Origin of the sequence: Halobellus sp. (assembly GCF_042218505.1) — an archaeon.
GTDB lineage: Archaea > Halobacteriota > Halobacteria > Halobacteriales > Haloferacaceae > Haloquadratum.
Genome location: NZ_JBDGQZ010000018.1, coordinates 1 through 57,671, shown reverse-complemented (window position 1 = coordinate 57,671; position 57,671 = coordinate 1). Strand labels below are relative to the sequence as shown.

Sequence of the window (57,671 nt, the reverse complement as noted above, 5' to 3'; positions counted from 1 at the left end):
CCTCTTCCAGGACGAGCATCAGTTCCTGGGACTGGCCCGCGGCCGCCGTGGGGATGACGACTGAACCGCCGCGCTCGTGCACCTCAGTGATCGAGTCGAGCAGTTTCCGTTCGGCGTCCTCCCGGTCGGTCTGGTAGTCGTTGCGGCCGCCATAGGTGGATTCGAGGACGAGCGTTTCGACGCGGGGGAAGTCGTTGACCGCTCCGTCGAACAGACGAGTGTCCCCGTAGTGGATGTCACCGGAGAACGCGACGTTGTAGAGGCCGTCGCCGATGTGGAAGTGTGCGATCGAAGAGCCCAGGACGTGTCCGGCGTTGTGAAGCGTGAGTTTGACGTCGGGCGCGATGTCGGTCACGTCGCCGTACTCCAGAGTGATCGTGTGCTTGATGGCCTCGCGGACCATCTCGGAGCCGTACGGCGGATTGCGCCCCTCTTTCTCGATCATCTCTATATAATCGAGCGTCAGGAGACCCAGCAGATCCCGGGTCGGTTCCGTGGTGTAGATCGGTCCGTCGTAGCCGTGTTCGTAGAGCAGAGGGAGAAGCGCAGAATGATCCAGGTGTGCGTGGGTGAGCACGACGGCGTCGATGGAGTTCGCGCCCACGCCGAGCGCCTCCGGGACGTCGAGATACGGCTCCTCGTCGGAGCCAGGCTTGTCGCCGCAGTCGACGAGAACCCGCGTTTCCCCGGTCGAGAGGATGAACGACGACCGACCGACCTCCCGACAGGACCCGAGAGTGGTGATCCGGACCCACTCCTCGCTGCTGAGCGGCTCGCGGTGGATCTGTCGACCAACGCGTTCGAGGATCTCTCGCCGGTCCGCGCGCTCCTGTTTCAGAAAGTTCCGCACGTTCGAGACCGTCGCGGACTCGATCGGTGGTGTGCGAACGACCTCGGGCGTCCACCCGGTCTCGCGGGTGATCTCTCTGAGCGTCGCTCCGTGACTCCCGATGACCATTCCGGGCCGTTCGGCCTGGATCACCACTTCACCGGTGTCGTCGTGGAAATCGAGATCCGTGACGCCAGCCTCATCCGGCACGACTGACCGGATCCGCTCTTTCGCCCGATCGGGCGTCGAGAGCGCCCGCGGGTCCGGACGGACGGTGATCCGCTTTCGGAGCGTGCCTGCGAGGTCGCGGACGAGGTCGCCGTTCCGGGCGAATCGTTTCGGATCGCGGGTGTAGATGACCAGTTCCGGCCCCTCGTAAGTGACGTCCGTGACCGAGATGTCGGCTGGTAGTTCCGATTTGACTTCCCCTTTCAACTCCTCGAGTTGCGTATCTACTGAGCTCATACCTGAGAGCGTCCCGTCGTGGCGTGTGCGTCGCGACGGTCGATCGGGGTTCTCCTCCTCCAGCGCGAGAGCGACGGCCCAAGTGCAGCGTCGACGATGGATCGCGACGATATCTCCTGAGAGAGCATAGACCTCGTGTGGACGGTGATCTCTGCGATTCTGGCTGCGAAGCGGCAGAGAGAACCCGCTTGCTAACTCGTACCTTCGGCGTCGTATAAAAGCCTTCGCAAAGTCGAAATGCCAGGCCGCCTTCCGGGGCGTATGAAACTCACCGTTGAGCGGGTCGCCCGCGAAGCCGACTGGGTCGCGGACCGCGCCGATCAGATCGTCCCACTGATCAATGAGACGCGACAACGACTCGGGGAGACTTTCGGTACTGGCGTTAGCGACGTTTCAGCCGAACAGTATGATACAGAGGTGACGGCGGTCTTCGCCGACGGTGACAGGGCTGTCAACGCGGCCGCCTACGTCGCGATTCTCCGGGAACTAGACGTTGAAGCGGACTACCCGGGGTTCGTCGTCGACGAAGTACTCGGTCGAGAACTCGCGGCGACGATCGCCGGCGGGACACCGCTGTCGCTGCTTGCACAGGCAACCTTCCACTTCGCGGACGTGACGACCCACAGCGCGGGCGGCGCCGGCATCGACGATCTTGATGCGGCACTGGCAGCGGGGTTTCAAACCCGACTGCCGGGGTGGGAGTGGCGCGAGGGCGAGAGTCCCTTCGCGATCACTCCTGAGTGAGATCAGCGTCTTCGTCGGATCGTTCCCGTTCGGCAATCTGCACCAGACGGTGGATAAAACAACTGTCACAGTCGTCTGCGAGCATAACGTTGGAGATGGCGTCGTCTTCGAACTCGACGAGCGCGGCTCGCGGAACACGCCCCTCGCCCGTACGCGGGTTTGCTGGGCCCTGCCCGCCTGTCCCGAATCGAGATGCGACGGCCTCGCCCACGTCGCCCTCGCGCTCCGCGTATCGACGCAATCGTTCGAGGGTCGGTTTGGGCCCCGTGTCGGCGGGACCCTCCGCGTCGTCGCCGTACCGGTCCCAAGATTTCACGGCAACGGTGTCCACGTGATCTGCCTCCGACAGCGCGCGCAATCGCTCTTCGACGAGTTCGAACTCGTTTCGGCCACCGGTCTTGACCGGCTTGCACCACAGTTCGACCCGCGTCTCGACCGACGCGGTGTCGTCTCCGTTGTTCGTTCCGCCCCCTGCTACGCCTTCAGCGGACCATACGACATCCGATCGCCGTCTTATGATATGTGATAGCATATATTTCCCCCTGGTTCTTTCTATGCAATCACCTGTCATCTAGCTTGCGCCGCTGTGTAGTCTCTCTCCACTTCAGGGAGATTTAAGACCGACCTGGGGTTCGAAATACGTAATGAGCGACGAGCAGGAACTCGGGATTACCGAGTCGAAAGAGTACAATACGGGCGAGTGGTACGCCGAGGTCGTCCAGAAAGCCGACCTGGCCAACTACGCGCCTGAGGGGATGAGCGGGTTCATCGTCACGCGCCCTCGCGCCTATGAGCTGTGGGAGCGACTCCAGGGCCACCTCGATTCGCTGTTTAAGAACACGGGTGTCAAGAACGCCTACTTCCCGATGTTCATCCCCGAGAGCTACCTCGAACAGGAGAAAGACATCGTCGAGGGATTCGACCCCGAGGTCGCGTGGGTCGAGCGCGCCGGCAAGGAGGAACTCGAAGAGCCGCTGGCGGTCCGACCGACCTCCGAGTCGATCATCACCCCGTACATCTCCCAGTGGGTTCGGAGCCACCGCGATCTGCCACTTCGAGTGAACCAGTGGGTGTCGGTCGTGCGCTGGGAGGCGACGGAGACAAAGCCGTTCTTCCGGACGAAGGAGTTCCTCTGGCAGGAGGGCCACACCGCCCACGCCACCCGCGATGACGCCTGGGCAGAAACCACTCGCCGACTCGATCAGTACGAGGAGACGTACGAGGATCTACTCGCGATGCCGGTGCTCCGCGGGGCGAAACCGGAACACGACAAGTTCCCCGGCGCGGACACGACGACGACCGTCGAAGCGCTGATGCCGGACGGAAAGTCCGTTCAAGGCGCGACCTCGCACTACCTCGGGACCTCCTTCGCGGAGGCGTTCGACATCACCTACACCGACGAGGACGAGGACGAGCAGATCGCGCACACGACTTCGTGGGGGCTCTCCTGGCGAGCACTCGGCGCGCTGATTATGACGCACTCGGACGATCAGGGACTGGTGCTTCCACCGGCAATCGCGCCCGAACAGCTCGTGATCGTCCCGATTTGGCAGGCCGACACGAAGGACGAAGTGCTCTCGTACGCCGAGGGAATCGCCGAGGACCTCGAAGACGCAGGAGTTCGCGTCGAACTCGACGACCGGGACGAACGGAATCCGGGCTTCAAGTTCAACGAGTGGGAGCTCAAAGGCGTCCCCGTGCGGATGGAGATCGGCCCCAACGAGGCCGATGACGGCACGGTCACGCTGGTGCACCGTCCCGACGGCGAATCCACCGAGGAGATCCGCGAAGACATCGCTGAGACCGTCTCGACGCACTTCGACGAGGTGTACGCCAAACTGTACGCCGCCGCCGAGGACAACCTCGAATCCAACGTCCGCGAAGCCGGGGACAGAGCCGAAATTCTCGGGACAATCGGTCAACACGGCGGCTACGTCAAAGCCCCGTGGTGTGGCGACGAGGCCTGCGAAGACGAGATCAAAGAGCAGATCGCCGCAGAGATTGTGATGGTTCCGCTCGACGACGAGGACGCGGAAATCCACCACAACGAGGACTGCGCGATCTGTGACGCCGACGCCGAGGAGACGGCGTACTTCGCGAAGTCGTACTGACCCGCACAGCGACCTGACTTCTCCGCCCGTCGTGTCAGACGAGCGTCAGACAGGTCTCAGATGCGATACTGTCCCACAACGCTTTATAAGCGTCTCCCGTCTACCAACGCTAATGGCGGCGTTATCGGACCTCCTGGAAGATGTCGTGTCGGACGTCGAGGGCGTGTTCCTGTTCTCGCCGAGCAGTTCCCACTACGAACGGTTCGCTAACGCCGATCTGGACGTCGACCTCGTCGTTGTTGCGCCCGAGAACGCGGTCGACGCGGACACGTACGTCGAGTTACCGCTCGAGTTCACCACCGTCCGCGACCGGATCCGATTCGGGATCGAAGGCGCGCTCGAACAGGACCTCGTCGAAGAGGGTGACATCGTAGCGTGCAGCGTGCGAATCTTCGACGGCGACCCCGACGGAGTCGTTCGGGTCCGCATCGAGGAGTCGATGCGATCGGGGATCTACGACCTCTTTGCGAACTCCCGTGCCGACCCGGGTGTCATCCGCGACGTGCTCGAGGTGGCGATCGAACTCGGTAAAAAGGGTCAGAAGGGCAAGCCTGTGGGCGCGCTCTTCGTCGTCGGCGACGCGGGGAAGGTGATGAACAAGTCCCGGCCGCTCAGTTACAACCCCTTCGAGAAGTCGCACGTCCACGTCGGCGACCCCATCGTGAACGTAATGCTCAAAGAGTTCTCCCGGCTCGACGGCGCGTTCGTCATCTCAGACGCCGGAAAGATCGTCAGCGCCTATCGATACCTCGAACCGGCCGCTGAGGGCGTTGACATCCCCAAGGGCCTCGGTGCGCGTCATATGTCCGGCGCGGCAATCACCCGTGACACCAACGCGACGGCGGTCGTCCTCTCTGAGTCTGACGGCCTCGTCAGAGCGTTCAAGGGTGGGCAAATAATTCTGGAGATCGATCCGGAGGAGTACTGATGACGCCGTCTAACAGCGTTCAGGCCTCCGAGAGCCTCGGCCTCGATCCGACCGGGTTGCTCCAGATCTGGACGAATCCCTTGCAAGAAGTGCTCAAGGCGGTTCCCCGGGCCGTCTGGGTGGCGCTCGTGGTGGGTCTCGTCGGACTCGCGGTCGCCCTGGTGCTCGGGACGTTGACGACCCGCCTGCTCGTCCGTCTCGGCGTGCCCGAGGCGATCGAAGGGACCGCCTTCGAGCGGACAGCGCGGGACTTCGACACCTCGACCGTCGAAGTCTTGGGATCGCTGGTTCGCGTGTTCGTGCTGGCAATCGCCGTTCTGTTGGTTCTGTCCGTCGCCAATGTGTCTATCGCGTTTTCCTTCTGGGCCCGTGCCGTCCAGTTCCTCCCGCAACTGTTTCTCGCACTCGTCATTCTCATCGTCGGCGTCGTCGTCGGCGATAAGGTCGATCTGTTGATTAACGAACGCCTCACTGGAGTCAAGATTCCGCAGATCGGCGTCTTCCCCCGGGTCGCCAAGTTCACCGTGTTCTTCATCGCGGTGCTCGTCGCGCTCTCGCAACTGGGTGTGGCGACGCTCTCGCTCGTTGTCCTGTTGGGCGCGTACCTGTTCGCACTGGTGTTTCTCTTCGCGTTCGCGTTCTCCGACCTGCTGAAGTCGGGGGCGGCCGGTTCGTATCTCCTGCTTGATCAGCCGTACGTCATCGGTGACGAGGTCAAAATCGACGGCAAGCGCGGGATCGTTCAAGAAGTGAACCTCTTCGTGACGCACATCGAGAACGACGGCGAGGAGTTCATCATTCCTAACAGCACGGTTTTCGACGAGGGCGTCGTACGGATCCGCGATTAGTCTGCTGTTTCGTCACCTTCGTCGGACGCGGCGTCTACTCCCACCTCGTTCACAGACTCTGCTCTCGCTTCGGACGTGCCACCGTCCGCTGTGTTCCCGTCTCTATCCACCGGTTCCGCGGGAATGCCAGCGACGGTCGTGCCAGGCGGGACGTCACGGGTGACCAGTGAGTTGGCGGCCACCTGGGCGTTCTCACCGATCCGGACACCGGGGAGGATCACGGCCTTCGCGCCGATCATCGCGCGCTCACCGACCGCGACTTCCCCCGTCCGGTACTCGTCCTGCAGGAACTCGTGACACAGGAGCACCGAGTCGTAGCCGACGACGGCGTGGTCGCCGAGCGTGATGAGTTCGGGCCAGAAGACATCCGGTGTCGCTTCGAGTCCCCACGAAACGCCCGTTCCGAGGGTCACACCGAGTCGGCGCAGCGCCCAGTTCCTGAGACGGAGCGAGGGAACGACGCGGGCGATCAACACGAGGACGTAATTGAGCGCGACCCGCGTGACCGGTTTCGCGTCGGTCCAGTGCCACAGCGAGTTCCGCACGCCCGGGGTCGGGTGACGGCCCAGTCGGTCGTGTCTCCGTTCTGTCCCGGCACTGCCGCCGTCGTCGGGTTCGTCGCCGTCGTCTGGATCCTCGCTCACGGCCTCTCCTTAGTGTGGACCGTAGAAAAGGTTCGCTCGTCGGCCTCGGGCTTCGAACGGCCGAGATTCGCTCTTGTACCCATCAAGAGTCAGGTGGCTCTACTCGCTGCGGAGTTCGCGCATATGATCGACGCGCTGCTGGATGAGGTCGGGTTTGCCGACGTCGTGACGGATTCGAAGTCCGTCGCCGGCGGCCGCGAGAGCGTCTTCTACCTGCTGTTCGGCTACCTCGATGGTGTCGGCGACGCCGACGACGGCGAACGAACGGGAAGTCGTCGTGTAGAGTCCGTCCTCGCGCGCATCGACGCTGGCGTAGAACAGCAGTGCGTGTCCCACGCTCTCCTCGTCGACGGCAATCCGTACCCCGCTGTCGGGGTCGGTCGGGTAGCCGTCGGGGACGGCGTACTTGCAGACGGTCGCAGCGGAGTCGAAGTCCAGTTCCGGGAGCGGTTCGTCGTCACGAGCGGCAGTCAGCACGTCGAGGAACGACGTCTCCAGAACGGGGAGCGTATTTATCGCTTCGGGATCGCCGAAGCGGGCGTTGAACTCGACTACCCGCGGGCCGTCTGCTCCGAGCATAAACTGGCCGTAGAGGATCCCTTTGTAGTCGGGAAGCGCATCGACTGTCGCCTCTAGGATGTCGACTGCGGCCTCGTACTCCGGGGCGCTCATAAACGGCAGTTCGGGCGTCGCATCGCTATAACTGCCCATCCCGCCGGTGTTGGGTCCCTCGTCGCCCTCGTAAGCCCGCTTGTGGTCCTGCACGGCGGGCGTCGTCCGGAGTTCGCCGTTCGCGACGAACGCCTGGACGGTGAACTCCTCGCCGACAAGGCGCTCCTCGAGGACCACCCGGTCGTAGTCGTGCTCCCGAAGGTACGCTTTCGCCTGCTCGCTGCTGACCTGGTCTCCGATGACTTTGACGCCCTTGCCGCCGGTGAGTCCCGCGGGCTTGACCGCGAGGTCACCGTCGCACTCGTCGATATACTCGCAGGCGGCGTCCACCTCCTCGAACACGGCGAAGTCGGGACACCCGGGGATGTCTTCGGTCTGCATAAACTCCCGCTGGAACGCCTTGTCGGTCTCGATGCGTGCGGCCTCCGCGCCGGGGCCGAACGTGTAGACGCCGGCGGCGTCCAGTGCGTCGGCGACGCCCGCCTGCAGCGCCGACTCTGGGCCGATGATCGCGAGCGTCGCGCCGACTCGCTCGGCGTACTCGACGATTGCCGAGGCGTCGGTTTCGCTGAGCGTCTCGAATCCCTCAGCGAGCGCCGCGATTCCGGGATTCCGGTTGCTAGCACAGGCGTACAAGTCGCAGGACAGATCGGCTGTCAACGAACGAGCGATGGCGTGCTCGCGTCCGCCGCCGCCGACGAGCAGGACCGTCTCCGAGTTAGACATATCCGGAGGACCTGCACACGAGAGTGTAAAGGTTGCTCTTTTTGCGTTCTCGTCTATACACGTTTGTGGCTGTCACACGGGCTCTCTCGCGGATGGTGCTGTCGCACCGCTTTTCCCCCGCACGGTCGTATATTGGCTATGGACGATCCGCTCTCCCGGAACCGCCTCAGCGAGGAGGGAAGCCCGTACCTCCACCAACACGCGGACAACCCCGTGAACTGGCAACCGTGGGACGACCCGGCGCTGCAGGCCGCCGAAGCGGCCGACCGCCCGATCTTCCTCTCTGTCGGCTACTCAGCGTGCCACTGGTGTCACGTGATGGCCGAGGAGAGTTTCGAAGACGAGGAAGTCGCTGCGGTGCTCAACGAATCATTCGTTCCGATCAAAGTCGACCGCGAGGAGCGGCCGGATCTCGATCGGATCTATCAGACGATCTGCCAGCGCGTCACCGGCGGCGGCGGGTGGCCGCTTTCGGTGTGGCTCACGCCCGACGGCGACCCGTTCTACGTCGGGACCTACTTCCCGAAACGAGAGGATCCGCAGCGCGGGAACGTCCCAGGGTTTCTGGACGTCTGTGAGTCGTTCGCGACCGCCTGGGAGACCGACCGGGGAGAGATCCAGAACCGTGCGTCACAGTGGACCGCCGCGATCCGGGACCAGTTGGAGACGACGCCGGATGCGACTCCGGAGGGCACAACAGCGTCCCGGTCTGGCGGCGAAGCCCGAGAGGTCGATGTCGGGCAGAGAGCAGGCCCCGAAGCCGACGCCACTGACGAGGAGCAGTTCGGGACAGCGATCCTGGGCAGCGTCGCGAAATCGGCGCTCAGAGCCACCGACCGGGAGTACGGTGGGTTCGGCTCCGGCGGTCCGAAGTTCCCGCAACCGGGCCGCATCGAAGCGCTTCTCCGCTCGTACGCGGCCTCGGGTACCGACGACGCGCGAACGGCCGCGACCCGGACGCTCGACGCGATGGCCGCCGGTGGGATGTACGACCAGGTCGGCGGCGGCTTCCACCGCTACGCCACCGACCGGGAGTGGACGGTCCCACACTTCGAGAAGATGCTCTACGACAACGCCGAACTCCCGCGAGTGTACCTGTCGGCGTACCAACTGACCGGGCGCGACCGATACGCGACCATCGCTCGGGAGACCTTCGCGTTCCTGAAGCGGGAGTTCCGCCACGATGACGGCGGCTTCTACAGCACGCTCGACGCCCGCAGTGAGGGTGAAGAGGGGACGTTCTACGTCTGGACGCCCGAGACGGTCGCGAGCGCAATCGACGACGAGCGGACGACAGAGATCGCACTGGACCGCTTCGGGGTGACAGACGCGGGCAACTTTGAGGGCGACACCGTCCTCACGATTGACACCTCGATCCCCGACCTCGCTGAAGCGTACGACTGTCCGGAGTCGGAAATCGCTGACCGCCTCGAAGACGCTCGGGAGGCGCTGTTCGCGGCGCGCGCCGAACGCGTTCGACCGGCGCGCGATGAAAAGATCCTGGCGTCCTGGAACGGTCTGGCGATCGGGAGTCTCGCCCGGGGCGGCCTCGTCCTCGGCGACGACGAGTACGTCGAACTCGCGGCGGGCGCGCTCTCGTTCGTCCGGCGGCACCTCTGGGACGATACGGAGCAACGCCTCGCCAGACGATATACGGATGGCGACGTGCAGGGCGACGGGTACCTCGACGACTACGCGTTCCTCACCCGCGGCGCGTTCGAACTCTATCAGGTGACGGGCGACGTCGAACACCTCGCGTTCGCCGTCGAGTTGGCCGAGGGAATCGTCTCCAAGTTCTACGACGCCGATGCGGGAACAGTGTATCTCACGCCCGCGGACGGGGAGTCGCTCGTGGCGCGGCCCCAGGAACTGATGGATCAATCGACGCCGTCGAGCGCCGGCGTGGCGGCGTCGGTGCTGCTTCAGCTGGACCCGTTCGTGCCGGAAGCGGCGTTCGCGCGGGTGGCCGGAACGGTCATCGACACGCACGCAGACACGATTCGCGGGCGACCCCTCGAACACGTTTCGCTCGCACTCGCCGCGGCGTCGCGGGCACGTGGCGGGACGGAAGTCGTCGTCGCGGCCGATGGACTGACAACGACAGACGGAAGCGCGGTCGGACTTCCGGAGTCGGTTCGGACGTCGCTGGCGTCGACGTATCTCCCGGGCGCGGTCGTCGCGCCGCGACCCGCGACCGACGACGACATAGACGACTGGCTGACGGCGCTCGACTTCGAGGTGGTGCCACCGATCTGGCGCGGCCGAACCGAACGGGACGGCGAGCCCACGGTGTACCTGTGTGAGGGTCGTGTCTGCTCGCCCCCGTCGCACTCGCTTTCGGGGGCGCTTACGTGGTTCAGCGAAGAGACGGAGGTCGAGTGAGTCTGCTCGCCGACGCGAACGGGTGCAACTCGAACTAACCGCAACGCCTCACTTATCGGGCGAGCGGCAATCGGACGGTGATGCGATTACCACTGTTTCCGGAGTTAACGGTCACCCGCCCACCCGAGAGTTCGACGGCCCAGTAGACCAGCCAGAAACCGAGGCCGCTGCTGTGATAGACGTCGCTCATCTCGTGGTTGCCCTCGAGGACGTCCGCCTCGATCCGTGGAATCGGGTTCCCTTCGTCCTCGACGGTGAATTCGGCGTGGTCGTTCCAACAGCGTGACGAAACCCGCACCACTGGCGAGTCCGCTTCGGCGTGTTTGATCGCGTTCTCGACGAGTTCGATCACGCCAAGTCTGAGTTCGGGTCGGACGTGGACGGGACAAGATTCCTGCCTCACGAATTCGAGGTTCGGGACCTCGAACCGGCGACGAATGTCGTTGAGTCCGTCTTCGACGACGTCCCGGAGGTCGAGTCGCTCCGGGGCCGCGCGCTTGGTGACCATATCGATGATCTCTCGTCCTTTCTCGGCGCTCTCGAGCAGGTCCTCGCCGGTCTGTCGGATCACGGCAGTCTGATCTGCGGCGTCCGGGAGGTCGTCCTCGATGACTGTCGCCGTACCCATAATGACGTTGAGATCGTTTCGCAGATTGTGTCGCAGTAGATTGTCCATCACGTACAACTGGCGTTCCCGGCGGCGCCGGTCTGTGATGTCGCGGGTGAACCCGGTGATCCGTCGTACTTCGCCATCTTCGACGATCGGTTCGGCCTGCACCCACACCCAGCGGTCGTAGTCCTCCGCCTCGTTGACTCGGTACTCGATATCGACTGAGGTCCCCGAACTGAGACACTTCATCGCGTCTTTGACCTGCGGCAGGTCCTCGGGATGGATCGTCTCTAGAAAAGTCGTCGGATCGCCGCGGAGTTCCTCGACGGAACGCCCGTACAACTCCTCGTATGCGGGATTGACGAAGAGGACCTCCGACCAGTCGGCGTCGAACATCCACAGAACGTCACCCGAGGCAGCAGCGATTTCCTCTAATCGGTCTGCGGTGGCCTGACGCTCTCGCTCGGCCTGCATCCGATCGGAGATGTCCCGTGAACTCACGACGAAGCCGCCGAGCACGGAGTCGGTGAGATTCGACATCCGACTCTCCAGCCAGACCCAGTCACCGTTGGCGGATCGGTGTCTGTACTCAACGGAGACTTCGTCGAAAGTCTCGGCTCGGATGGTCCGCTCGAAGGCCCTCACAACGTTCCCGCGGTCGTCGGGATGGATGTACTCGAAAGCGTTATTGCCGATGAGTTCCTCGGGATCGAGTCCGAGAATCTGTTTCGCGGCACCACTAACGTAACTGAACGTCCCGTCTTCCTCGAGGACGGCGACCTTATCCTGTGCGTGATCGAGGAGGACGCCGGTTGGATCGGGACGATCCATCACGTGTATTTTGCACAGCCTTGGACAAAAAGATGGAGGCTCTGACGCCCGCTTCGGGTTACAGTCGCGCTGCGAGATAGGCCGCGATCGGCCGCTGCTCGTCCTCTACGTAGCGAGCGATCTCTTCGTCGTCGCGCTCGACGACGACCGTCGGGATCAGTTCGATTTCGTACTCCCCGACGAGCGGTCCGGTTTTGCTCCCGTCGTCTTCCTTCTCGACGGGGTAGTGGTGGACGCGCGCTTCGGGGACGTCGGCGGCGGCGAGTGCGGCCCCAAAGTCCGGGAGTTGACCCCGGCAGTCGTCACACCAGTCACCGCCCCAGACGCGAAAGACGAGCCCGTCTTCGGTCAGCGCTTCGACGGTATCCTCGCGTGCGTCCGCGCTCCAGGCGGGGTTCGGTTGCATCGTGTCGAGCGTTCCGGCATCCGCGTCTGCGTCGGTTTCAACCATACACCCGAGTACGACAGGTGCGGGTGTAAACCTCGCGATAGCCGCTCTCGAATATCTGTCAAGCCCTCAAACGCGATTACATCGAAGTCGTGTTCGACGGCTTCCGCGACACGTTCGTTAGTAACTGTGTGGATGTCCTGTTTCCGCGATGCTTCTTCTCGCTTCCCGAGTCGAAGCAGGGCGTTGTGCGCGGATTGAGCGCCGCGCTGGTGCATCTCACCACGTCGCTTCTCGAACTCGCGACACCAGTGGTCGTAGTCGTCCCCCTGCCAGAACGTGCCGGTCGATGAGACGACGAGGCTGTTGACGCCGAGTCGATACCGAGGACCGTTTGGTTGGGGTGCCCGGTATCTGCCGAAACCTCTGCGTCGTCCCCAGAAGGCTCTGCGTTCTGGTGTGCGGACGAGACGTTCGTCTCGTCAACGCCGTCTACCCGCCGCGTTGAGACATTGAGGTAGAACTCGTCGGTTGCCACGTCGTACCGAAGCGTACTCTCTCGGAACTCGCAGTCCTCGGAGAGTACGTACCGCTCGTGTGGCGTCGGGCCGTCGGACGGGAGAACGAACGACGGTTCGGCCAGGCCCTCGACAGTTGCCAGAGACACCTTGTTGCGATAGACGGTCGCGCTCCGCGTGTCGTAGTCCATCGTTTCGGCGGTGAACGCAGGGCAAGAGACGGGCTGTCTCTTCTTCCAACATCCGACACACGCTTTGAGGGCTTCGACGGCGCGTTTGATTACGGCTTGGACGAGTTGTGCCCGTACGTCCGTCGTCTCTCGAAGTTCGGAGTAGAGCGCGTCACGAACCTGTCGCTTGTTGGTGTTGCACTCGGTGTAGGAGGTGTCGGACCGACAGTAGTTGGCGGTTCGGTTCGCGCAGTACAGGTATTGGTCGGCGGTTCGTCGGAACCGGCGAGCTACACGACGGCGGTTCGACGCACCGCAACAACCCCAGGAATGCCCGACGGTAGTTATGCGTTCGGGGATCGGCCGGTCGCAGTATGCCGGTTGTATCGTAGCATATGTGTTTCCTCTCCGGCCTACTCGCTCCCTTCGCTACGCTTCGGTCGCTGCTTGAGGCCGGAGACCCCACCTCGAAAACGCTGACTTCGAGACCGGTACGCCGTGGCCGCCGTCGTCATCGTCTTGTGCCCCTCCGACGAACGGGTGGATATGGACGCGAACGTGTTGGAGACGATCGGGTCACCGCTGGTGCGGGTCGACTCGCCGACGGGGGCGACCGTCGCCGCGAAGATCGAGTCGAAGAACCCCGGCGGGTCGGCGAAGGACCGGCCCGCGCTGGCGATGGTTGAGCGCGCCGAGCGCGCCGGCGAGATTTCGCCCGGTGACGCGCTCGTCGAACCCACGAGTGGGAACACCGGTATCGGACTCGCGGTCGTCGCCGCCGCGAAAGGGTACGATCTCACGGTCGTGATGCCCGGATCGAAGTCCCCCGAACGGAGACAGATTATGCGGGCCTACGGGGCAGAGATCGAACTCGTCGACGGCGACATCTCCGATGCCAAGGACCGCGCCGACGAACTCGAAGCCGGGGGGATGATCCAGTTGCGACAGTTCGAGAACCCTGCGAATCCACGGGCGCATTATCTGACGACGGCCGAGGAGATACTCGATCAGATCGGCGATCGCACGGTCGATGCGCTGGTTGCGGGCGTCGGGACGGGCGGCACGGTCACCGGAATCAGCCGTCGGTTGCGCGAGGAGTTCCCCGAGATGGAGGTCGTCGCGGTCGAACCCGCAGACAACGCCGTCCTCTCGGGCGGTGAACCCGGAATCGACGATTTTCAGGGGATGGGCCCGGGGTTTGTCAGTCCGAATCTCGATACGGATCTACTCGACGACGTCGAGACGGTAACCATCGACGAGGCCGAAGCAGAGTGCCGACGACTGGCCCGCGGGGAGGGGATCCTCGTCGGCCAGTCCTCCGGCGCATCGAATCTCGCTGCCAAGCGCGTCGCCGAACGACTCGCTGACTCGAACGCCCCGACCAAAGAGCCCGATCCCGGATATATCATCGAATCCGAGGACCAGAGCGTGGGATCAACAGGGCCAGACGCAGAGGCTACGGGCGATCTCCCGTTGGTACTCACCGTGTTCTGGGACAGTGGGGAGCGGTACATGTCGACCGGGATGTTCGAGTGACGATTCTTGAGTTGCAGTTATGTATGCTACTCGAGGACTGACGCCCGAGCACCAACCGGATGGCATAACGGTAGGTGAATATAAGTAGAGAGAGAGCAAAACGTATATTGCCGGGGTGCCTCTGACAACCGGCAAGTTGGTGAGTTCACCGGGAGCTAGATCGGTAACGGCTAGTCTTTCGGGCGAATTCCCGGTCGGCCCCGCACCGGCCTTGCCCGGACCGGTGCGGGATCCTTGACCTCCTATTCGGCTGCGTCGTCCACGATACGCTCGAACTCCGTCGCCACTCCCGAGCCCAGCGTTTCGACCCCACTGGCGGTGAAGAGATGCGCCGGGCAGTCACAGTCGGAGGCTCCGAATCCCCCGATAGGCGACGGTTCGAGTCGATCCGCGTTCGATCGCAGCGCGGAGGCGAGTCGGCATTCGACCGCCGCGTGTGGTGCCGCGACGACTCCCACGAGCGATGTGGACGGATGACCGCCGAGGTAGTCGATGTGCCAGTGGGTGACGCCGTGTTCGCCCGCCGCGACCCGTCGGTGTCGATCGACCCGAGCCAAGCCGTTGGATCCGAACGCGCTGCCGACGTAGGCGTACGCACCTGCTGGGAGACTGGTCGTCCCGAGCGCGCCGACCGAGAGAGTCGTGGCCTCGGGGAGCGAGAGGAGGAGAACGTACGTTCCCGGCGGGGCCGAACCGGCACCGATTCCGAGGCTGTCGTCTTCGCTGGCGACGTTTGCCGGGTCGATTTCGACGAGGCGTCCAGCACGGCCGTCGGCGTCGCTCGCCATCGTCAAGCCAACGCTTCTGGCTGCCGTTCGGCGTTCGCGCCGAGTCGATCGAACAGGTCTGCTGCGCTCTCACCGAGTGGATAGATGTCGTGGTAGTCAGCGGGGTCGCGGCCGCGGCCGCTCGCGACGCCGACGGCCTTGGCGATTGTGTCGTAGTTGTCACGCACCAACGATCCGATGATGCCGGGCGTGCCGGCGCGGTCGGCCAACTCTTTGGCCGCCGAGCGCCCGGCGTACACGCGATGCCGCTGGCCATCGACGAGGAACATCGCAAACGGCGTCTCCTCGAACTGGGCCTGCAGGAACGCTTGGGCAGAATCATCATACCAGGAGATCGCCCCCACGTCATCGAGCCGTTCGAGTGCCCGCGCTGCAATCGAGCAGTACGGGCACTCGCCGTCGTAGATGAGAATGGCGTCGTACTGTTTCATACCATATCTTGTGACTGCTCGGACAAAACCGTGCTGGCGGTTGTGGCTCTATGCCGGTGGTCGAAGCCGCATCCGGGCGGTGCGATAGACGGCCCCGGCAGCGCCGTCGTCGCTCCCGGCAGTGCCGTGGTTGCTCCTAACGGAGCTGTAATCGTCTCCGGAGATACCGTCGTCGCTTCCGCTACGGTAATTCCTCGCGACGACGACGGCCCACCGACCGTAACGGTCAGGTTCCTCTCGGCCCGAGTACGCATTGATTGTGGACGAACGCCCGACGGTCGACGAACTCGTGGCCGACCTCCAGAACCGTCGCTACTACGTGGACCAGATCCGCGACCACCGCCGCATCGAGGGGCGAGAGCCGAAACACGCCGATCTCGATCTGGAATCCCGACTTGAGGCGGCGCTCTCGAAGGAGGGGATCGACCGGCTCTACAACCACCAAGCGGCGGCGATCGAGGCCGTCCGAGACGGTGACAACGTCGTCCTCGCGACGCCAACTGCGAGCGGCAAGAGCCTTGCCTACACCGTGCCGGCGTTTGAACGGGCGATGGACCACGGCGGCCGGACGCTGTATCTGGGCCCGCAGAACGCCCTCATCGCCGACCAGGCGGAGACGCTCTCGTCGCTGGCCCGCGGGCTTGGGTTCGGAAGTCGCGTGTCCGTCGCGGAGTACACCGGACGGCAGTCGAAGTCCGAAAAGCGCGACGTCCGCGACCGTGGCCCGACAGTCCTGCTCTCGAATCCGGATATGCTCCATTACGGGGTGTTGCCGCACGCACACCGGCTCTGGGAGTGGTTCTTTTCGTCGCTCGAAACGGTCGTGATCGACGAGGTCCACGGCTATCGTGGCGTGTTCGGCAGCCACGTCGCGCTGGTGTTGCGCCGACTGCACCGACTCTGCGAGCGCTTCGGAAGCGACCCCCAGTACGTCTGCTGTTCTGCGACGATCGGGAATCCGATCGAGCACGCCGCCCGCGTGACGGGCCGGGAGGCCTCGACGTTCCGTCTCGTCGACGAAGACACGAGCGCGACCGGCCCGAAGCACTGGCTGCTGTGGAACCCGCCGGAGTACAGCGATAACGACGATGGATGGAACGTGGCGGGTGACGGCGGGGCGTCGTCGGGTGGAACCAGCGGCGGGAGCGGCCGCCGTCGGTCGAGCCACGTCGAAACGAAGAACCTCTTTGTTGACCTCGTCGCCGAGGGGTTCCAGACGCTCGCGTTCACCCGCGCGAGACAGGCGGCCGAGCGATACGCAACGGAGAGCGCCTCGGATCTCCGCGAGCGGGGTCACCGCGACGCAGCGTCGTCGGTGACTGCCTACCAGGCGGCACTCACGAACGACAGACGGCGGGAGATCGAGACGGGTCTTCACGAAGGAACAGTCCGCGGTGTCTGGTCGACGAACGCGTTGGAACTCGGCGTCGACGTCGGCGAACTCGACGCCGTCCTGATCGATGGCTATCCCGGAACGCGCATGTCGGCGTTCCAGCAGGCGGGACGCGCGGGCCGAGGCGACGACCAGGCCCTCGTGATTCTCGTCGGCGGCGAGGACCAACTGGATCAGTACCTGCTCAGACACCCGGCGGAGTTCTGGGAGGGAGTCCCCGAGCGCGCCGTCTGCGACCCCGAAAACGAGGAGTTGCTGCCGGATCACGTCGCGTCGGCGGCGGCCGAAAACTGGCTCACAACGGCCGACGACGCGCACTTCGGCTCCCGGTTCGCGCCGGTGGTGAGCGAACTGACCGCGGCCGGCCGACTCGACCGCCGCGAGACGGATCGGGGACTCCGCTGGCTTCACGACGGCGACGGCAGCCCGCAGCACGAGATGAGCCTGCGGACGATCGAGCGGCGGGGGGTCGACCTGATGGACTCGCGGTCGAACGACATCATCGCGTCGCTCTCACTCTCGGAAGCGCTCCGCGACGCGCACGGGGGTGCCATCTACCATCACCAGGGACAGACCTACGAGGTGATCAATCTGGATCTGGACCGCGACGTCGCCACGTTGCAGCCAACCTGGGCAGACTACTACACGCGGGTCCTCCACGACAAGACGATCACCGTCGAATCCGACGAGCGGACGAAGTCGCTGTCGGCCCGACCAGACACCGAGGTTCGGTTCGCCGAGGTGACGATGCGAAAGCAGATCACGGGATTCGAGCGGCGCGACCCGAAGCGCGGCGAGACGATCGGTCGAGAGTCGCTCGATCTCCCCGAGACTACGTTACACACGCGAGCGCTGTACTTCACCGTCCCACGCGACGTGGAGCAGAAGATGCGGGAGATGGGCGGCGAGTACGGGTTCAACGGCGGCATTCACGCGGCCGAGCACGGAATGATCTCGCTGTTTCCACTGTCGTTTCTGTGTGATCGCGGCGACATCGGCGGACTGTCGACGCCGCATCACCCACATACCGGGCAGTCGACGATCTTCATCTACGACGGCTACCCCGGTGGCGTCGGCCTGACCGAAAGCGGATACGAGGAGGTCGAGACGCTGCTCAGGCGAACTGGCGAGATGATCGCCGACTGCGACTGCGCAGACGGGTGTCCCGCCTGCGTGCAGTCGCCGCACTGTGGCAACGCCAACGATCCGCTGTCGAAGGACGAGGCGGTCCACCTCCTCGATGCGATCACCGAGTGACACCGCGCGGCGACTCACTCCGGGCGGAACTCGGACTCGCCGAACGCGTCCAGTCGAGCCTGGTTTCCGTTCTCTGAAGCGGCTTGTTTTGCGTCTGTCCCGTGATTCCGAGCGATTGATCGCGCCGCCGACCGACCGCCAGAGAGCGACGCGCGGTCCGCGACTGCCGGTCGGGCGAGCGCGTCGGCAGCCTCGGCCCGAACGTCGTCGAGGCGGTCGCGGAACTCCTCGCGGGCTTCGTCGTAGTCGACGACTGGCCGTGGGTAGTCCTCGCCGATCCTGAGGCCGCAGTCCGCCTGTACGGAGAGCGGCGTGTGCTCGGGCCGGTCGAGGTACTCGCTCGGGAGCGCAGCCAGTTCGGGCACCCACTCGTGGACAAACGCTCCATCCGGATCCTGGTCTCGGACCTGCTTACGAGGGTTGTACAGCCGAAGCGTCGGTCGGCCGACCAGTCCGCACTGCGACTGCCACTGCGTGTAATTGATCGACGCGGAGGCGTCGATCAGGTGGTGGTAGTACCAGTCGGCACCGACACGCCAGGGCTGCTGGAGCACGTGGAAGTAAAACGAGGCACAGAGCGCTCGCATCCGGAAGTTGAGCCAGCCGGTCTGCCGGAGACACCGCATCGAAGCGTCGACCATCGGGTAGCCGGTGCGGCCGCGCTTCCACGCGTCGATCAGGTCCGGATCTCGCCGGTCGACGTTGAATCCTCGGAGGACGGGGTTGACGGCGCTGTCGGTCCACCCGGGCCAGTCGGCCAGTTTTTGCTCGTAGTGTCTGTTCCAATAGAGCCGGGAGACGAACATCTCGGCGCCACGACCGCCCGGTGCGTGAGCATCGACGTACTGGTACACCTGCCGAACGGAGAGGCAGCCAAACGCGAGAGACGCCGACAGGCCGCTGGTGCCCTCGCGAGCGTCGACCGGCGAGGAGATGTTTCCCGGATAGTCGCCGATCTGGTCGACGAACGACCGAAGTCGAGCCCGCGCCGGTCGCACTCCCCCCCGTGGAACCTGCGATTTGGTCGGAACGACGCCGTATGCACGCTCGACATCTTTGGGATCGAGCCCTGTGGAAAACTCGACGACCCGGACCGAGTCGGGATTCCACTCGAACTGGTCGGCGCCGAACCAGGTTTCGACGCGGTCCTGCCACTCCCGCCGCGTTCGGTCCGTATGGCGGACGATGCCGTCGCCGCCGACGAACCGCACGTCGAGTTCTGCGCGGGCACGACGGTCTCGACGGTTGCCGTACCGTCCCGAGGGTGACGCCGCGGCGACGACCTTCCAGCCGGCCGAGCGGAACCGTTCCAGCACGTCGGTCGGATCCCCGACTGCATACGAGAGCCCCGTAGTGGTCCGCTCGCGGTAGCACCGATCGAGATCGTCGAGGGATTCGTGGAGGAAGCGGAGTCGGGCGTCGCACGCCAGTCCGTCCGACCCGTAGAAGGCCGGATCGAAGATGAAAAGCGGGAGCAGCCAGTCGGCTTTAGCGGCCGCTGTGACTGCCGGCTGGTCGTCGATGCGTAAGTTATCGCGATGCCAGACGACCGTCCCTGTCGTGTCTGCCGGCAGCGTCGGGACCGTCGTCTCTCGGGACCGCGAGCACAACGCCGAGGGATCTGAAGCCGGGTTCGGCACTCATCGAATATACGGACTGCGGCAACCATTGTCTTTCGGCCGACCGCTCGGTTCCCCTAGCAGGACGTAACGACAGATCTTTTAGGGCAGCCTAAAGAAACGAAGGTAATGGATCAGGATGTCTGCGTCGTGGTGCCGACGATTCGCGAGTACGACTGTATGCGAGCGTATTTCGAGAACGCGCGGTCCCACGGGTTCGATCTCGACCGACTGTTTGTCCTCCTCGTGACCGAGGACTTCTGCGACGTCGAGGCGATGGAACAGATGCTCGAAGCGGAGGGCGTCGATGGCGCGGTCTACGACGGTTCGCGTCGCGAAGCGTGGTTCGAGACGAACGACGTCTCCGAGTTCGCCCACCTCGTCCCCGCCGCCTCTCACGCGCAGACCAGTTTCGGGCTCCTGTATATGTGGGCACATCCGCGCTTCGAGCGGGGGGTGTTCATCGACGACGATACGCTCCCGCACGAGGAGTGGGACTTCTTCGGCCGTCATATGGCGAATCTCGACCGGACGGACGAAGTCGAGTCCGTCAAGTCAGACGAGCGCTGGGTGAACGTCCTCTATCAGCACGCCGACGAACACGGCCTGTATCCTCGCGGCTACCCGTACTCGGCGATGGACGAGATCGTCGAAACCGGGCGGCAGGCGCTGACCGACGTAGTGGCCTCGCAGGGACTGTGGACGAACGTTCCGGATCTCGACGCGGTTCGGATCCTGATAGACGGCGACCTGCAGGGACAGGCCCAGACCCGGACGGAGAAGGCGGACTTCGACGGCGAGTTCGTCGCCGAGTCCGGACAGTATCTCACCGTCTGTTCGATGAACCTGGCCTTCGAGCGTGAAATCATCCCGGCGTTCTACCAACTCCCGATGGACGACAACGAGTGGGACGTCGGCCGGTTCGACGACATCTGGTCGGGCGTGTTCCTGAAACGCGCAGCCGACCTGCTTGACAAGCAGATCATCAACGGCTACCCGCTCTGTGCCCACAACAAGGCCCCGCGGCCGACGTTCGACGACCTCAACAACGAGGTCCCGGGCCTGGAACTCAACGAACACGTCTGGGAGGTCGTCGACGGAGTCGGTACCGACACCGATTCCTGGCGCGGCGCTGCCGAGGCGATGGCTCGCGCGTTCGCCGGAGGTGACTTCGAGGAGTGGATCAACGGCGCGTTCTTGAATCACTGCGGAGCGTACTGGCTCGACTGGCTCGACTGCCTGGATCAACTGGCGGACGCGACGGTGCAGTCACGGCGGGACCCCGCCGTCGCGGACGACTGAGGACACCGCACCATCGTCGGCGAATTCGGGATCGACCTCACAGACATCTCCACCGGCACCGAAATTCGGAGACAGCGCCGACACGCGAGCGGTCACAACCGCACGATGTCTGTCAGTATTTTTGTCGATCTTCCGGGCGTCGATCGTAGGAGACCGGAAGGTATATACCTTTTAGGTGAGCCTAAATCAGGTATGGACGGATCATCTGGAGCCCCGGGCAGAACGAACCGGCGGCGCTTCCTCCAAGCCGCCGCGGCCGCGGGGATTGTGGGCGTAGCAGGCTGTAATACGCCGGGATCGAGCGGTACAGCGACGGAGACGTCGACAGAAACGTCCGGGGAGGAGACGGCCGAGCAGATCGGGTCAGGCCGATCACCGTTCGGCAACCGGGAAGTCTCGGGCGTACCGATGTCGGAGATGCCCGACCTCTCGGGTGAGCTGACGCTGTATTCCGGACGCGGAGAGGCCCTGGTCGGCGAACTCATCTCGTTTATTGAGGATCGGTATCCGGATCTCACAATCCGGCCGCTCTACAACAATGCGGCCGAGCTGGTGAGCCAACTCGAAACCGAAGGACAGAACAGCCCCGCAGACGTGTTCTACTCGGTCAACGCCGGTGCGCTGGGCGCGCTGGAGGACCGTGGGCGAACACAGTCGCTGCCGCAGGACGTTCTGGAGTTCGTCCCCGAGAACTTCCGGGCAGACAGCGGGGCGTGGATCGGTACCTCCGGGCGTGCTCGCTCGGTCCCGTACAACACGAACGCCCTCTCGGCATCGGACATCCCGACGGACATACTGTCGTTCCCCGACCAGTCGGCGTTCGAGAATGGATTCGGGTGGGCTCCGACGTACTCCTCGTTTCAGGCGTTCATCACCGCGATGCGGATTCTCGAAGGTGAGGAGGCCACCCGACAGTGGCTCAACGGAATGCAGGAACTCGGTGCGAGCCAGTACGGCGACGAGTTCCAGGTCGCTCGCGCCGTCGCCGACGGCGAAATCTCCGCCGGCTTGACGAACCACTACTACATCCAGCGCGTGTTGGCACGACGGGGACTCTCAGCGCCCCTCCGAACGGCGTTCACGCAGAACGACGCTGGGTCGGTGTTCAACGTAGCCGGGGCGTGTGTCCTCGACACCGCCGCCGACTCGACTCTCGCCTCGAACTTCGTCCGGCATCTCCTCTCGGCGGAAGCCCAGGACTACTTCGCGCGGACGACGTTCGAGTACCCGCTCGTCCCCGAGGTCGAACCGATCGGCCGGCTCCCGACAATCGACGAGTTGAATCCCCCCGAGAATTTAGATCTCTCGCAACTGTCGGATCTCGAGGCGACGATCGATCTCCTGCGGGAGACCGGCGTCCTCTGAGTTTTCGACACACGGACGACACACAATGGCCACCGAACACCAGCGCACGGCCGACGGCGATACCGACGACGACGCCAGCCCACCGCTCGGCGTCTCGGTCGCCGCGGCCGCCGTCGCCGCGGGCGTGTTGTTGCCCGTACTCTGGCTGTTCCGGACCGGGTTATCGGTTGGGTTCACCGAATCACTGGCCCTGCTCACCCGCCCGACGACTCTGCAGGTGTTCGTCAACAGCGCGGCACTCGTGGTGCTGTCGACTGCTGGGTGTGTCCTGATCGGGGTCCCGCTCGCGTACCTCACCGTCAGGACCGACATCCCGTTCCGCCGCTTCTGGACGGTAGTGGTGTCGCTACCGCTGGTGATCCCGAGTTACGTCGGCGCGTTCGCTTTCGTCTCAGCGTTCGGTCCGCAGGGCGGCTTCCAGCGCCTGCTCGCGCCGCTCGGCGTGGCGAAAATCCCCGAGATCTACGGCCTGCAGGGCTCGGTGTTGATTCTCACGCTGTACACGTATCCGTACGTCTACATCACGGCGCGAGCCTCGCTGAAGTCGATGGACACGACCCTGATCGATGCCGCCCGGACGTTGGAACACGACCGCTGGGAGACGTTCAGGCGGGTGACGCTTCCGCAGATCCGTCCGGCGGTCGCCGCCGGTGCACTCCTTTCGGGGCTGTACGTTCTGGCGGACTTCGGGACCCCGTCGATTATGCGCTACGACGTGTTCACGCGCGTAATCTTCGTCGAGTTCGGGACCTTCGGACGCGACACCGCGATCCTGCTCTCGCTGCAACTCATCGCGGTCACGGTCTTCATCCTCTGGCTGGAGGCGCGGGTGCGCGGCGAGGAGCGGACCACCGCCGGCGGTCGCTCGCGGGCGACCGTCTCGCTCGGTCGCTGGCGCTATCCGGCGATGGGATTCGCTGCAGCGGTCGCCGGACTGGCGCTCGTCGTCCCCATCGCGATATTGGTCTCCTGGCTCGGGACCGCATCGGCGTCAGTGAACCAGTCGCTGGCGTTCCAGTGGTCGTACGTGAGCAATTCAGTCCTCGTTGCCGCCGCCGCCGCGGGCGTCGCCGTCGTTGCAGGACTGCCGGTGGCGTATCTCTCGGCGCAGTACGACGGCGTCCTCCCCGCGACGTTCGAGCGGATCAGTTACGTGGGATACGCGGTCCCGGGCGTCGTTCTGGGCCTGGCGCTCGTCTACTTCGGGAGCCAGTACGCGACCCCGGTCTATCAGACGCTGTATCTCCTGGTTTTCGCGTACGTGATCCGCTTTCTGCCACAGTCGGTCGGATCGCTCAGGGCGTCGTTTCTCTCGGTGGATCCGTCGTTGCCCGAGGCCGCGCGAACGCTCGGGCAGACGTCGGCGGGCGCGTTCCGATACGTGACCCTTCCGCTCGTCGCTCCAGGCCTGTTCGGGGGTGCGGCGCTCGTGTTCCTGACAACGATGAAAGAACTACCCGCGACGCTGCTTCTTCGACCATCGGGTTTTACCACGTTGGTCACACACATTTGGACAGCGTATGAGTCGGGGTACTTCGGACAGGCAGCGATACCGGCGCTGGTCTTACTATTCGTCTCCGGACTCTCGATGCTCGTGATTCTCAGACAGGAGGGATATGATGTCAAATAGCAAACAAGCTGCGGTTGAATCGAAGTCGGACGGTCGCGTCGATACGAGTCGAGGTGACAGCGTCCCGGCTGGCACGGAGACTGTCGGCGACGAGAACGTGGCCGCGACGAGGACCTCGGGCCACAGCGACGACGTGGTACTCGAACTCGACGGCCTCGAGAAGTCCTACGGCTCCGAAACCGTCGTTGAAGGGCTCTCGCTGTCGGTTTCCGAAGGAGAGATCCTCACGCTGCTCGGCCCCTCGGGTTGCGGGAAGACCACGACGCTTCGCGTCATCGCGGGGCTCGAACATCCCGACGGAGGCGCTGTGCGACTGAACGGTCGGTCCGTCTCTGCTACCGGATCCGCCTTCGTTCCGCCCGAAGAGCGCGGCGTCGGCGTGGTTTTCCAGGAGTTCGCCCTCTTTCCGCACCTCACTGCTCGCGAGAACGTCGCCTTCGGGCTGAAAGACCGCCCGGATGACGAGGTCGAAGCGCGAGTCGACGAACTGCTCGAACTGGTCGACCTCGCCGGCCAGGGCGACAGTTACCCCGATCAGCTCTCCGGCGGCCAACAGCAGCGCGTGGCCCTCGCGCGATCGCTCGCGCCGGAACCGGACATCCTCCTGCTTGATGAACCGTTCTCGAACCTCGACGTCGACCTCCGTGTCGAGATGCGTGAGGAGGTCCGCCAAATCATTAAAAAGACTGGCGTGACCGCAGTGTCAGTCACGCACGATCAGGAAGAGGCGCTGTCGATCTCAGACCGCGTCGCCGTGATGAACGACGGGCAGATCGAACAGGTGGGCGACCCTGAGGTCGTCTTCCAGCACCCCAAATCCCGCTTCGTCGCGGCGTTCCTCGGCTACGCGAGTTTCATTCCGGGGTACGTCTCCGGCGACAGCGTCCAGACCGACCTCGGGACCGTTCCGAGAGAACAGATCCACGGGCTTGCACCCGAGTACGACCACACCAAGATCGACCTGCTGGTCCGACCCGACGACGTGAGCGTTCACCCGCCGGACGGTCCGGTCGACGTGTGCGGCGAGGTGGTCACACGACGGTATCTCGGCCCGACGTTCCTCTACGAAATCGAACTCGAAACCGGCGAGTCGATCCAGTGTATGCACAACCACGACGAGAACGTCCCCGATTCGGGGCCCGTCGGGCTCGAACTCGCCGCCGATCACGAACTCGCGTGGTTCCCGCGCGAACAGCGTCCCGACGACGACGACCGTTATAGCGGCTGATCGTGTTCCGGGGGGTCACTGGCAGCGTGCGTGACGCCATCGGCCGGCTGCCTGGTGGCGTCCGTTCGGGCGTTCGCGAGCATCCGGAACGGGTGGTTGCGGCCGGACTCGTCCTTGGCGTCGGTCTCTTGATTTACGTCCTGGCGATCGATCTCTTTCCGTACCACTCGGTGAACGACGACGAAGGGGTCTACCTCTATCAGGCGGCGATGCTGCTCGAGAGCAAACTGTTCCTCCGGCCGGGAGACATCCCGTTCGAGGCTGTGCGTCCGTGGTTTTTCGTCGTCGACACCACTGACGGCGGCGTGCGGATGTACGGGAAGTACTCCCCAGTCGCGCCGGCAATCTTCGCTGTCGGGCAGCTATTGGGTGACTGGAACATCGCGCTCGGACTCGTCGCCGCCGGCACCGCCGCCGGCGTCTACTGGCTCGCGGCCGCCGCGTTCGACCGTCGGGTCGGCCTCCTCGCGATTCCGGCGCTGGCCGGCGCACCGTTGTTTCTCTTCACTTCCGCGACCTTTCTGTCTTATGCGCCAGCGACGATGCTCAACGTCGCCTTCGCGGTGGCATACGTCAAAGCAGTGCGTACCGGGAGCCGTTGGTGGGCAGTGGCCGCAGGGATCGCGACCGGCTTGGCGTTCTTCTGTCGGCCGTATACGGCGGTGTTGTTCGCGTCCCCGTTCATCGGTCACACGCTGCTCTCGCTCGGCGTCGTCTGGCGACGCGAGGGACTGACGCAGTCTTTTCGGGCCGTGGCCACTCGCGCGGTGGCAATCGCTCTGCCCGGCGCAGCCCTCGTCGGGGTCGCGCTCGCTTACAATGCCGTCGTGACCGGTGACCCGCTCATCTTTCCATACGCCGCGTTCGCGCCGCGGGACGGGATCGGATTTGGCGTCCACGAGATCCTCAACTACGAACGGAACTACACGCCCGCGCTCGCACTGGAGACGACGGTGACGATCACGGAGTACTTCTTCACCGAGTGGGTTACAGCGGGCTCAATTGGTACTGGACTCGCCGCGATCGGAGCGGCGACGACAGCGTGGCGAGCGCGGGATCTGGACACCGTCATCGGCCGCTTCGACCCCACAAATGGGCTCCGAGACGGGGAGGTCGCCGCGCTCCTCGCTGCGGTCGTCCCGGCAGTGTTCATCGGTGAGGCGTACTTCTGGGGCACCCACAACGGCCTCCGAAATGGCCTCATCGATCTGCTCGGTCCGTTCTACCACTTCGACGCGCTCGTTCCCGTGGCTGTGTTTGCGGCAGCGGGGATCGTCGCAATCGCTCGCCGCGCCGTCCGAACCGTCGGCGGGTGGATGACCCCCCGCAGCGCCCGAGTGCTCGTCCTCGTCGGTCTCCTCGCGACTGCACCGGCCGTCGCCTCCGCGGAACTCGCCGTTCTCGAGGATCCACTCGAGGCCAACCAGCGACGAACGGAGAACCTTGCAACGACCTACGAACCGTTCGAGGACCGAACGTTCGACGACGCACTTGTGTTCACACCCGATCCATACGGCGACTGGCAGGCGCATCCGTTTCAGTACCTCAGATACGACCCAGGGTACGACGGCGACGTGATATACGCGACCGACGGGGGGCCCGAGCGCGACCTCAGAGTGGTGAACGCGACGGATCGGACGCCGTATCGCTTCACCTATCGCGGGACGTGGACCGGGGCAGAAACGCCCGTGAATCCCGAAATCAAACCGCTCCGCGTAATCGAGGCACGTTCAGTTCGCGCCAATACCACCGTCGGCGTCCCCAGCGATGCAACCAGCGCGAGCGTCCGGATCGAGACGCCGGAAGGCTACGCGCGGTATTCCGTGCCCTCGGGTGTCGTCGAGAACGGCAGCGTCAGCGTGGCTTGGACCATCGGTCCCGAGACCGCCCGAGTGACGAACCTTCCGTATGAGAGCGGGTCTCGATTCCGCAATGTCCCGCTCACAGACGACCGCGCAGAGGCCGACCTCGTGATGACGTTCGTCGGTGTCGGCGGGTCGAGCGTCACCTATCGCCAGGAGGTAACCCTCGACGCTCGCGGCGATTCGGTTCGGGTCGTCTGGCCGCCCGAGACGCGCGTCTGTCGACTCACGACCGAGTGCGGTCGAGCGGGGACGTGGGTCGGCCCCGACGGTGAGTACGTGAGCGGAGTCTCTGTGGAGACGAGCGCCCGCGCCGCAGGGAACGACTCGGTCGCAGCGACGCCCACCCCGTAGCAAGTACATTCCGAACAGTCGTTCGACCACGAGAGCGCTGAAGTGGAGCAGCGCGCGTCGCAATCGACTGGAAAACATTTATGACGTTATGGAAAGTATACTTTACACGCGATGGTCCACCTCACCCGCGAACGATTCGGCGCTTGGGCCCTCCTCGGCGTCGGAATCGTACTGGTCGCAGTCCTCCCTGAAGCGATCGGTCAATCACTCTCGAGTGATGCGCTGTTGGCGCTCTCGGTCGTCGGCGGCGTCGTCGTCTGGGCCGGTGCAACCTGGGACGACGTGATCTGTCGACGCTACCGCGACGAGCGCGTCGCCGAGATTCACTATCGAGCGGGGTACAACACCGCGCTCGCCTTCAGCGCCCTGCTCGGCACGCTCATTTTCGTCGTGACGAATCTCGATCGGTCGGTGTCGGTGGCGATGCTTACGGGCGTCCTCTTCGGGAGCCTGGCCGTCTACTTCGGAACCGTGGCGTGGCTGAAACGACAGATGTGAGACGATGAGGAACGATCTCAAAGTACAGCGCGCGAAGGCCGACGTGACGCAAAGTGAACTCGCCGACGCGGTCGACGTCTCGAGACAGACGATCAACGCGATCGAGCGCGGTCGCTACGATCCGAGTCTGGAACTCGCCTTCGACCTGGCGGAGTACTTCGATTGTACGGTCGAGGATCTCTTCACGCGCGGCGACGAGACGGAGTAGCCCGACGAGTGTCCCGACAGTTCACATCGGCCCCGTAATATCGATCTGTAAGAGTCCTTCGCGGACCGCGTACAGGAGTCGCTCGTCGAGCGTCATGTCAGCCCACCCCTCCGGATGTTCCGACTCCGGGATCTCTTCGAGTCGATCGACGAACGACGTGTGAATGAACCGGCCGTTCTCGCCGCAGTCCGGGCAAGTCAGAATAATGAACCGGACCCGGTAGGAGCGCTCCTCGACACGTTCACACGTCGGACAGACGTACGATTCAGTCATTACACACCAAAGGAGCGGGAGCAACTCGTATCTGTGGGTTTCATTCGAGATTCGGTGGGGCCGATCACTGGACTCGCTTCCAGAGAATCGCCTCACCGTTGTTCAGCGATACCGCGTCGGTTCTGCCGGTCGAAGCGGATCTGTCGGCCCTGTCTGCATCGTCGACTGCGTCTGAACCGGCATCGAGGTCAACGGTCGGTGGAACGAGGATCGCCTCCCACCCGCTCGTCGGGACCGGTTCCGATCCGTCGGCCGCGATCTCGCTTGCGACATCCGTGGGGGCGACGCCGACAGGCGGTCCCTCCATATTCCCGGCAAAGAGGAGTTCTTCGGTAGCCTCGACCGTTTCGGGAGCACGCCGGTATCCGTAGTAGCGGACGCTCCCGTCAACCGGGTGGCGGTACGTGAGAGAATCCTCCTCGCGAAGGTCGGCCGCGAGCCAGGGGCGCGCTCGCCGGAACTCTCTAGTCTGGAGTCGAAACGCGGTACGCGCGCCCTGCTGCCGCCCGTGCCAATGTTCGAGGGTTGCGAAGTCGCGAACGTCCCGCAACCATGCGTCGGCAAAGGCGTCGAGATCCCCCGACGAGAGTGTCGCCCCGAGCGGCGTCTCCATTGAAGCCACCGCTGTGGCCGCCGCGTCGAGATCACCATCTGTAGCCTCGATAACCGATGAAAGCGTTTCGACGGCCGTCGTCGCTTCGGACAGCGAGTCGATTCCGAAGGACTTCGTCCGTTGGAAGAACTGGGCGTCGTTGAAGTCGGCCGACCGAATCGCCCAGTGGGCGAACCTCGCTTCGTCGGCAAGGACCGAAGCACTTCCGTCGCCGTCGGTGTCGCGGAAAAATCCCCACGGAGCGCGCATGGTCGCGTGGGCGAAATCCAGCGGCACCCCCGGGAGGAACGCGTGAAAGAGCACTGACCCCGCGTCGGTGTCGTAGGCAGTCGCGTGTCGCTCGCGCGGGTCGTCGCCGAGGTGCGGATTCACCGGCACCCGACCCGCCTGGCCGTGTGGGGCCAACTGTGTCCCGCGGCGAACCGTGTCGTGATTAGCGATGCCGGTGACCCAGGATGCGCCGTGGTCGGCGACCTCCCGGATGCGCCACCAGTTTCGCGCCCAGTAGGTCAGGAGCGCGGGGGTGTTGTCGCCGAACGTGAGCGGCGACCACTGGAAGACCTCGGGATGCTGTTCGGTTACGCCGCGGTAGGTCGCCGTCAGCGGCCAGTCGGGTTGGGGGCAGGGACGGGCGTCCTCGTACACCGTCCACGGACGGTAGGCGACGCCAGCCGTCTCGGCCACGATGTCGTGCATCGACGCGAGAAAATCGTCGTCGATGGGGGGTACCCCGCCAGCCGCGACCCCTCGGTCGGGGCGGCGGACGTCGTGAGACGCGTCGATGCGAATCCCGTCCGCTCCAAACGAGACCTTCCGTCGGAGCATCTCCAGGAGGATCGCGCGGACCGTCGGGTCAGCGTAGTTCAGCCGCTTCCCGAACGGCCCGGGACCGGCGAGAAAGCGGTCCGAAAGCAGTTCGACGGCGCGGGTGTCGGCGTGGCCGAACACCACGTCGAAGACGACGGCCATCGGCCGCGGATCCGCGTGGCACGTCGCGATGAAATCCACGAGTTCGTCCGGGCGACCAGTCTCGAGGAGTGCGGGGTTCGGTGCGGACGCGCCCGCGACGACGGGATCGTAGCCCCAGTTCTGGATCTCGGGTCGGCACACGCGCGCCACTAACTCGTCGTCCTCGACTGTGCGCTCGGTCCAGAAATCGTGAGTGGTGCGACTCTCGGTGAGCGGTTCAACCGGAAGCAGTTCGACGGCGTCGTAGCCGGCGAAGTTCCGCTCCCACGCCGCCAGCGGTTCGCCCGCGGCCCGCTTTTCGGAAACCGTCTCGAAGACGTCCGCGAGCCCGGCCAGCGTCCCTCGCTGTGTGGCCGTCCCCACGTGGATTTCGAGAACGTTCGTGGGCGGCGCGATCCGCGGGACGTCCGTGGTCGTGCTCCGGTCGACAGTGTGAGTCCCCGTAGTCGCGTTGCCGTCAGTGTTGGTCTTCGTAGTCGCGCTGGCGTCGGCGTTCGCAGCGTCGAGATGCTCGAAGTAGGGGCGATCCGCACGAGTTGCATCGAGACGGTCGAGGCTGTACAACTCTGCGGGCGCGAATGCCCCGAACGGGAGCGAGGCGCACAGCGGGTCTACGACCGTTTCGCGGCCATCACCCGTCTCGTAGACGAGTTGATAGAGCGATCCGAGGGTCTCGCGCGTTCCCGGGCGGACACCATCCACTGCAACCCAGTGATACGTGCCGTGTCGTGACGGAGGAACGAGCGTCCGGTCGAACCGAACGTCGCGGGCGTCGGTCAGGGCCGGATCGGCGTCCGAAGGCGGAGTCAGGATTTCGAGAAACACCGCCGATTCCGGAACGCCGTCGTCAACGAGATCCGGCGTCCAGAAGCCGAACACCGCCTCGGCGTCGTCGACGACGTGCGCTCCCAGTCGTTCCGCGAGCGCTCTCGCTGTTTCGTTCGGATCGGTGGCATCGTTCGCCTCAAGTTCGCGGTGCCACGCGAGCAAGTCGGCGGTCCGGTCATCGAGGCGACGAGGCGCGTCTGCGTCCGTCATTCGACTTGTGGACGGGTGGCCTCACACCACAGGGAACACGGCCACGTGTTCGACTTCCAGGCCTTCGCTGCTCGCGAGCGACTCGCCTGAAACGACGTCCGTCGGATCCACGGTCAGGGAGTCGAGCGTTACGGTCGCCGTCGACTCGCCGAAGTTCAGGACGCAGACGTAGCCCTCGTCGTCCAGCGTGCGTTCGAACGCCACCGTCTGCTCGGAGTCGGTTCCGTGGTCGATCCGCTGGAGCTCACCATCGTATCCCAGCGCTGGAATCTCCTCGCGGACGTCGAGCAGGCGATCGTAGTGCTCGTGGAATTCCTCGCGAGCGTGGTCCCACGCGAGCGCGTCTCGGCGGCCGCGCTGGCCCAGTTCTTGTCCGCCGTAGAGCATCGGGACGCCGGGGAGCGTGACAAGCGCGCCTGCGGCCGCCATCGCGGCTTCGCTCCCGCACTCGACGACGTACCGGGTCTCGTCGTGATTCTCGATGTAGAGCATAAACGCCGCGTGCGGCGGGAACCCGACTTCCGCGCGCTGGTCGATCGCGTCCAGGATGGCCGAAGCGGGCTCGTCACCGCGCCCCACCTGCCGGAGAGTGAAGTACAGCGTCGTGTCGAAGTGCATATCGAACATCCCGTCGTGGAAATCCGCGATGTACGGGATAGTCTCGTCCAGGAGGAGGAAGTCCCGGTCGCGGGATTTCACCCGATCGCGGAGTTCCCGCCAGAACGAGTCGGGGACGGCCCACGCCATATCACAGCGGAACCCGTCGGCGATCTCGAACCACGTGTCGACGGCGTCGAGGAGATGCCGGCGGACCTCGAGGGTAGAGAAGTTCCAGTTGGCGATGTACTCCCACTCGAAGTACGTCTCCGGTTCGCCGTCGTCCTTCCAGTCGTACCAGTCGTAGTAGGGCGAATCGGGGTTCCTATAGGCGTCCTGGTAGAACGGGTGGTCCCGAGCGGAGTGGTTCATCACGAGATCGAAAAGGACCTTCATTCCGTGTTCGTGTGCCGCCTCGACGAACTGTTCGTAGTCCTCGCGATCCCCGAGGTCCTCGGCGATCGAAAAGAAGTCAGTGATGTTGTAGCCGTGCGGCGCGTGGTCGTTCTGCAGGACGGGCGTGAGCCACAGGCAATCGACGCCCAGGTCCGCGAGGTAGTCGAGTCGTTCTTCGATAGCCTCGAAGACGGTGTCGGCCTCCTGTTCCTCCGGCGGGCCCGCGAACCCGCGCACGTAGATCTCATAGAGCGTGACGTCCGTCGCCCACGCCGGTGGGTCGTTCGTGCGGACGATCTCGAAGGCATCGGCCCCGGTGACGTCTCCCTCGGGAACGTCGGCCGCGGGGTTCTCGGAGTCACCGGTGGCGTGTCCGCCATCGGTGGCTTCCTCTCCGCTCGATCCATCGGGTTCCCGGAAATCGTCGGCCGCATCGGAGGCCGTCACCATCCGCGCTCTCGTGTCGCCCCCGTCGGGGACCGTCTCCCGGGCAAATTCGATGGTGTCGGGAACGCTGTAGGACTCCTCTATCGCCACGGCGTGCACGCGGACGCGGCTGCCGACGACACTCGTCGGGATCCGGAGTTCCCACCCTTCGATAGCGACCTCGTCACGGGCGACCTCGTCGCGGTCGTCCACGAGGAACTCGACCACGACGTCGTCGCGGTCGGCGTCGCTGTCGGGGTGCGTTTGGGGGTCGGCGCGAACGACAAGCTCGCCGCCCTCGATGTCGCCGTGGAGTTGCAGGCGTGGTCGCCCGCCGCCTCCGCTTTCGGAGTGCGTGCCGGACCCCGAACCTGAGACGCCGCCGCTCTGACTGATCGGTCGGGCAGACCCGCTCTGGAGGCCACTCACCCCGCTTGCGCCGCTCGCGCCGAGGGCCCGTCCCGCGGGTGCGAGATCCCCGGGGAATGCGCGGATCGTGAGGCGGTGTCGTCGGTCGGGCGCATTCAGCTCGAGTTCGTACGTCCCGGCGACGTCCGGGACGAATTCGACGACTGGTTCGTCGTCTGGGAGTTCGACCGTACTATCTACTGGTGCGGCACGGAGACGCCACGTGTACGTCGCCTCCGGGTCGGGATCGCGCGGTGCGATTTCGACCGCGTCTCCCACAGCAACGAATCGGGGTGGACCTGGATGTTCCATACGGGGGCAATCGTGACGTCGGAACTTTGTCTTTGCCCTTATCGGCGTTTACAGTTATTGTTGGTGTAGATTTCGGCTGAGACAAGATGCGTACCACAGACTACGTCAATACTTATGTCGCGGGCACACAGGAGCGTGTATATGAGACTTCGGACCGTGCTGAACGAGTATAAGCGCGACCGCGACAGGCGCTTTCCGGGGGAGTTACCCACGAGCGGGGGGGCGTTCTCCGGGCACGGCGATCGGCTAGTTTACGTCGGCGACGACGGTGCTCTTCGTGACTACTCGTCTGCGCTTTCAGGGCTCTATGGTATCGACCGGTCGCGGTTTGCGATCGAGGCGGAAGGGGAAATGCGCTGGTTCGACCAACTCGAACGGGTGCGGCAGCACTACTACCGTGAGACGAGCCTCGTCGAAACCGAGTACAACGCGGGGTCGTATACGGTGCACCAGTACGACCTGACCCTCGGGCGCGCGCACGTCACACACGTGGAACTCCGCGGGGCCATTCCCACGGACGCGCACCTGACGGCGTTCCTCACGCTGGCACCGGAGGGCCGCGAGACGAAGGTTAGCCGGTTGATACACGAAACCGGCGGCCCGAACGACACGCAGGCAGTCGAGGTGTTCCACCGCCGCGAACACGACTACGTCACGGCGTCGACCGGTATCGACGACGTCCGCGGACAGATTCCCGAGCGGTTCGAGGAGATGCTCTCAGAGGACGCCTTCGATTTCCCCAGGGACGCCGTCCTCGAACGCTACGAGGACACCCACCTCAGCGGCGACATCGTCGTCTCTGCGCCGCTCGAACCCGAGGATCGCGGGGTGCAGACCACCCTCGTCACGCAGTTGTCCGACCACAAGGAAGTGGATCGTGAGAGCGCGATGCGTGATCTCTGCAACTGCGCACTCGAACACGCGACGGCCGAAGACATCCGCGAGGCCGCCCGCCAGCGCGCAGAGGTGACGGTCCCCGAGGACGTCCCGCGACCCAGTGCCGTGCGCTCGGATCTCCGCGCCCTGTCGCTCCTGACTGCCCCGTCGGGAGCGCAGATCGCCGGTCCCGAATTCGACCCATTTTACACGCACACCGGCGGCTACGGCTACACGTGGTTCCGCGATCAGGCCGAAGTGGGTCGATGTCTCGCGACCGCGGACGACCTCCTCGGCCTCGACGCCGAACAACGACTCACTGCCATCGCGGAGTTCTTCTGTGAGACCCAACTCGATGACGGTTCGTGGCCGCACCGGGCGTGGGCCATCGACGGCTCGCTCGCGCCGGGGTGGGCGAACGCGCGCGTCGAACAGTCTGCGGTGCCCGAGTATCAGGCTGACCAGACGGCAAGCGTCGTCTCGTATCTCACGACGCTCCTGACCGAGCGCTCGGCGGACCTCTCGGCTGAACTCGAAGCGCGGATTCGGAATGCGATTCTCGATGGCGTCGACGCGCTCGACGACTCGCTCGAGGATGACGGCCTCCCGGAGACGTGTCAGAACGCGTGGGAGAATATGACTGGGCGCTTCGTTCACACGGCAGCGACGTACCTCCACGCGTATGCGACCGTGGCGGCAGCCCCAGTCGACGAGGACATTCAAGAACGCGCCGGATCGCAGGCAGCCGCCGTCTTCGAAGGCCTCGAAACGTTGTGGGACGACCACTACGAGGTGTACGCGCTTCGCCTCCGCGACGGCGACGACCGCGACGCTCGCTTGGACGCTGGCTCCTTCGCGCTCGTCGAAGCGTTCGCCGCCTACGACGACCTCGATCAGGTGGAGGAGATTCCGGCGTCGAAACTCGAACGACTCCGGATGCATCTGGACCGGGCGTTCACCGACCTTTACCGGGAGTCCGACGATGGCGACGTGAAGGGACTGATCCGGTTCGAGGGCGACTACTGGCGGACTGTCGAACAGGACGACGAGAAGGTGTGGTCCGTGTCCACTGCGTGGGGCGCGAACGCCGCGGCCGACTTCGCCGAACTACTCGAATCCTACGGTGAGGAGGCGGCCGCGGAGTCGTTCAGAGAGCAGGCTACCGAACTCTACGAACTCATCGAGGCTGAGGGGCCGTTCGCCAGCGACGCGGGCTACCTAGCCGAACAAGTGTTCGACGACGGAGCGGCCGATAGCGCCGTGCCGCTCGGTTGGTCGCACGCGCTGCGACTCCGCGCGACGGGCGTCCTCGGCAAACAGGACGCGCTTCCCGCGCCGAAGCCAGCACCTTCGGGGCCCTCGGGACGCCCGCGCTGGACGACTGGTGAAAAGTACGGGGTTGCGACGGTCCCGGACCACACCGACAGTGACCCGTCCCGGGTCTGGTTCACGCTCACCGAGGGGTCGCTGACGGAGATCAGGTTCCCCCGTGTCGATCTGATGAACCTCCGGACGCTGGACTTCCTCGTGGTGCAGGAAGACGAGAACTACACGGCACGGACCCACAACGAGACGCGGCGGGACGACGACGCCGACACCATCGAACGGCGCGTCGAAGTCGCAGACGACGATGCGCTCCTCTATCGGCACGTGATATCCGAAACTGGCGACGGTCGGGGTCACCAGTGGACGCTCAAGGCCGAGTACGTGCCCGATCCGAAACACGACGCCGTCCTCGTCGACGTCGACTTCGAGGCCGACGACGACAACGAGTACGAACTGTACGCCGTCGCGGACGCGGCGCTCGTGAACACCGGAACGACAGACCGGGGCCTCCGTCTGGGCGGAGCAGACGGCTATCACCTCGTCGCGCGGGACGCGAGCGCATACGATCAAGAGGGCGACACTGAACCGCTCCTCATCGACGAGGACGGCGACGAGTACAGCGTCGCTGCGGCGATGGCCGCAGCGAACCGCTTCGATTGGGCCACTGTCGGCGTTGCCGGCTCGGAGTACCTCGCAGAACTGTTCTCCGACGGAACCGCACCGACTCCCGAAAGCAGCGTCGACGACGAGAACGTCGTGCTGGTCGGCCGGGTCGGGACGGGCGAAACCGTCGAAAACCGACTGGCGCTCGGGTTCGCTGAGGACGCCGACACGGCCGCCGCGCTCGGCGAGGCTGCCGGTGCTCTCAGTCGCAAGTACGGCTCGGTTCGTGCCGGGTACGTCGACGCCTGGGTCTCGTTCCTCGCCGACAAGGACCTGCCCGAATCGGTCCGGGGTGACGAGGCGCTCGCGAACCAGTACAAGGCCTGTCTGATGAGCCTGCGCGCCGTCGAAGACAAGACATTCCTCGGGGCCGGAATCGCCTCACCCTCGGTTCCGTGGGGGGAAGCCGTCACCGCCGAAGAGGCGAAGGGATACGGCTACAACTTCGTCTGGTCGCGCGACCTCTATCAGGTGTTCACCGCCTTCGAGGCGGTTGGCGACGTCGAGACCGGTCGGCTGGCGCTCGAGTACATCTACAAGTACCAGCAGGACAGCCGCGGGTTCATCCCGCAGAACACCTACCTGAACGGGCGGACGCGGTGGGGCGGCGAGCAGATGGACAACATCTCGTTCCCGGCCGTGATGGCGTGGATGCTTCGCCAACACGGCGTCGACTTCGAAGACGCCGGATACGGGTACATCAACGTGAAACGCTCGGCGGACTACGTCGCTCGCAACGGTCCACCCACGGCTCAAGAACGCTGGGAGGAGGAGGCCGGCTACTCGCCGTCTTCGATCGCCGCCGAGATTGCGGGTCTCACCTGCGCCGCCGACATCGCCCAGAAGGAAGGCCACGACGCGGACGCGCTTATTTGGCAGGCGCTCGCGGACGACTGGACCGACCGCATCGAGGAGTGGACGGCAACGGACACCGGCACGAAACGACACACGAACACACCGTACTTCGTGCGAATCACTCGCGATGGTGATCCCGATGCGGGCCACCTCCGGACGCTCGCGAACAACGGTCCGACCCTCGACGAGCGCGAGATCATCGACGCGGGATTCCTGGAACTCGCTCGACTGGGGATCAAACCCGCCGACGACGAGACGATAGTGAACTCGGTGCAGGAGGTCGACGACACCATCCGCGTCGATACCCCGCACGGCCCGGCGTTCTATCGCTACAACGGCGACGGCTACGGCGAGCGCGCCGTCGACGAGGAGGGGGCGCCGTGGTCGATCGAAGCCAAGGGCAAAGGTCGACTCTGGCCGATCTTTACCGGCGAGCGCGCCGAGTACGAACTCCTCCACGATCCCGACGAAGAGGCGCTCGATCCCCAGAAGATGCTCGAAACAATGGCGGGCTTTGCGAACTCCGGGCGGATGCTCTCCGAGCAGGTGTGGGACCGAGAGCACAGCACCGAGTACAACTGGGCGTTCGGTGAGGGAACCGGCGCGGCCACGCCGCTGGCGTGGTCGATGGCACAGTACGTCCGTCTCGCCCACGGCGTCGACGCCGGCGAACCGATCGAGATGCCGTCGGTCATCCGCGAACGCTTCCTCGAAACCGACCGTCAGGAGGCCCCGCGCCTCCAGGTCAGTACCCGCTTTATGGGCGACGAGATCGTCGTCTCCGGGCGGACTGACGGGGCGGTCGTGGCCGTGAAAACACCGACCGAGACGCGGGTGGTCGATCCCGAAGAGGGATCCTTCGAGGCCTCGCTCGACATCGAGCACGGCGAGAATCAGATCACGGTCGCCGCCGCAAGCGACGAGGACCTCTCGGTCGCCGGAACCAACGTGACCCGACTCACGCTGTAGTCGCCGATGGCGAGGCGAACCTGCCGCGGCGCTTTTGCCCCGGTGGCTCCTCGCTCCTATATGGCTACATACTCGCGATTGACACGCGTCGACGCACCGCTGTCCGACGTCTGGGACTTCCACTCACGCATCTCCGGGCTCAAAGCGCTGACGCCCGACTGGATGAATCTCCGGATCGAAGCCGTGACCGGACCCGATGGAGAGCCGAGTCCCGAGATCCTGACCGAAGGCTCGGAGATCCAGATGTCGATGCAACCCTTCGGCGTCGCGCCGCGACAGGAGTGGACGTCGGTGATCACCGAACGCGAGGAAAGTGACGACCGGGCGATGTTTCGCGACGAGATGCGCGGTGGCCCGTTCGCCACCTGGGTTCACACGCATCGGTTCGTCGCCGACGGCGGGGAGACCGTCATCGACGACGAGGTCGAGTACGAACTCCCGGGCGGTGGACTCGGCCGGTCGATCTCGCCGCTCGCCGTCGTTGGATTCGAGCCGATGTTCCGAGGGCGTCACCGGAAGACCAAGGCAGTGCTGGAGTAGCAACTATATTCAATTACGAGGGGCCTGAACGGTGTGGTATGGACTGTCCTCGTTGCGGTACCACGCTGACGACAATGGCCATCGCTGGCGGAGACAGCGAAGCGACGTACTGTGAAAACTGCCGGTTCTCTGGTGTTACCTCGGAGTTCGAGCCGAATCCAGAGGCGCAGGAATCCTGGGACGACGCCGTCGACCGATTTAGGGAGTCAGACGTCGGTTGGTCGTCTGCTGGCGACGCCGAGAGCGACACGCTCTCCGGTGATCAGGAGTCCACAGCGTCGGAGACGGGCGAGAATGAACCGTCGGAGCCAGCGTCGACGGAGGGCGGGGGGCCCGAGGGCGATGTTGAAGAAGGTGCAGCGGGTAGAGAGGAGGCCGGATCAGATGCTGAGGTCGAGGAAGGTGAACAAAGGGAAGAAACGGATGATGAGGGCGGTTCCGTTGAAGAGGTCGAGGAAGATGCAGAGGGTGTAGGTGAGGAAGATGCGGACGAAGGCGGTTCAGTTGAAGCGGTCGGGGAAGAGGCAGCGGGCGAAGAAGCGGAGGATGCGGACAAGAGCGGTTCAGTTGAAGCGGTCGAAGAAAATGCAGAGCGCGAAGGAGATTCAGCGGGTCGAGACGGAGACGACTCTGACGCCGAGAGCGAGCGAGACCCAGCGGGTGCCAATGGAAACGCTATCGAGGAGAGCGCAGAGGCCGAAAACGCGGGGGATTCAGCCAGTAGAGCGGAGGAAGAGTCTGGTAAGGCATCGTCTACGGGCGAATCGATCGACAGCGGCGAGACCTGAGAAGGCGGCGGCGCGACTCGGTACAGCAGTTCGCGTGATGGTGGGTTCGCAACCGACGGCGAACCCGAGGCTACGTCGGCACGGGAGCGATGTGTCTCAGTCCTCTGATTCCGGTGCGGGGGCCTCTGCGGCCTGGCCGCTGTCGGTTTCCTCCTCCGAACGAGCCGCGACGAGCGACCCGCGAGCGACGCTGTAGAGCGGGTCTTCGACGCTCTGGACGTCGCTGATTGAGAAGGGAATCTGCACGTCCTCGAGGTGTTGCTGGAAGAGCTTCTCGAAGCCGTCGGGGCTGGAGGTACCGCCGGTCACAACGACCGGCACGTCCAGGTCCTCCTCGACATCCTCTTCGTCGACCTCCGAGGAGAGGTTCTCGACGACGTAATCCAGGAGATTCTCGTAGTAGATCGACAGCGCGCCCTCGACGCCGCCCACGTCGGTCTGGAAATCGAGCGCGAAGTCGTCCTCCTTGATCGAGGTCACCTTGTCCACAGGGGTCCCTGTCGCCTGGCTGGCCTGCTGGTCGATCCAGTCCCCGCCACGGGCGATCGAGAATTTCATCACCGGCACTGCGTAGTACGCCAGACAGACGTTCGTCATTCCCGCGCCGAACGAGACGCCGAGTCCGGTGAAGTTGTGATCGGCCAGTTCGCTGTAGATCACTGCCATCCCCTCGTTGATTGGCTGGGGGTCGTAGCCCATATCGCCTAGCATCGACTCCAGCGTCTTCTGGTGGTAGAGCGTCGACAGTTCCGAGTCGATCGGATCAGCCGGCGAGGAGAAGAACAGATTCTCCCCCGAGGAATCGGGCTCACCGACGACCTGTTCGGTGATGAGTTTGATCATCGGAATCGCCGACGCCTCCTCGCTTGAGAGAATCCCACGCTGCATCGGCCGCCGGGTCTCCTTGTTGAAGATGTTCGCGAAGTTGAGAGCGTCGTCGCCGACGACGTACACCTTGTCGTCCTTCCGAATGTGCAAGACCTCACTCCGCGACAGCATCTGTTCGGCCATATCGCTATACTCGATCTCCACGAAAGAGTTCCGTTGTTGTACGAACTTCGTCCCGTCACCCGCAGGGCTCGATGACAGGATGTTCATTGTACCGACATCCAGGCCTTTAGCCATAGATAGTACTCATTTGGATACCACAAAAATTGCAGTGTGGTTTGAGTTGTCATATTCAGCAAATTATACATAATAGATTCCTGACCGGGCGGGGGCCGCTAGCACTGCGACAGGGCTGCTCTCAGAGGAAGCGGTCGCGCAGTTTGTCGATCACGCTGTCGGGTTCTTTCTGCCGCTTCTGCTCTTCGCGCTTTCGCTGCTCTGCCCGCAACTCCGCGAGTGCGTTCGCCTGGTCGGAGGTGTCGGATTCGCTGGTGGCCGTCTTCCGCTGCCCGCCTCGGAGCCCCTGCAATCCCTCCACGGCGTCATCGACGCTTCCGCCGCGGGATTCTTTCGCCGCGGCGTTCTCAAGCCCGATTTCGTCGGTGTCGAGCGACGAATCTGTGAGCGTCAGCGTTCGTCCGCTGTCGCGCTCGACACCGCCCCAGTTGATCTCGGCACCGTCCATTGCATCCTCGATGTCACGACGGACCTGCTCGTCCGTGATCGTCGTCCGCTCAGCCGCTTCCGACTCGCCTCGCGATTCTTCGGCTTTCGCTTCGCCAGAAAGTTCGCTCTCCGTGCGGACCGTCGCCCGCTCGACGCGGTACCCTGAGAGGGCTGTCCCAGCGGTGGCTACGACGACGACCGCGCCGAGTGCATATAGTCCGACCACGGTGCTGCTGTACGTGTACCACGCCTGGGGGTAGATTTGCGTGAACCGGGCGGCAGCGATGACACAGGCAGCGACACCGGCGGCAGCCGCGGCGTCGATCCGGCGTGACACCGGGAGCAACACCGTAATTCCGAAGAGTACCAACGGGAGGCCACACGCACCAGTGGTCACCGCGAGTTCGCGGACAACGAATTTGAACGTCCCACTGGGCGACAGCGTGGTACTCCAGAGGAACGCCGCGATCGAGACGACGACGAGCCCAACCCCTGTGAAGAATATTCCGAACCCTGCATAGAGGTCACGGCTGTCTCGCACCGGTCCGACGTACCGGCGGTACAGAGAGTGGAGGAACGCTCCAGGCCAGGTCTGTTCCATATACACTACGATTGGGACGACCGACATATAATTTCGCCCCTCAGCGGGTGATCCACGAGAGGTCGGCGAGGGGGATCCACCGAATCCGGCCGGTCGCGCTGTCGCTATCCGCCGAAAGCACTTGTTCCCCGGCTGGTAGATGGCCGTATGGTCGGCCCTCCATCCTCAGCGGGCGACACCAGTTCGCCCATCGACCACGAATCGACCGTTCCTGCCCGTCCGACGACACGACGAAAATTCCTGGCGGCACTCGCGAGCACCGGCGTCGGGGTCTCGCTCGCGGGCTGTGGACGTGCTGGAACGCCCTCGACACCCGGAGAGGGGTCGTCTGAGCAGTCGGCCGCACCCGCCGCTGATACAGACGTCGCTGCAGGTCCACCGCCGTCGCTCTCAGGACCGTGGCCGCAGATGCGCGCCGATGCAGGAAACACCGGGGCGGTCGAGGCACCGGCGCCCACGAGCGATCCCAGCGTCCGCTGGGAGACGACCGCTGCCGGGACCGTCGGCGCGGCCGTAGGGGTTCTCGGGACGACCGGGCCGACAGCGTTGTCCCAACCCGACGCCGGCACCGACTCCGAGAGCGGGGTCTACGTCGTCGCCGAAGACGGCCGAGCCGCCGCAGTCGGAGCCGACAGCGACATCCGTTGGCGAACTGCGGTACGAGAGGGGTGTTTCCCGCCGGCTGCGGCGTCGGATCGGGTCATCGTCCCGACCCGCGATCGGCTTGTGATCCTCGACGCCGAGACGGGCGAAGTTCGCCGACGAATCGGCGTTTCAGGTGGCATCTTCTACGCGCCGGTAATCCGTGGGGACCGCGCGTTCGTCGGGACCTACTCCGGTGGGGCCGTCGCCATCGACCTCGCGTCCGGCGAGGAGCGCTGGCGAGTTGGTGGGCCGAGCCGAACGTACCCGCCAGCGGTGGTGGACGGCGTTGCCTACGTGGCAGCGCGGCGGTGGAACGACAGCGAATCAGACGCTGAGGGTGGCGAGGATACGGGCGCGTTCTTCGCAGTCGACGTCCAAACCGGGGAGCAACGCTGGGAGCAACCGCTCGAGGGACATCCCACGGCACCGCCGGGGTACCACACAGGCGTCGTCTACACGGGAACGCACGGAGGAGTCGTTCACGCCTTCGACGCTGCCTCTGGCGACGAGCGCTGGCAGGAATTCGTCGGTGAGTGGGTGACGCGCGGCCCGACCGTGGCAGCGGACGGCGTCTACGTCGTCCTCCTCAATGAGGGCCCGATAAAACTGGCACTCGACGGGTCGGTCGAGTGGCGAGCGACGCAGACAGAACGGAACGTCGCCATCGGAACGAACCCGAACCTCACCGACGAGGCGGCACTCTTCGGCGGGTCGGACGGAGTCGTTGCGTTTGCACGAGACGACGGCGCGGTGCAGTGGCGCGAACCGACTCCCGGGCCGGTCCAGTTCGACATCCGCGTCAGCGGCGACACAGCGTTCGCTGGCGACCAGTACGGCTCGGTCGTGGCCGTGGACGTTGCATCGGGCGAGCAACGGTGGGAACTCCCGTTCCAGCCGCCGACGATGCCGGGACCAGTGGTCGGATCGAAGACTGTCGCTGGCGCGAGTCAAAGAGCTGGGACCTACGCGCTCAGAGCGACCGACGGACTGGAACTCGGCTCTCTGGGCGGCGTCGATGTGACGAGTCTCACGCCCGCATTTCTGGAAGACGAGAGCGAAATGCGGCGCGAGACGGTCCTTATCGCGGGAACAGGAGGGTCGTTCAGCCGTGTGCAGACCATCGATTACGGAGAAGCGCCACCGACAGATCTCCCCCCGACCCCGACGCCGACGGCGACACCCGAACCGGGCGAACCCACCGCAACGCCCACACCGCACATCGACTTTCCCCAGCCCGAGCCGCGCTGGGAATCGGCCCCCGACGTGGATCCGCGATCACCGATCACCTACGCGGACGGCTGGGCGTACGTCGGGACCGACGAGGGGGTCGCAGCCGTCGACGCTCGAACCGGGGCTCTCCGCCTTCGTCACGGACTCGATGGATCTGTCCTCGGCGCGCCCGCCGTGCTCGACGGACGGGTGTTTGTCGTGACGCTCGCAGGGAGGCTTGTCGCGCTCTCCGTCGATGAGGCCTCAGGGAACGGGTCGGTCGCCAGCGCCGCGAGTTTGTGGAAGAAGTCTCTCGCGGCTGGGGTCCAGGCCGGGCCCGCGGTCGACGGTGGTGGGATCGTCGTCGCCGACGAATCCGGAGTGGTTCGAGGCTTCAGTACGGACGGCGAGCGCCAGTGGATGCAGTCTCTCGGTGGAACGGTCCACGGAGGTGCCGCCATCACCGACGGACGAGTGTTCGCCGGGACAAGGGCGGGCGAGGTGATCTCACTCTCGCGTGACGACGGGGCCGTCGAGTGGCGCGCGCCAACTGCGGGGGCGGTACACGCGTCACCCGCGATCGGCCTCGAAGCCTCCAGCGGTGCTGAGGGCATCACCGGGACAGTCTTCGTGGGGGATCACAGCGGAACGCTCTCCGCATTCGACGCGGCCACCGGTGACGTTCAGTGGCGGCTTTCGCTGGGTCGGTGGGCCAACGCGCCGCCCGCACTCGGCTATGGCGCGCTCTTCATAGCCGATGGAACCGGACGCGTCTACGCTGTCGTGGGCGAGTAATCAGGACCCCGCCTCGAGCGCGTCGCGCCACCGGTCAGGGAGGGGCCTCGACTCGCCAGTATCGGGGTCGACGACGACTTGCACCGAAGAACCCGTAGCGACGACCTCGTCCTCGACGGAGAGTTCGTACTGCAGTTCAAACGACGAATCGCCGACGCCCGTCGGTTCCATCGCGACCGAGACGGTTCCCATCCCGTCGATGGGTTTCCGGTAGTCCAATTCGAGGTGTGCGACCACCACGCTGATATCAACGGCCTGCTCGTCGAACTCCGTTTCGAGATACTGGACGCGACACTGTTCGCAGTAGGTGGCGTACACGACGTTGTTCACGTGACCCACGGCGTCGAGATCGCGAAAACGGACCGAATGGTTCGTCACGTACGGAAATCCGCCGTCGTCGAGAGACATACTTCCGAGTCGATCTGACGGCACGAAAAACAACCGGTCGGCTCCGTGACGGCCTGGGCGTCGGTCGGTTCAGGACTCCTGTCGCAACATCGCGTCGCTATCGGATGGTGTGGGCCTGGCGGACTGCCGATCGGCCGTATCGACAGCGCGCCACACGTTCGCGCGGACGCCCACACGGACCATCTCGATTGAGAGGTTCGCGTCAGCCGGGAGACTCCCGAGGGTGCGCCTGAGTTCCGGCGTTCCGTACTCACAGATGTGCCGGATCTCGTTCGATTCGGGTACTTCTACGGTCATCGTGCCGTGGTCGTTCATCGGCCGCCGGACAATTACGGCCTCGTGGGAGCTGGTCTCATTCATCGTATCAACTGTGCCGCCCTGACTGCTTAAACTGATATATGAGCGATACAAACGGCTACAGAGCGCTACGTACTCTCAGGATTCCCGGTGAAGCTCTTCGTCGACTTCCGCGTCGGTCCACCCGGCGAAACTGTCGAGAACGTCCGTCTCGTCGAACCGCTCGATGCAGGGTACGTCGTTCGGGTGCACGTCTTCGAGCCGTGTCTTCAGGTCGGGATACCGCTCGGCCGTCGTCTTGGCCAAGAGAATCGATTCGGCGTCGCCCTCGTGGATAGTATCCTCCCACCGATAGAACGACTCGCAGTCGACGACGTTCACGCAGGCCGCCAGCCGTTCTTTGACGAGGAACGAAGCGAGTTCCTGAGCAGCATCGCGGGGGGCTGTAACGTAGACCGTGGGCATCGGTTCGTCGGTACGGCCCGGTCGATGTAAATCACCGGTGTGGTGCGAGCAGATGGATGTTCACCGGATTAACGTCTCCGGTGTGCGTCTCCGGGCCGACCGCCAATATGGGGGAGCGTGACAACGCTGCCATATGCCGCCATCCCACGTTCTAGTCCCGCTCGATGGGTCGCCGCTGTCCGACGAGGCGTTCGCGGAGGCAGTCGAACTCTTCGACTGTCAGGTGACAGTCCCGAACGTCGTCACACCGACCGACGGGGGATGAGCGAGGGAGGCGTGCTGGTACTAGAGATGGCCGCCGTGAGAGCGCCCGCGAGCGGGCCGACGGGGTCGCCGAACCTGCGAGAGCGAAAGCCTCCGAAGCCGATCGAACGTTCGAGATGGCGGTCGAGACCGGCGATCCGGCCGAGGTGATTCTGGAATACGATGGAGATTATGCAGAAATACCGCACTCGTCGGCTATCCGGTGAAACTCGTCAACCTCCGAAACGTGTGTGCCCTCCGGCGTCAAAGCTCAGTGACACGAGAGGCGAAATCTCCTCGTCATCAAGAGTCCGGCTCCTCTGTGAATCAGGCGCCTCAGTTCAGAAGCCCAGTCGACTATCGATGAGCATCACTGTCGACCGGTCGTCTTCCAGTTCGTGATGGTAACTGAACTCCTTCGCTTTCTGGCTCTCCAGGCCGTACTCGTCCTGTGTCTGTACATCCTCGAACCGGTATGCGACCTTCTCTAACCGATACCGGGGCGTCTCAAGATCCGCGGGGATCCTGTTGCCCCCGGTTATCAGTGTGAAATTGGCCGCGGCGAACGGATACGCATCGACACGGCTGCCAGCCGCATCAGCAGCGACCAACTCTCCCGACGCTGCGATAGCGTTGTCGCTCCCGAGGAAGTAATCGGCGGCCTGGGATTCACGCCGGGCCTGGGTCGGCTTCGCTTCATCGTCTATGGCAAAGATTTCATCGTGGAGGTTTCGCCAGTTGTGGTCCTCCTCTGCGACGTGATCAACGAATCCGATCTCTTCGAGTGTCGTCGAGTGACCGTTCATAATCGACGCTCCGGCCGGGATTCGAAGTTTGATCTGTTCGAGCGCGGCCATAGTAGCGTTTGCAACTGATTGCACAGCCGATCGCACGCGGTCGTGCAATCGAGTGAGCGAAGACTCGCAAACGCTACAATAATTGGTGCGATCAGGAGTTCATCTGCGACACCGGCTTGATAACGTTCCCCAATTCAACGTCATCAATCGCCTGGTTTGTCTCCGCAAAATCGTAAAATGAGACGAGTTCGTCGAACGGGAACTCGCCTCGTTCATACAGATTCAGGAGGTCCGGAATGAACTCTTTTGGAGCTGAATCGCCCTCGACGATACCCTGAGTCGACGGCCGGCGTTCAGGATGTGATTTATGTCCAGGCCGACCGCCGTCCCCACCGGGGGATGCACCGATGACGCCGCACTCCCCGGCCGAAGCCAACACCTCGGTGGCTTGTTTCAGAACGCTCGGCTGACCAGTCGTCTCCAGCGTGTAATCCGCACCGCGGTCGAGTTCCGACGCTTTCTCGAGGCGTCCGTGATCCAAGTCGACTCGGATGAGCTCGGAGCACCCCACGAGTTTTGCGCCCGAGGGAGCACCCAGACCGACAGACTCGGCCTCGAAGATGACCAGCGAGGGACCTTGATCCGGCGCTGGGGAATTGATGACCCCCCTGGCACCGGTCTTGACCCCACACCCGAGCGGGCCAAGCAGTTCCAGTGGTGCGTCGTCTGCTACGTTGACTGCGTTTCGCTCGGTCACGACCGAGTGGGTCGCAAACGACGATTGTCGGAAGAACGTCCCGTCGATTTGCTCTCCGTTCTTAGAGAGTGGCGAGGACCCATCGTCAGAACGTCCCGCCTCGAAGTTCCGGGAGACGAACTCGTCGAAAACGATGTGGTCGGCAGGCGAATGGAGGCGGATGCTCCTGTCGCCGTCTCCTACGACCTCACGACGAGGGGCGAAGAACTTCTCGGGGCACTGGATGACCTCGACGATTGGGCTCGGGACTGGGGCGATGAGTTTCCCGAACAGGAGCCCCACCGCCTCTCCAACGCATAACTGAAACTGGGATATCGTACCAAATTATATCAAATTATATCTTATCTTCCAGACAATATTGCTATTATCAAATCCAACCTATCAGCCGTCACCGGTACCGAGCAGTCCCGACTGTCCGTAGACTGTATCAAAACGGTGGGGAAGAGGGTTGACGGGCATCTGAACATCGTTTCTCTCCGTGCTCAACGCTGTACGCTCCGCCCGTTATCTGATTCTGTGAGTCGATCGATGGAGCCGAATCGGAACTACACGTTGAAGATAGACGGTGGTGCAAGTATCGTAGCGACATTTGACCCCACTTGAGAGTCTGCTCTACACTTTGCCACTCGTCTGGAGGTGACGCCACCACGAACAGGACAGCCTCTTCTGTCGGTCAGTGAGACTGCGTCTACTCGGCGTAACGGTCATACGTCCGGACATCGCATAAAGTACATATGTATTCACTCCCGGACGACACCGGCCACCCGGAGGCGAGGTAGCCTGTGGATCACAGAAGACGGACCGTATTGGGCGCCGCTGCGGCGATGCTGACGGCTGGACTCGCCGGTTGTTCCGGAAGTGATCGGGGAGCGACGGCGACAGAGGCAGATTCCGATGGGACCGCGACCGGGACCCAAGATCCCGCCACGGGCGCTGATACCCAGACGCCCACGGAGGGTCCGACGACGACCGGGACTTCGACGCCGACCCCGACTGAGACACCCACACCGACCCCGACTCCCACCGAAGCGCCACCGGAATCGGTCGACGTGACGATCGACAACCAGGGGTTCAGCGCGTGGGTCGTCTCAAAAGACGGCAGCGGGTCGGTCGCGCCAATCGACGAGTCAAACCCGACGATGACTTTCGAGGTCGGGGTCCGGTACGTGATCGAGAACAACGGCTGGAGCGCGCACCCGTTCGCATTGCGGCGCGCCGACGACACGCCGCTGCTCTCGCAGTCTGCCGGCGGGGAGTTCGAGGGCAACGCGGCCGTCGCGTGGCGCGACGACGGCGGGACGGTCGCGTTCACGATGACCCGCGGCCTCGCCGACGAACTCGACTACTACATCTGTACCGTTCACCGCTCGATGCGGGGCGACGCGACGGCGAACGGATAGCGGCCAAAGAGCCGCTATCGGTCAATGACGAACTGCACGGACCGTTTATACTGGATCCGCCGCCGGCAGCCGACAGTGCGGCGTGAGTTGGCTCGGACCCCGACATCGGTCCGGCTCCTATTCCGACCTCGGGCGGCTACTCGCCGCCGAACCCGCCGAACTCGGGGCGGTGCCGGAGACACGCCGCTTCGTGGTCGTCCCCGTGGGTGGTGAACTCGGGAGCGGTTTCGGCACACGGCGTGGTGAACGCGGCGGCGAGCAGTTCGGCGGCGCGGTCGTCGTCGCCGGCCAGCAACGCCGCAATCGACTCCGAGAGCGCACGCTCGGCCGCCGGATCCGACAGCGTTTCCGGGAGTTGATACGTCCGCCGGACTCGGGCCTCGGTGTCGGGGCCGACGTCGGCCTCGGCGCCCGGATCGGGCCGACCGCCGTCGCCGGACACTGGCTCCTCCGGACGCGGGTTGGTTGGATCGTCGGCGCGAAGCCGTTCCTGAACCGACTCCGGGTTGATCTCGCCGGCCACGACCCGCTGCCGGAAGTCGAGTAACCGACGCCACTCCGCCTGCTCCAGTTCGATTTCGTCGGGTGGGATGACGCGGTGACACCGAGTGTGGAACCGACAACCGGAGGGGGGATCTGCGGGGGTGGGGACGCTGCCAGTCAGTTCGATGTGGTCGCTCCGGGTCTGGGGGTCCGGAGTCGGCACCGCCGACAGTAGCGCCTCGGTGTATGGGTGCTGTGGATCCTCCAGAACCGCCTCCGTCGACCCCATCTCCACGATCTCGCCGAGGTACATCACCGCGGTCCGATCGCAGAGTTCCCGCACCACCGAGATGTCGTGGCTGATGAACAACACCGACAGTCCGAACTCCGTCCGGAGGTCGTCGATCAGCGACAGGATGTCGGCCTGGACTGACACGTCCAGCGCCGATACAGGCTCGTCGGCGACGAGTAGATCGGGGTTGAGCACGAGCGCTCTCGCGAGCGCGAGACGCTGCTTTTCGCCGCCCGAGAACTCGTGTGGATAGCGGTCGTAGCACTCAGCCGAGAGCCCGACCCGTTCGAGGAGGTCCTCAACAATCGCCCGTCGCTGGTCGGCGTCCGTCATCCCGTGCACCAGCGGGAGTTCCGCGATCGATGCCCCGACCGACATCCGCGGGTCGAAGCTCGACGTCGGGTCTTGAAAGATCAGTTGTGCGTCCCGCCGGAACGTCTTCAGTTCCTGGCTGTCGAACTGCGTCACGTCGTTCGGATGGGTGCCGTCGTCGTTCCGAACGGCCCCCCCGCGGCCGCCGCCATTGAAAAGCACCTCCCCGGACGTCGGCTCCGTCAACCGGAGGATCGACGAGGCGGTCGTCGACTTCCCGCATCCCGACTCGCCGACGAGTCCCAGCGCTTCCCCGGGAGCGATGTCGAAACTCACGCCATCGACGGCCTTGACCCGGGTAGTCTCCCGTGAGAGCAGCCCCCCCCGTGAAGTGGTGTAGTGTTTCCGCAGGTCTCGAACCGATAGCAGCGGCTGATCACTCATCCTCGATCACGCCTCGGCGGGTTGAATCGGGGTCGTCGCCGGCGCTCGACCCATCACTTACCGGCGTCTCGGCGTCGCCGGTCGCCGGGAGCACCGACGGATCGTCGCCCGCTTCGTAGTGGATGCACGACACAGAGTGCCCGTCAGTGAGATCGATCTCCGGGGGTTGATCGCCGGCCGAACACGCCGACACTGCGTGGGAACACCGCGCCGCGAACCGGCAGCCGTCCGGCAGGTCGGTCGGGTCCGGAAGCGAGCCCGCGATCCCGCCGCGCGTCTCCACTTCGCCCGCGGGGCCGTCGCCCCACCCCGGCAAACACGCGAGCAACCGACGGGTGTAGGGGTGGGCCGGGCGCTGGAAGACGTCGAGCACCGTCCCCCGTTCCATCACCTCTCCAGCGTAAAGCACCACCATACGGTCGGCGATCTCGCTCACGGTCGCGAGGTCGTGTGTGACGAACAGCACGCCCATCCCGTATTCAGCCTTCAGGTCGTCGAGCAACTGGAGGATCCCCGCCTGAATCGTCACGTCGAGGGCGGTGGTGGGCTCGTCGGCCACCAGTAGATCGGGCTCGGTCACGAGCGCCATCGCGATCATTACCCGCTGTTTCTCCCCGCCGGAGAACTGGTGTGGGTATTCATCGATCCGACCGGCGGGGTCGGGAATCCCCACCGTACTCAGGAGGTCTATCGCGCGGGCCCGGGCCTCGGCCTTCGTGACGTCTTCGTGGACTCGGATGGCCTCGATCAGCTGCCACCCGACGGTGTAGCAGTGGTTCAGCGCGTCCTGTGGGTTCTGGAAGACGTGCGCGATTGACGCCCCGCGGTGGGTCCGGAGTTCCGCCGGCGGAAGGTCGGTGAGTTCCTTCCCCTTGAACCGGACGCTGCCGGTGATTCGGCCGGGCGGCTGGTCGATCAGTCCCGTGAGCGACTCGACGGTGACGGTCTTGCCCGAACCGGACTCGCCGACCAGACAGACCGTCTCTCCCCGCTCGACGGTGAAGTCGATGCCGTCCACTGCGACGAGTTCGCCCGATTCGGTGTCGAAGGTGGTCCGCAGGTCCGTCACGTCGAGCAGCGGCGCGTCGGTCATCGGTTGGCCTCCGTGGTGGCCTCGGGATCGACCGCGTCGAGCAGCGCGTCGCCGAGGAAGTTGAACGCGAGGATGGTGAGGAACAGTACGATCCCGGGTGCGAGCACGATCCAGGGTGCGAACGAGAGGTCGCTCCGGCCCGCGGCGATCAACTGCCCCCACGAGGCGATAGTGGAATCACCGAGCCCGAGGAAGGCGAGTTGCGCCTCCGCCAGCAGGAAGCCCGGAATCAGGAGGGTGAGTTGCGTGATAATGCTGCTCGCGGTGTTCGGCACGACGTGTCGGCGGACGATCCGACGGGTGCTCGCGCCGCTCAGCCGGCCAGCCTTCACGAACTCCTCTTCGGACACCGACAGCGCCTTGCTCCGGACGTACCGCGCGGTGCCGCCCCACCCGAACACTGAAAAGATAATAATAAACATTCCCAGCCCCGCACCGTAGGCGAAGAGAATGAGGAGGAAGAACAGCAGCGTCGGGAACGAGAGCACAATGTCGACTGCCCGCATCGCGATTTCGTCGAACCAGCCGCCAGCGTAGGCACTCACGGTTCCGACAGTGATCCCCACGACCGCGACAATCGTGGTCGTGATGAACGCGATCTTCATACTGATAGTCATCCCGTAGACGACGCTTTTGAACACCCCCTCCCCGCCGCGGGTGGTTCCCAGGGGATACTGCCACGTCCCCGTACACCGGCCGTTCGTGACTTCGCCGACGCACTGGGCGACGTTAGCCTCGGCAATCGACAGTCCGACCGGCGGTTGGTGTCCCACGAGCACGTTCTGCTCCGGCGGGGCGAGGAAAAGCGGCCCGACCAGTCCGCCCACGAAGACGAGAGCTAGCCACGCGAGGCTCACCAGCGCGGGTCGGTTCCGGCTGAACCGCCGCCAGTAGTAGCGAGTGATCCGAGGATGTTGGTATAATGGGACGATGATATACCACAGGAACAGCAGGAGCGTGGCGGCGAAGGCGTAATCCACCGTGCTGACCACGAAGTCGAGTCCACCCGCCTCGAAGACGCCCTCGAAGCCCAGTGCCGCCCCGAGCGCCCCGAACACCGTCTCTCGCTCCCCGACGGCATACCAGTCGTAGGCCCCGAGCGCGAGAATCGGCGCGACAGTGAGAGCGAACAGTTTCGTTTTGATCGAGAGCCGGGCGGTGCGACCGCCGGCATACGCCTCCCAATCCACCTGGTCGAATCGCGGTGTGTCGTCGGTGTCGATGCTCATAGCTCCCTGTCGTCGTAACTGATCCGCGGATCCAGGACGGTGAACGCCAGGTCCTCGAGCAGGTTCCCAACCACCGCGAGGAACGTGAACAGCAGCGTCGACCCGAGAACCAGGTTGGTGTCCTGTGCGATCAAGGCGTTGAACGTCAGCCGGCCGAGCCCGGGGATCCCGAAGACCACCTCCACGAGCAGAGACGACCCGAGGAAGATCGCCAGCAGTTGCCCGACGAGCGTCGTCGACAGCGGGACTAGTGTCGGGCGCATCACGTGGTAGGCGTACGCACGCAGCGGTGAGACGCCCTTCGCCCTGGCGGTTTTCATAAACGTCGCGTTCCGGAACGCCGCCGACTCGTTACGCGAGACGCGCATAATCGCCCCGATCGACCCTGTGACCAGCACGAACACCGGAATCGCCAGTTGCCGAGCGTTCGCGAGGCTGAACGTCGGTACACTGGTCTGATATACGATCGGGATCCACTCCAGCCACACCCCGAAGATCAGAAGCAGGATGATCCCGAAAAAGAAGTTCGGAATCGCGTACCCGAAGAAAGCGAACCCGGTGGCTGCGTGGTCGCGCCAGGTGTACTTGTTCGCCGCGGAGTAGACGCCGATCAGGGGCCCAAGCAGGATCGTTAGCACGGTCCACGGGATAGAATACTGTGCAGTGTAGAAGATCGCGTTGGCCAGCGCCGCGGTCACCGGTTGGCTCGCGTAGTCGGACCACCCCCATTCGAGGGTGTAGATCCCACGCAAGAAGTCCAGATATCTGACGTGTAGCGGCTCGTCGAGCCCGCGGAGTTGGCGCTGGCGTTCGATTGCCTCCTGTGGGTTGCCGCCTTCCAGCGCCGCCTGCGTGGCGGCCTTCTGCACTGACGGGTTCGGGGCGGCCGCCAGCAGCCCGAACGTGACTGTGACGATGATGAAGGACACGACGGCCGCCCACGCGACCCGGAACGCGACGTATCTGGCTAATCCCATCGTCGAGCGAGCCGAGGGATCAGCCGCTGGCAGCCTACTGCGTCACTCATCAAAGTACCACGCCGGGAAATCCCAGCCGTTGAAGAAGTTCTCTTTTGGACCGACTAAATCTGGGTTGTATCCAACGAGGTCGTCACCGAACACGAGCATCACGTAGGGCTGTTCTACTGCGAGGTTCTGGAACAGTTCGGTGAACGGTTCCTGAAGCGCCTCCTCGGAACCAGCCGCCCGCGCCCGCTCGAAAATACCCGCCGCGTCGAACTGGGGGTAGTAGCCGACGGGATTGTAGAACGAGTTGGCGCCGTCGAAGAACGCCTGATTCGTGAGCGGGTTCTGTGGATACGTGTTGAGCCCGAAGACGATCGACATATCCCAGGACTCAGAAGAGGTGACGCTCCGCGGTCCGGGGTTGTTCGGCGTCGGCTGATCCCAGGTCACCTTCTCGCCGTTGACCGTGTCCGTGCCACCCTTCGGTTCGGCGGTCCAGTAGTCCTGCTGGAACCGGACCCCGTCGATGGCTTCGACGGTCACGTCGATTCCGAAGATGTCGCCGAACTCCCCGGCGATGAACTCCGCGATGAGTTTTGAGGTCTCCCCGCCGGCTAAGTGGTAGAGGTCGAGCGCGACTGTCTCGCCAGCGGGCGTGACGAGCGTCTTCGCGTCGAATCGGTAGTCGAACTCCGACTCTGAGAGCGCGTCCTCTACGAGGCCCCGAGCGACCTCCCCGCCGTACCGGTCGCCGGTACCGAACTTCCTGACAGCGTCGTCACCGGGGTACCATTTGGACCACGACGGCTGCCACGTATAGTGAGGTTTCGCGAGGCCGCGATAGACACCCGTGATGAGTTTTTGTTTGTCGATCGCGGCTGCCAGGCCCTGCCGGAACGCGGTACGTCTGAACAGGTTCCCCGGACCCGCGTTCCACCCGTTGTCACGCATATTCACCGACAGGATCCGGTTGAACGGCTGCGGGATCTGGTAGGTGCTGACCTGCGACTTCTGCTCGAACTCCGCGAACTGCTCTGGCGGGATCCCTGCCGAGTCGGCCTCCCCGGTTTCTAGGGCCGCGAGCCGCGACGCCTGCTCCTCGACGACGTCGATCGACGCTCCCTCGAAGTACGGCGCGTTCGCGAAGAGATCCGGGCCCTCGTCGATATCTTGGATGTAGTATTCGTCGTTTCGGGAGTAGGTCGTCCCCGACCCGCGCTCCCACTTGTCAAGGACGAACGCCCCGAGGTTGCCGGTGAATGTCAGTTCCAGCAGCTCTGAATCCTGTTGAAGCCCCTCAGAGTCCTCCTCATTGACGTAAGGTTCGAGAAGCTCTCGCGGGATCGGGAACAAGAGCGGGTCGTACGACTCCGGCCACAGCAGTTGCGGTTGCTGGAGTTCCGCCTGAAACTGCAACTCACCGGTCTGCTCGACGGTCACACCACTCCAGGAATCTGACTGCGCCGTGGCCGCCCAGTCGGTCTGGTGGAGTTCCTGGATCTGATAGACGAAGCTCTCGGCGGTGACCTGCCCGTACTTTTCGCCGAACGACAGGCCATCGCGGATGTCGAAGACCCACACGCTCCCCTCGTCGTCGGTTGACATATCGTACAGCAGCGGGAAGTACCCCCCGTCGAAATCGAACGTGTATCCTTGATCGATTGTGCGACTGATCGCGGTGCCTGCGCCGGAACTGGTGTTGAACAACGGGTTCAGCGTGGAAAACGACGACGCCGTAACGGTGTTGTACGTCCCCGATACTGACGGTGTTCCGTCGGTTCCGCCGGTTCCGTCGGTCCCGGTAGGCGTGTTGGTCCCCTCATTGTCGGTGGAACACCCTGCTAAGGCGGCCGTCGCGCCGGCGCCGATTGCCGCCAGCCACTGCCGCCGGGAGACCGGCGGCGTCCCCCTCGTTCCGAATATCTGCCTCCCTCGTGGCATCTACGGACTCCTTATGGGTCGGTGGATTAAACTGTTGTGATAGCACACCTCACACCATCGTGGTGCACACGGTGCTCCGTCGTGATCGCCGACACCCACATAGTGAACATCAGCGCCGAAAGAAATGAACAGGGGATACGGATCGGGCCGACCCACTCAGGTACCGAAGCCACCTCGTCCGAGTACCCACAGTCCGTCGATTCACCATCGGAGGTCTGTTCGTCGCTCCGGAAAGTAACCGTCGTCGGATGGTTGTTCGTCGCTCCGGAAAGTAGCCGTCGTCGGATGGTTGCTCGTCGCTTATTGTACCGCACTCGCCGCCGTCAGTGCACTCCGTGCGATCCGACGGTCTCTGCAATACGCACGACATCAGCAGACAGCAGTATGTCCTGACTCGTCGTGGAGAGCGTACCTGGATGAATTCAACGACGGTGCGTTAGCTGCCGACTATGCTATGACGGGTACTAATCTCCGCACTCCACGAATCGAAGCGTGCGAGACGAGCGAAGCGGGTTTCGCTATCTGTTGCTCGCTGCGCTCACGGGAGCGGGGGAGATGTCTTTGAGGGAGGATGCCTCTGAGAGAAAACGTTCAGAAAGTGTCGTAGTCTCACCCCTATCTTATGCCTTTACCGCGGTCACCGCTCCGTTCAGTTCCCTCATTCACACTCTATGTTAATCGGACAAGTGTCAGGGTATAGGTGTCGAGAAAATGCCCAAGCAGTCTCTCATAGTTCATCCGTAATTTTTTGACAACTGTTAACGAGGGGCTAACTATGGAGTACTTCGTTACGGGTGCCACCGGCCTCATCGGAACTCACGTGGTAGAGCAACTTGTTGACGAAGGGCACGACGTTGTCGCATTAACGCGCTCGCGGTCGAACACCAGTCATCTGCCGGATCAGGTGACGGTCGTTGAGGGTGACGTCACCGAAAAAGAACGTATGCGTGAACCGATGACCGGCGTTGACGGGGTGTTCCACATTGCTGCGTGGTTCTACATCGGGGTTGATGCCGACGAGGCTGCGAAGGCCGAACTCATCAACGTCGGGGGGACACGTACAGTCCTCGAACTGATGGATGAACTCGATATTCCCAAGGGCGTCTACACCAGTACGATAGGCGTTTATCCGGGAACCAGCGGAGACACATTGGACGAATCCATCGACCCCGAGTGTCCGACTTATGCTGAGTACGCTCGCACGAAGTGGAAAGCCCACTTCGAGGTTGCAAAGCCTATGATGGAAGACGGCCTCCCGCTGGTCATCGTTCAACCGGGCGGCGTCTACGGGCCTCATACCGGACGCTATGGGGAGGGGAAACCACAGACGGTCTTTCGGGACTACTTGACTGGTGATCTCCCGATGGTTCCCCGCAACTGGGCTCTGCCGATGGACCACGTTGACGATATCGCGCTGGCGCACATCCGGGCGATGGAGGTTGGCGACCCCGGCGAAGAGTACATCGTTGCCAGTGAACCGCGAACGATGCCCGAGCTGATGGACTACGCTGAGAAAATCACGGGTATTCCAGGCCCACGCGTCGTCCCCGATGCCGTATTCGGCGGGTTGGCCACTATTATGCGGGCAGCTGAAAGTGTCATCACGCCACCGGACGGTCTCGAACCCGAGATACTCGATTTCTTGGCTGGACGGCAGTTCCGCGTCGATTCCACGAAGGCAAGGCGCGACCTCAGCCTCGAGTTCCGGACTCTAGAAGAGGGTATGGGTGAGTATCTCCAATGGGAAATGGAACAACTCGGGATGAATGAGCGTATGGAACAGCCAGTAACGTCGTAAGTACGCAAATCGTCGCTAAGGGGACGCAATACGTTGATACATATATTCCCTCGCCATTTAGCAAGCCGTCACTGACAGGGTACGCGTAGCACACGATACTGCCTCGGTAAGTCTCTCCTCTGTGTCCACCACATTCTGTCATCCAGCGTATAGAGTGGATGGGTATTTCAGCCTGAGAAGACCCTCTCTACTAACTTGTCGGTCTCCAGTTCTCCTCTCGTTGGACGTGCCGTATCTCGGACCTCTCGAACCTCTCATCCAGTTCGTGTACTCGGTCGTATAGTGATGGAGAAACGACTCGTTCACTCCATACTCGCCACGCATTTGTTTGACGACCAATTCTAAGTCACCGCTCGCCTCCACAGCAGTACATCCCTTCTCACGAGCCATTTTCAACCCTCGGACGAGGGCGTGATACTCTGTCTATGTTCCCAGATACGTCGGGCTATGTGCGAACGCACGACGGCGTGACCTCTCGGCTCTGGTTCGACAGGTGAGAAAATCCGCCCTCCCCGAATTGAACGGGGGACAAGCCGATCTACAGTCGGCTGCTCTAC

44 protein-coding genes and 3 pseudogenes (1 of these 47 running past the window's edge) are annotated in these 57,671 nt (G+C 63.9%); 22 read left to right on the top strand and 25 right to left on the bottom strand.

Annotation, left to right across the window (positions count from 1 at the left end):
- Nucleotides 1-1,294, bottom strand: the 5' portion of a protein-coding gene (locus tag ABEI27_RS05950) for a beta-CASP ribonuclease aCPSF1 (RefSeq protein WP_375798491.1). It extends 626 nt beyond the left edge of the window; the window shows 1,294 of its 1,920 coding nt (coding positions 1-1,294); the start codon lies at nt 1,292-1,294; the stop codon falls past the left edge of the window.
- Nucleotides 1,295-1,555: 261 nt separating this feature from the next.
- Between ABEI27_RS05950 and ABEI27_RS05945 the strand changes: the two genes are divergently transcribed.
- Nucleotides 1,556-2,038, top strand: a complete 483-nt coding sequence (locus ABEI27_RS05945; RefSeq protein WP_375798490.1) for a hypothetical protein — start codon at nt 1,556-1,558, stop codon at nt 2,036-2,038.
- On the opposite strand, the gene ABEI27_RS05940 is transcribed toward ABEI27_RS05945, so the two are convergent.
- Nucleotides 2,025-2,570, bottom strand: a complete 546-nt coding sequence (locus ABEI27_RS05940; protein WP_375798489.1) for an HTH domain-containing protein — start codon at nt 2,568-2,570, stop codon at nt 2,025-2,027. The genes ABEI27_RS05945 and ABEI27_RS05940 overlap by 14 nt on opposite strands.
- A gap of 112 nt (nt 2,571-2,682) precedes the next feature.
- On the opposite strand from ABEI27_RS05940, the gene proS reads away from it, so the two are divergent.
- The 3 genes from proS (at nt 2,683) to ABEI27_RS05925 (ending at nt 5,925) form a co-directional block, all read left to right on the top strand.
- Nucleotides 2,683-4,149: a proline--tRNA ligase gene (gene proS, locus ABEI27_RS05935; protein ID WP_375798488.1), complete on the top strand. Its 1,467-nt coding sequence runs from the start codon at nt 2,683-2,685 to the stop codon at nt 4,147-4,149.
- 112 nt (nt 4,150-4,261) lie between these two features.
- Nucleotides 4,262-5,077 (top strand): diadenylate cyclase, encoded by an 816-nt coding sequence (dacZ, locus tag ABEI27_RS05930; protein WP_375798487.1) that lies wholly within the window; start codon nt 4,262-4,264, stop codon nt 5,075-5,077.
- Nucleotides 5,077-5,925 carry a mechanosensitive ion channel family protein gene (locus tag ABEI27_RS05925; RefSeq protein ID WP_375798486.1) on the top strand — a complete coding sequence of 283 codons (849 nt, stop codon included), beginning with the start codon at nt 5,077-5,079 and terminating at the stop codon, nt 5,923-5,925. Before dacZ ends, ABEI27_RS05925 begins: the two co-directional genes overlap by 1 nt.
- Here ABEI27_RS05925 and ABEI27_RS05920 read toward each other — a convergent pair.
- On the bottom strand, nt 5,922-6,569 hold the full coding sequence (locus tag ABEI27_RS05920; protein WP_375798485.1) for an acyltransferase: 648 nt from the start codon (nt 6,567-6,569) through the stop codon (nt 5,922-5,924). The two genes, ABEI27_RS05925 and ABEI27_RS05920, sit on opposite strands and share 4 nt — an antisense overlap.
- A gap of 99 nt (nt 6,570-6,668) precedes the next feature.
- Nucleotides 6,669-7,967, bottom strand: coding sequence for a phosphoribosylamine--glycine ligase (gene purD / locus ABEI27_RS05915; protein ID WP_375798484.1), 1,299 nt, complete (start codon nt 7,965-7,967; stop codon nt 6,669-6,671).
- A 138-nt stretch (nt 7,968-8,105) separates the two neighbouring features.
- Here purD and ABEI27_RS05910 point away from each other — a divergent pair, with 138 nt between their 5' ends.
- Nucleotides 8,106-10,349 (top strand): thioredoxin domain-containing protein, encoded by a 2,244-nt coding sequence (locus ABEI27_RS05910; RefSeq protein WP_375798483.1) that lies wholly within the window; start codon nt 8,106-8,108, stop codon nt 10,347-10,349.
- A gap of 52 nt (nt 10,350-10,401) precedes the next feature.
- On the opposite strand, the gene ABEI27_RS05905 is transcribed toward ABEI27_RS05910, so the two are convergent.
- The 3 genes and pseudogenes from ABEI27_RS05905 to ABEI27_RS05895 all read right to left on the bottom strand — a co-directional run.
- Entirely contained in the window at nt 10,402-11,790 is a 1,389-nt protein-coding gene (locus ABEI27_RS05905) for a PAS domain S-box protein (RefSeq protein ID WP_375798482.1), read from the bottom strand.
- 58 nt (nt 11,791-11,848) lie between these two features.
- Nucleotides 11,849-12,241, bottom strand: a complete 393-nt coding sequence (locus ABEI27_RS05900; protein WP_375798481.1) for a thioredoxin family protein — start codon at nt 12,239-12,241, stop codon at nt 11,849-11,851.
- Nucleotides 12,238-13,124: pseudogene (locus ABEI27_RS05895) on the bottom strand (RNA-guided endonuclease TnpB family protein); the annotation flags it as partial. The gene ABEI27_RS05900 and the pseudogene ABEI27_RS05895, both read right to left, overlap by 4 nt.
- A 288-nt stretch (nt 13,125-13,412) precedes the next feature.
- On the opposite strand from ABEI27_RS05895, the gene ABEI27_RS05890 reads away from it, so the two are divergent.
- Nucleotides 13,413-14,402, top strand: a complete 990-nt coding sequence (locus ABEI27_RS05890; RefSeq protein WP_375798480.1) for a PLP-dependent cysteine synthase family protein — start codon at nt 13,413-13,415, stop codon at nt 14,400-14,402.
- A gap of 242 nt (nt 14,403-14,644) precedes the next feature.
- On the opposite strand, the gene ABEI27_RS05885 is transcribed toward ABEI27_RS05890, so the two are convergent.
- Both ABEI27_RS05885 and ABEI27_RS05880 read right to left on the bottom strand, forming a co-directional pair.
- Nucleotides 14,645-15,190, bottom strand: a complete 546-nt coding sequence (locus ABEI27_RS05885; RefSeq protein WP_375798479.1) for a DUF123 domain-containing protein — start codon at nt 15,188-15,190, stop codon at nt 14,645-14,647.
- Between the two features lie 2 nt (nt 15,191-15,192).
- Nucleotides 15,193-15,621, bottom strand: coding sequence for a DCC1-like thiol-disulfide oxidoreductase family protein (locus tag ABEI27_RS05880; RefSeq protein WP_375798478.1), 429 nt, complete (start codon nt 15,619-15,621; stop codon nt 15,193-15,195).
- A gap of 259 nt (nt 15,622-15,880) precedes the next feature.
- On the opposite strand from ABEI27_RS05880, the gene ABEI27_RS05875 reads away from it, so the two are divergent.
- Nucleotides 15,881-18,271 carry a DEAD/DEAH box helicase gene (locus ABEI27_RS05875; RefSeq protein ID WP_375798477.1) on the top strand — a complete coding sequence of 797 codons (2,391 nt, stop codon included), beginning with the start codon at nt 15,881-15,883 and terminating at the stop codon, nt 18,269-18,271.
- A gap of 14 nt (nt 18,272-18,285) precedes the next feature.
- On the opposite strand, the gene ABEI27_RS05870 is transcribed toward ABEI27_RS05875, so the two are convergent.
- Nucleotides 18,286-19,911, bottom strand: a complete 1,626-nt coding sequence (locus ABEI27_RS05870) for an FAD-binding domain-containing protein (RefSeq protein ID WP_375798476.1) — start codon at nt 19,909-19,911, stop codon at nt 18,286-18,288.
- Nucleotides 19,912-20,019: 108 nt separating this feature from the next.
- On the opposite strand from ABEI27_RS05870, the gene ABEI27_RS05865 reads away from it, so the two are divergent.
- The 7 genes from ABEI27_RS05865 (at nt 20,020) to ABEI27_RS05835 (ending at nt 28,337) form a co-directional block, all read left to right on the top strand.
- Entirely contained in the window at nt 20,020-21,192 is a 1,173-nt protein-coding gene (locus ABEI27_RS05865) for an alpha-1 4-glucan-protein synthase (RefSeq protein ID WP_375798475.1), read from the top strand.
- Nucleotides 21,193-21,384: 192 nt separating this feature from the next.
- Complete coding sequence (locus tag ABEI27_RS05860) at nt 21,385-22,557, top strand: extracellular solute-binding protein (protein WP_375798474.1); 1,173 nt, start codon at nt 21,385-21,387, stop codon at nt 22,555-22,557.
- A 25-nt stretch (nt 22,558-22,582) separates the two neighbouring features.
- The gene (locus ABEI27_RS05855) at nt 22,583-24,187 is read left to right on the top strand and encodes an ABC transporter permease (protein WP_375798473.1); all 1,605 of its coding nucleotides are present in this window, start codon (nt 22,583-22,585) and stop codon (nt 24,185-24,187) included.
- Nucleotides 24,177-25,415, top strand: a complete 1,239-nt coding sequence (locus tag ABEI27_RS05850) for an ABC transporter ATP-binding protein (protein ID WP_375798472.1) — start codon at nt 24,177-24,179, stop codon at nt 25,413-25,415. Before ABEI27_RS05855 ends, ABEI27_RS05850 begins: the two co-directional genes overlap by 11 nt.
- 26 nt (nt 25,416-25,441) lie before the next feature.
- A complete protein-coding gene (locus ABEI27_RS05845; RefSeq protein ID WP_375798471.1) occupies nt 25,442-27,631 on the top strand; it encodes an ArnT family glycosyltransferase in 2,190 nt (729 codons plus the stop codon).
- 111 nt (nt 27,632-27,742) lie between these two features.
- Entirely contained in the window at nt 27,743-28,129 is a 387-nt protein-coding gene (locus ABEI27_RS05840; RefSeq protein ID WP_375798470.1) for a hypothetical protein, read from the top strand.
- 4 nt (nt 28,130-28,133) lie between these two features.
- The gene (locus ABEI27_RS05835; RefSeq protein WP_375798469.1) at nt 28,134-28,337 is read left to right on the top strand and encodes a helix-turn-helix transcriptional regulator; all 204 of its coding nucleotides are present in this window, start codon (nt 28,134-28,136) and stop codon (nt 28,335-28,337) included.
- Between the two features lie 21 nt (nt 28,338-28,358).
- On the opposite strand, the gene ABEI27_RS05830 is transcribed toward ABEI27_RS05835, so the two are convergent.
- From ABEI27_RS05830 to malA, 3 genes are all read right to left on the bottom strand, one after another.
- On the bottom strand, nt 28,359-28,610 hold the full coding sequence (locus ABEI27_RS05830; RefSeq protein WP_375798468.1) for a hypothetical protein: 252 nt from the start codon (nt 28,608-28,610) through the stop codon (nt 28,359-28,361).
- 64 nt (nt 28,611-28,674) lie between these two features.
- Nucleotides 28,675-31,230, bottom strand: coding sequence for a glucosylglycerol hydrolase (gene gghA, locus ABEI27_RS05825; RefSeq protein ID WP_375798467.1), 2,556 nt, complete (start codon nt 31,228-31,230; stop codon nt 28,675-28,677).
- 21 nt (nt 31,231-31,251) lie between these two features.
- Nucleotides 31,252-33,369, bottom strand: a complete 2,118-nt coding sequence (gene malA, locus ABEI27_RS05820; RefSeq protein ID WP_375798466.1) for an alpha-amylase MalA — start codon at nt 33,367-33,369, stop codon at nt 31,252-31,254.
- A gap of 141 nt (nt 33,370-33,510) precedes the next feature.
- Here malA and ABEI27_RS05815 point away from each other — a divergent pair, with 141 nt between their 5' ends.
- Genes ABEI27_RS05815 through ABEI27_RS05805 form a run of 3 tightly spaced genes read left to right on the top strand, consistent with a single transcriptional unit; the run spans nt 33,511 to nt 39,386 of the window.
- Nucleotides 33,511-38,058 (top strand): glycoside hydrolase family 15 protein, encoded by a 4,548-nt coding sequence (locus ABEI27_RS05815; protein WP_375798465.1) that lies wholly within the window; start codon nt 33,511-33,513, stop codon nt 38,056-38,058.
- 60 nt (nt 38,059-38,118) lie between these two features.
- Nucleotides 38,119-38,598 (top strand): SRPBCC family protein, encoded by a 480-nt coding sequence (locus ABEI27_RS05810; protein ID WP_375798464.1) that lies wholly within the window; start codon nt 38,119-38,121, stop codon nt 38,596-38,598.
- Nucleotides 38,599-38,636: 38 nt separating this feature from the next.
- Entirely contained in the window at nt 38,637-39,386 is a 750-nt protein-coding gene (locus tag ABEI27_RS05805; protein ID WP_375798463.1) for a hypothetical protein, read from the top strand.
- Between the two features lie 96 nt (nt 39,387-39,482).
- Here the strand turns inward: ABEI27_RS05805 and ABEI27_RS05800 are convergent, their stop codons facing one another.
- Nucleotides 39,483-40,511 carry a hypothetical protein gene (locus tag ABEI27_RS05800; protein WP_375798462.1) on the bottom strand — a complete coding sequence of 343 codons (1,029 nt, stop codon included), beginning with the start codon at nt 40,509-40,511 and terminating at the stop codon, nt 39,483-39,485.
- Between the two features lie 121 nt (nt 40,512-40,632).
- The gene (locus ABEI27_RS05795; protein ID WP_375798461.1) at nt 40,633-41,541 is read right to left on the bottom strand and encodes a hypothetical protein; all 909 of its coding nucleotides are present in this window, start codon (nt 41,539-41,541) and stop codon (nt 40,633-40,635) included.
- 147 nt (nt 41,542-41,688) lie between these two features.
- Between ABEI27_RS05795 and ABEI27_RS05790 the strand changes: the two genes are divergently transcribed.
- A complete protein-coding gene (locus tag ABEI27_RS05790) occupies nt 41,689-44,190 on the top strand; it encodes a PQQ-binding-like beta-propeller repeat protein (RefSeq protein ID WP_375798460.1) in 2,502 nt (833 codons plus the stop codon).
- Here ABEI27_RS05790 and ABEI27_RS05785 read toward each other — a convergent pair whose 3' ends face one another.
- From ABEI27_RS05785 to cutA, 3 genes are all read right to left on the bottom strand, one after another.
- Complete coding sequence (locus ABEI27_RS05785) at nt 44,191-44,598, bottom strand: acyl-CoA thioesterase (RefSeq protein ID WP_375798459.1); 408 nt, start codon at nt 44,596-44,598, stop codon at nt 44,191-44,193.
- Between the two features lie 69 nt (nt 44,599-44,667).
- Entirely contained in the window at nt 44,668-44,958 is a 291-nt protein-coding gene (locus ABEI27_RS05780; protein WP_375798458.1) for a hypothetical protein, read from the bottom strand.
- A 75-nt stretch (nt 44,959-45,033) separates the two neighbouring features.
- Nucleotides 45,034-45,360: a divalent-cation tolerance protein CutA gene (gene cutA / locus ABEI27_RS05775; RefSeq protein ID WP_375798457.1), complete on the bottom strand. Its 327-nt coding sequence runs from the start codon at nt 45,358-45,360 to the stop codon at nt 45,034-45,036.
- 133 nt (nt 45,361-45,493) lie between these two features.
- Here cutA and ABEI27_RS05770 point away from each other — a divergent pair.
- Nucleotides 45,494-45,785: pseudogene (locus tag ABEI27_RS05770) on the top strand (universal stress protein); the annotation flags it as partial.
- Nucleotides 45,786-45,944: 159 nt separating this feature from the next.
- Here ABEI27_RS05770 and ABEI27_RS05765 read toward each other — a convergent pair.
- The gene (locus ABEI27_RS05765) at nt 45,945-46,460 is read right to left on the bottom strand and encodes an LUD domain-containing protein (protein ID WP_375798456.1); all 516 of its coding nucleotides are present in this window, start codon (nt 46,458-46,460) and stop codon (nt 45,945-45,947) included.
- A gap of 307 nt (nt 46,461-46,767) precedes the next feature.
- Between ABEI27_RS05765 and ABEI27_RS05760 the strand changes: the two genes are divergently transcribed.
- Both ABEI27_RS05760 and ABEI27_RS05755 read left to right on the top strand, forming a co-directional pair.
- On the top strand, nt 46,768-47,457 hold the full coding sequence (locus ABEI27_RS05760; RefSeq protein ID WP_375798455.1) for a winged helix-turn-helix transcriptional regulator: 690 nt from the start codon (nt 46,768-46,770) through the stop codon (nt 47,455-47,457).
- A gap of 482 nt (nt 47,458-47,939) precedes the next feature.
- Complete coding sequence (locus ABEI27_RS05755) at nt 47,940-48,557, top strand: hypothetical protein (protein WP_375798454.1); 618 nt, start codon at nt 47,940-47,942, stop codon at nt 48,555-48,557.
- Nucleotides 48,558-48,693: 136 nt separating this feature from the next.
- Here the strand turns inward: ABEI27_RS05755 and ABEI27_RS05750 are convergent, their stop codons facing one another.
- Genes ABEI27_RS05750 through ABEI27_RS05730 form a run of 5 tightly spaced genes read right to left on the bottom strand, consistent with a single transcriptional unit; the run spans nt 48,694 to nt 55,316 of the window.
- Nucleotides 48,694-50,088, bottom strand: coding sequence for an ABC transporter ATP-binding protein (locus tag ABEI27_RS05750; RefSeq protein ID WP_375798453.1), 1,395 nt, complete (start codon nt 50,086-50,088; stop codon nt 48,694-48,696).
- A complete protein-coding gene (locus tag ABEI27_RS05745; protein WP_375798452.1) occupies nt 50,081-51,181 on the bottom strand; it encodes an ABC transporter ATP-binding protein in 1,101 nt (366 codons plus the stop codon). The genes ABEI27_RS05750 and ABEI27_RS05745 overlap by 8 nt, the downstream gene beginning before the upstream one ends.
- Nucleotides 51,178-52,404 (bottom strand): ABC transporter permease, encoded by a 1,227-nt coding sequence (locus ABEI27_RS05740; protein WP_375798572.1) that lies wholly within the window; start codon nt 52,402-52,404, stop codon nt 51,178-51,180. Before ABEI27_RS05740 ends, ABEI27_RS05745 begins: the two co-directional genes overlap by 4 nt.
- A gap of 2 nt (nt 52,405-52,406) precedes the next feature.
- Entirely contained in the window at nt 52,407-53,387 is a 981-nt protein-coding gene (locus ABEI27_RS05735) for an ABC transporter permease (RefSeq protein WP_375798451.1), read from the bottom strand.
- 42 nt (nt 53,388-53,429) lie between these two features.
- Complete coding sequence (locus ABEI27_RS05730) at nt 53,430-55,316, bottom strand: ABC transporter substrate-binding protein (protein ID WP_375798450.1); 1,887 nt, start codon at nt 55,314-55,316, stop codon at nt 53,430-53,432.
- 775 nt (nt 55,317-56,091) lie between these two features.
- On the opposite strand from ABEI27_RS05730, the gene ABEI27_RS05725 reads away from it, so the two are divergent.
- The gene (locus tag ABEI27_RS05725; RefSeq protein WP_375798449.1) at nt 56,092-57,114 is read left to right on the top strand and encodes an NAD-dependent epimerase/dehydratase family protein; all 1,023 of its coding nucleotides are present in this window, start codon (nt 56,092-56,094) and stop codon (nt 57,112-57,114) included.
- 138 nt (nt 57,115-57,252) lie between these two features.
- Here ABEI27_RS05725 and ABEI27_RS05720 read toward each other — a convergent pair.
- Nucleotides 57,253-57,522, bottom strand: a pseudogene (locus tag ABEI27_RS05720) (hypothetical protein); the annotation flags it as partial.
- Nucleotides 57,523-57,671: the final 149 nt, after the last annotated feature.

Excerpts from the sequence above, each read along its gene's own strand:
- ABEI27_RS05945 (WP_375798490.1), top strand. The coding sequence starts at position 1,556 with ATGAAACTCACCGTTGAGCGGGTCGCCCGCGAAGCCGACTGGGTCGCG.
- ABEI27_RS05940 (WP_375798489.1), bottom strand. The coding sequence starts at position 2,570 with ATGCTATCACATATCATAAGACGGCGATCGGATGTCGTATGGTCCGCT.
- proS (WP_375798488.1), top strand. The coding sequence starts at position 2,683 with ATGAGCGACGAGCAGGAACTCGGGATTACCGAGTCGAAAGAGTACAAT.
- dacZ (WP_375798487.1), top strand. The coding sequence starts at position 4,262 with ATGGCGGCGTTATCGGACCTCCTGGAAGATGTCGTGTCGGACGTCGAG.
- ABEI27_RS05925 (WP_375798486.1), top strand. The coding sequence starts at position 5,077 with ATGACGCCGTCTAACAGCGTTCAGGCCTCCGAGAGCCTCGGCCTCGAT.
- purD (WP_375798484.1), bottom strand. The coding sequence starts at position 7,967 with ATGTCTAACTCGGAGACGGTCCTGCTCGTCGGCGGCGGCGGACGCGAG.
- ABEI27_RS05910 (WP_375798483.1), top strand. The coding sequence starts at position 8,106 with ATGGACGATCCGCTCTCCCGGAACCGCCTCAGCGAGGAGGGAAGCCCG.
- ABEI27_RS05905 (WP_375798482.1), bottom strand. The coding sequence starts at position 11,790 with ATGGATCGTCCCGATCCAACCGGCGTCCTCCTCGATCACGCACAGGAT.
- ABEI27_RS05900 (WP_375798481.1), bottom strand. The coding sequence starts at position 12,241 with ATGGTTGAAACCGACGCAGACGCGGATGCCGGAACGCTCGACACGATG.
- ABEI27_RS05890 (WP_375798480.1), top strand. The coding sequence starts at position 13,413 with ATGGACGCGAACGTGTTGGAGACGATCGGGTCACCGCTGGTGCGGGTC.
- ABEI27_RS05885 (WP_375798479.1), bottom strand. The coding sequence starts at position 15,190 with ATGGCGAGCGACGCCGACGGCCGTGCTGGACGCCTCGTCGAAATCGAC.
- ABEI27_RS05880 (WP_375798478.1), bottom strand. The coding sequence starts at position 15,621 with ATGAAACAGTACGACGCCATTCTCATCTACGACGGCGAGTGCCCGTAC.
- ABEI27_RS05865 (WP_375798475.1), top strand. The coding sequence starts at position 20,020 with ATGGATCAGGATGTCTGCGTCGTGGTGCCGACGATTCGCGAGTACGAC.
- ABEI27_RS05860 (WP_375798474.1), top strand. The coding sequence starts at position 21,385 with ATGGACGGATCATCTGGAGCCCCGGGCAGAACGAACCGGCGGCGCTTC.
- ABEI27_RS05855 (WP_375798473.1), top strand. The coding sequence starts at position 22,583 with ATGGCCACCGAACACCAGCGCACGGCCGACGGCGATACCGACGACGAC.
- ABEI27_RS05850 (WP_375798472.1), top strand. The coding sequence starts at position 24,177 with ATGTCAAATAGCAAACAAGCTGCGGTTGAATCGAAGTCGGACGGTCGC.
- ABEI27_RS05840 (WP_375798470.1), top strand. The coding sequence starts at position 27,743 with ATGGTCCACCTCACCCGCGAACGATTCGGCGCTTGGGCCCTCCTCGGC.
- ABEI27_RS05835 (WP_375798469.1), top strand. The coding sequence starts at position 28,134 with ATGAGGAACGATCTCAAAGTACAGCGCGCGAAGGCCGACGTGACGCAA.
- ABEI27_RS05830 (WP_375798468.1), bottom strand. The coding sequence starts at position 28,610 with ATGACTGAATCGTACGTCTGTCCGACGTGTGAACGTGTCGAGGAGCGC.
- gghA (WP_375798467.1), bottom strand. The coding sequence starts at position 31,230 with ATGACGGACGCAGACGCGCCTCGTCGCCTCGATGACCGGACCGCCGAC.
- malA (WP_375798466.1), bottom strand. The coding sequence starts at position 33,369 with ATGGAACATCCAGGTCCACCCCGATTCGTTGCTGTGGGAGACGCGGTC.
- ABEI27_RS05815 (WP_375798465.1), top strand. The coding sequence starts at position 33,511 with ATGAGACTTCGGACCGTGCTGAACGAGTATAAGCGCGACCGCGACAGG.
- ABEI27_RS05810 (WP_375798464.1), top strand. The coding sequence starts at position 38,119 with ATGGCTACATACTCGCGATTGACACGCGTCGACGCACCGCTGTCCGAC.
- ABEI27_RS05805 (WP_375798463.1), top strand. The coding sequence starts at position 38,637 with ATGGACTGTCCTCGTTGCGGTACCACGCTGACGACAATGGCCATCGCT.
- ABEI27_RS05800 (WP_375798462.1), bottom strand. The coding sequence starts at position 40,511 with ATGGCTAAAGGCCTGGATGTCGGTACAATGAACATCCTGTCATCGAGC.
- ABEI27_RS05795 (WP_375798461.1), bottom strand. The coding sequence starts at position 41,541 with ATGGAACAGACCTGGCCTGGAGCGTTCCTCCACTCTCTGTACCGCCGG.
- ABEI27_RS05790 (WP_375798460.1), top strand. The coding sequence starts at position 41,689 with ATGGTCGGCCCTCCATCCTCAGCGGGCGACACCAGTTCGCCCATCGAC.
- ABEI27_RS05785 (WP_375798459.1), bottom strand. The coding sequence starts at position 44,598 with ATGTCTCTCGACGACGGCGGATTTCCGTACGTGACGAACCATTCGGTC.
- ABEI27_RS05780 (WP_375798458.1), bottom strand. The coding sequence starts at position 44,958 with ATGAATGAGACCAGCTCCCACGAGGCCGTAATTGTCCGGCGGCCGATG.
- cutA (WP_375798457.1), bottom strand. The coding sequence starts at position 45,360 with ATGCCCACGGTCTACGTTACAGCCCCCCGCGATGCTGCTCAGGAACTC.
- ABEI27_RS05765 (WP_375798456.1), bottom strand. The coding sequence starts at position 46,460 with ATGGCCGCGCTCGAACAGATCAAACTTCGAATCCCGGCCGGAGCGTCG.
- ABEI27_RS05760 (WP_375798455.1), top strand. The coding sequence starts at position 46,768 with ATGTCCAGGCCGACCGCCGTCCCCACCGGGGGATGCACCGATGACGCC.
- ABEI27_RS05750 (WP_375798453.1), bottom strand. The coding sequence starts at position 50,088 with ATGAGTGATCAGCCGCTGCTATCGGTTCGAGACCTGCGGAAACACTAC.
- ABEI27_RS05745 (WP_375798452.1), bottom strand. The coding sequence starts at position 51,181 with ATGACCGACGCGCCGCTGCTCGACGTGACGGACCTGCGGACCACCTTC.
- ABEI27_RS05735 (WP_375798451.1), bottom strand. The coding sequence starts at position 53,387 with ATGGGATTAGCCAGATACGTCGCGTTCCGGGTCGCGTGGGCGGCCGTC.
- ABEI27_RS05730 (WP_375798450.1), bottom strand. The coding sequence starts at position 55,316 with ATGCCACGAGGGAGGCAGATATTCGGAACGAGGGGGACGCCGCCGGTC.
- ABEI27_RS05725 (WP_375798449.1), top strand. The coding sequence starts at position 56,092 with ATGGAGTACTTCGTTACGGGTGCCACCGGCCTCATCGGAACTCACGTG.